The 55,432-nt window shown below is 71.8% G+C and carries 53 protein-coding genes (2 of these 53 only partly in view); 21 read left to right on the top strand and 32 right to left on the bottom strand.

The window, feature by feature from the left end; genetic code table 11:
- Positions 1-925: the 3' portion of an acyl-CoA dehydrogenase family protein gene (locus AB0P17_RS12320; protein WP_365810095.1), read on the top strand. The gene continues 293 nt to the left of window position 1, outside the view; the window shows 925 of its 1,218 coding nt (coding positions 294-1,218); its start codon lies off the left edge, out of view; the stop codon is at positions 923-925.
- 32 nt (positions 926-957) lie between these two features.
- The gene (locus AB0P17_RS12315; RefSeq protein WP_365810093.1) at positions 958-2,589 is read left to right on the top strand and encodes a 4-coumarate--CoA ligase family protein; all 1,632 of its coding nucleotides are present in this window, start codon (positions 958-960) and stop codon (positions 2,587-2,589) included.
- Positions 2,590-2,672: 83 nt separating this feature from the next.
- Here AB0P17_RS12315 and AB0P17_RS12310 read toward each other — a convergent pair whose 3' ends face one another.
- Entirely contained in the window at positions 2,673-3,791 is a 1,119-nt protein-coding gene (locus AB0P17_RS12310; RefSeq protein WP_365810091.1) for a citrate synthase 2, read from the bottom strand.
- 456 nt (positions 3,792-4,247) lie between these two features.
- On the opposite strand from AB0P17_RS12310, the gene pdxH reads away from it, so the two are divergent.
- Positions 4,248-4,886 carry a pyridoxamine 5'-phosphate oxidase gene (pdxH, locus tag AB0P17_RS12305; RefSeq protein ID WP_365810089.1) on the top strand — a complete coding sequence of 213 codons (639 nt, stop codon included), beginning with the start codon at positions 4,248-4,250 and terminating at the stop codon, positions 4,884-4,886.
- Positions 4,887-5,344: 458 nt separating this feature from the next.
- Entirely contained in the window at positions 5,345-6,940 is a 1,596-nt protein-coding gene (locus AB0P17_RS12300) for a PAS domain-containing protein (RefSeq protein ID WP_365810086.1), read from the top strand.
- Positions 6,941-7,058: 118 nt separating this feature from the next.
- Here AB0P17_RS12300 and AB0P17_RS12295 read toward each other — a convergent pair whose 3' ends face one another.
- From AB0P17_RS12295 to AB0P17_RS12285, 3 genes are all read right to left on the bottom strand, one after another.
- On the bottom strand, positions 7,059-8,609 hold the full coding sequence (locus AB0P17_RS12295; protein WP_365810084.1) for a SulP family inorganic anion transporter: 1,551 nt from the start codon (positions 8,607-8,609) through the stop codon (positions 7,059-7,061).
- Positions 8,610-8,715: 106 nt separating this feature from the next.
- Positions 8,716-9,300, bottom strand: coding sequence for a carbonic anhydrase (locus AB0P17_RS12290; RefSeq protein ID WP_365810081.1), 585 nt, complete (start codon positions 9,298-9,300; stop codon positions 8,716-8,718).
- A 534-nt stretch (positions 9,301-9,834) separates the two neighbouring features.
- A complete protein-coding gene (locus tag AB0P17_RS12285; protein WP_365810079.1) occupies positions 9,835-10,590 on the bottom strand; it encodes an SIS domain-containing protein in 756 nt (251 codons plus the stop codon).
- Between the two features lie 252 nt (positions 10,591-10,842).
- On the opposite strand from AB0P17_RS12285, the gene AB0P17_RS12280 reads away from it, so the two are divergent.
- Both AB0P17_RS12280 and AB0P17_RS12275 read left to right on the top strand, forming a co-directional pair.
- Positions 10,843-11,535 (top strand): metal-dependent transcriptional regulator, encoded by a 693-nt coding sequence (locus AB0P17_RS12280; RefSeq protein WP_365810077.1) that lies wholly within the window; start codon positions 10,843-10,845, stop codon positions 11,533-11,535.
- 705 nt (positions 11,536-12,240) lie between these two features.
- Positions 12,241-13,113, top strand: coding sequence for an alpha/beta hydrolase (locus AB0P17_RS12275; protein WP_365810201.1), 873 nt, complete (start codon positions 12,241-12,243; stop codon positions 13,111-13,113).
- A gap of 588 nt (positions 13,114-13,701) precedes the next feature.
- On the opposite strand, the gene AB0P17_RS12270 is transcribed toward AB0P17_RS12275, so the two are convergent.
- Positions 13,702-13,962: a hypothetical protein gene (locus AB0P17_RS12270; protein WP_365810075.1), complete on the bottom strand. Its 261-nt coding sequence runs from the start codon at positions 13,960-13,962 to the stop codon at positions 13,702-13,704.
- On the bottom strand, positions 13,959-14,222 hold the full coding sequence (locus tag AB0P17_RS12265) for a hypothetical protein (protein WP_365810074.1): 264 nt from the start codon (positions 14,220-14,222) through the stop codon (positions 13,959-13,961). Before AB0P17_RS12265 ends, AB0P17_RS12270 begins: the two co-directional genes overlap by 4 nt.
- A gap of 103 nt (positions 14,223-14,325) precedes the next feature.
- On the opposite strand from AB0P17_RS12265, the gene AB0P17_RS12260 reads away from it, so the two are divergent.
- From AB0P17_RS12260 to AB0P17_RS12250, 3 genes are read left to right on the top strand one after another with little or no spacing between them, the layout of a single operon-like run.
- Positions 14,326-15,165, top strand: a complete 840-nt coding sequence (locus AB0P17_RS12260; RefSeq protein ID WP_365810073.1) for a helix-turn-helix transcriptional regulator — start codon at positions 14,326-14,328, stop codon at positions 15,163-15,165.
- Complete coding sequence (locus AB0P17_RS12255; RefSeq protein WP_365810071.1) at positions 15,162-15,377, top strand: DUF397 domain-containing protein; 216 nt, start codon at positions 15,162-15,164, stop codon at positions 15,375-15,377. The genes AB0P17_RS12260 and AB0P17_RS12255 overlap by 4 nt, the downstream gene beginning before the upstream one ends.
- Positions 15,378-15,404: 27 nt before the next feature.
- Positions 15,405-15,620, top strand: a complete 216-nt coding sequence (locus AB0P17_RS12250; protein WP_365810069.1) for a DUF397 domain-containing protein — start codon at positions 15,405-15,407, stop codon at positions 15,618-15,620.
- Between the two features lie 57 nt (positions 15,621-15,677).
- On the opposite strand, the gene AB0P17_RS12245 is transcribed toward AB0P17_RS12250, so the two are convergent.
- The 3 genes from AB0P17_RS12245 to AB0P17_RS12235 form a co-directional block, all read right to left on the bottom strand.
- Positions 15,678-17,306 carry a transporter gene (locus AB0P17_RS12245; protein WP_365810199.1) on the bottom strand — a complete coding sequence of 543 codons (1,629 nt, stop codon included), beginning with the start codon at positions 17,304-17,306 and terminating at the stop codon, positions 15,678-15,680.
- Between the two features lie 44 nt (positions 17,307-17,350).
- Positions 17,351-18,223 (bottom strand): ABC transporter ATP-binding protein, encoded by an 873-nt coding sequence (locus tag AB0P17_RS12240; RefSeq protein WP_365810068.1) that lies wholly within the window; start codon positions 18,221-18,223, stop codon positions 17,351-17,353.
- Between the two features lie 156 nt (positions 18,224-18,379).
- The gene (locus AB0P17_RS12235) at positions 18,380-19,069 is read right to left on the bottom strand and encodes a bifunctional DNA primase/polymerase (RefSeq protein WP_365810196.1); all 690 of its coding nucleotides are present in this window, start codon (positions 19,067-19,069) and stop codon (positions 18,380-18,382) included.
- Positions 19,070-19,377: 308 nt separating this feature from the next.
- Between AB0P17_RS12235 and AB0P17_RS12230 the strand changes: the two genes are divergently transcribed.
- Both AB0P17_RS12230 and AB0P17_RS12225 read left to right on the top strand, forming a co-directional pair.
- A complete protein-coding gene (locus AB0P17_RS12230; RefSeq protein ID WP_365810066.1) occupies positions 19,378-20,760 on the top strand; it encodes a transcriptional regulator in 1,383 nt (460 codons plus the stop codon).
- A 286-nt stretch (positions 20,761-21,046) separates the two neighbouring features.
- Positions 21,047-22,966: a hypothetical protein gene (locus AB0P17_RS12225; RefSeq protein WP_365810064.1), complete on the top strand. Its 1,920-nt coding sequence runs from the start codon at positions 21,047-21,049 to the stop codon at positions 22,964-22,966.
- Positions 22,967-23,095: 129 nt separating this feature from the next.
- On the opposite strand, the gene AB0P17_RS12220 is transcribed toward AB0P17_RS12225, so the two are convergent.
- Positions 23,096-24,319 (bottom strand): ABC transporter substrate-binding protein, encoded by a 1,224-nt coding sequence (locus AB0P17_RS12220; RefSeq protein WP_365810062.1) that lies wholly within the window; start codon positions 24,317-24,319, stop codon positions 23,096-23,098.
- A gap of 317 nt (positions 24,320-24,636) precedes the next feature.
- Here AB0P17_RS12220 and AB0P17_RS12215 point away from each other — a divergent pair, with 317 nt between their 5' ends.
- Both AB0P17_RS12215 and purU read left to right on the top strand, forming a co-directional pair.
- Positions 24,637-25,083, top strand: coding sequence for a hypothetical protein (locus tag AB0P17_RS12215; protein ID WP_365810195.1), 447 nt, complete (start codon positions 24,637-24,639; stop codon positions 25,081-25,083).
- Positions 25,084-25,115: 32 nt separating this feature from the next.
- Positions 25,116-26,030, top strand: coding sequence for a formyltetrahydrofolate deformylase (gene purU, locus AB0P17_RS12210; protein WP_365810060.1), 915 nt, complete (start codon positions 25,116-25,118; stop codon positions 26,028-26,030).
- Between the two features lie 63 nt (positions 26,031-26,093).
- On the opposite strand, the gene AB0P17_RS12205 is transcribed toward purU, so the two are convergent.
- On the bottom strand, positions 26,094-27,419 hold the full coding sequence (locus AB0P17_RS12205) for a maleylpyruvate isomerase N-terminal domain-containing protein (protein WP_365810059.1): 1,326 nt from the start codon (positions 27,417-27,419) through the stop codon (positions 26,094-26,096).
- Entirely contained in the window at positions 27,416-27,997 is a 582-nt protein-coding gene (locus AB0P17_RS12200) for a sigma-70 family RNA polymerase sigma factor (protein WP_365810057.1), read from the bottom strand. Before AB0P17_RS12200 ends, AB0P17_RS12205 begins: the two co-directional genes overlap by 4 nt.
- Positions 27,998-28,288: 291 nt before the next feature.
- Between AB0P17_RS12200 and AB0P17_RS12195 the strand changes: the two genes are divergently transcribed.
- The 3 genes from AB0P17_RS12195 (at position 28,289) to AB0P17_RS12185 (ending at position 30,355) form a co-directional block, all read left to right on the top strand.
- Positions 28,289-28,663, top strand: a complete 375-nt coding sequence (locus AB0P17_RS12195; protein ID WP_365810056.1) for an STAS domain-containing protein — start codon at positions 28,289-28,291, stop codon at positions 28,661-28,663.
- A gap of 122 nt (positions 28,664-28,785) precedes the next feature.
- On the top strand, positions 28,786-29,316 hold the full coding sequence (locus tag AB0P17_RS12190) for an EF-hand domain-containing protein (protein WP_365810054.1): 531 nt from the start codon (positions 28,786-28,788) through the stop codon (positions 29,314-29,316).
- A gap of 475 nt (positions 29,317-29,791) precedes the next feature.
- Positions 29,792-30,355, top strand: a complete 564-nt coding sequence (locus tag AB0P17_RS12185; RefSeq protein ID WP_365810052.1) for an ATP-binding protein — start codon at positions 29,792-29,794, stop codon at positions 30,353-30,355.
- Between the two features lie 18 nt (positions 30,356-30,373).
- Here the strand turns inward: AB0P17_RS12185 and AB0P17_RS12180 are convergent, their stop codons facing one another.
- The gene (locus AB0P17_RS12180) at positions 30,374-31,435 is read right to left on the bottom strand and encodes a helix-turn-helix domain-containing protein (RefSeq protein ID WP_365810050.1); all 1,062 of its coding nucleotides are present in this window, start codon (positions 31,433-31,435) and stop codon (positions 30,374-30,376) included.
- Between the two features lie 59 nt (positions 31,436-31,494).
- Here AB0P17_RS12180 and AB0P17_RS12175 point away from each other — a divergent pair, with 59 nt between their 5' ends.
- Entirely contained in the window at positions 31,495-32,886 is a 1,392-nt protein-coding gene (locus AB0P17_RS12175; RefSeq protein WP_365810048.1) for an MFS transporter, read from the top strand.
- A 145-nt stretch (positions 32,887-33,031) separates the two neighbouring features.
- Here AB0P17_RS12175 and AB0P17_RS12170 read toward each other — a convergent pair whose 3' ends face one another.
- From AB0P17_RS12170 to AB0P17_RS12105, 14 genes are all read right to left on the bottom strand, one after another.
- Positions 33,032-34,009, bottom strand: coding sequence for an NADP-dependent oxidoreductase (locus AB0P17_RS12170; RefSeq protein ID WP_365810046.1), 978 nt, complete (start codon positions 34,007-34,009; stop codon positions 33,032-33,034).
- A 139-nt stretch (positions 34,010-34,148) separates the two neighbouring features.
- Positions 34,149-34,889, bottom strand: coding sequence for an HAD-IB family hydrolase (locus AB0P17_RS12165; protein ID WP_365810045.1), 741 nt, complete (start codon positions 34,887-34,889; stop codon positions 34,149-34,151).
- Positions 34,882-35,154 (bottom strand): acyl carrier protein, encoded by a 273-nt coding sequence (locus AB0P17_RS12160; protein WP_365810043.1) that lies wholly within the window; start codon positions 35,152-35,154, stop codon positions 34,882-34,884. Before AB0P17_RS12160 ends, AB0P17_RS12165 begins: the two co-directional genes overlap by 8 nt.
- A 79-nt stretch (positions 35,155-35,233) precedes the next feature.
- Positions 35,234-36,247, bottom strand: a complete 1,014-nt coding sequence (locus AB0P17_RS12155) for a beta-ketoacyl-ACP synthase III (protein WP_365810041.1) — start codon at positions 36,245-36,247, stop codon at positions 35,234-35,236.
- Between the two features lie 105 nt (positions 36,248-36,352).
- A complete protein-coding gene (locus tag AB0P17_RS12150; RefSeq protein ID WP_365810039.1) occupies positions 36,353-37,294 on the bottom strand; it encodes an AvrD family protein in 942 nt (313 codons plus the stop codon).
- 181 nt (positions 37,295-37,475) lie between these two features.
- Positions 37,476-38,948 (bottom strand): MFS transporter, encoded by a 1,473-nt coding sequence (locus AB0P17_RS12145; protein WP_365810037.1) that lies wholly within the window; start codon positions 38,946-38,948, stop codon positions 37,476-37,478.
- A gap of 47 nt (positions 38,949-38,995) precedes the next feature.
- Positions 38,996-39,793, bottom strand: a complete 798-nt coding sequence (locus AB0P17_RS12140; protein ID WP_365810036.1) for an ATP-binding protein — start codon at positions 39,791-39,793, stop codon at positions 38,996-38,998.
- A gap of 36 nt (positions 39,794-39,829) precedes the next feature.
- Positions 39,830-40,507, bottom strand: a complete 678-nt coding sequence (locus tag AB0P17_RS12135; RefSeq protein WP_365810034.1) for an AAA family ATPase — start codon at positions 40,505-40,507, stop codon at positions 39,830-39,832.
- Positions 40,508-40,786: 279 nt separating this feature from the next.
- A complete protein-coding gene (locus AB0P17_RS12130; RefSeq protein WP_365810032.1) occupies positions 40,787-41,935 on the bottom strand; it encodes an LLM class flavin-dependent oxidoreductase in 1,149 nt (382 codons plus the stop codon).
- Between the two features lie 206 nt (positions 41,936-42,141).
- Entirely contained in the window at positions 42,142-43,245 is a 1,104-nt protein-coding gene (locus AB0P17_RS12125; RefSeq protein WP_365810030.1) for a Gfo/Idh/MocA family oxidoreductase, read from the bottom strand.
- Positions 43,246-43,282: 37 nt separating this feature from the next.
- A complete protein-coding gene (locus AB0P17_RS12120; protein WP_365810028.1) occupies positions 43,283-43,804 on the bottom strand; it encodes a flavin reductase family protein in 522 nt (173 codons plus the stop codon).
- Positions 43,805-43,915: 111 nt separating this feature from the next.
- Positions 43,916-44,770: an MBL fold metallo-hydrolase gene (locus AB0P17_RS12115; RefSeq protein WP_365810026.1), complete on the bottom strand. Its 855-nt coding sequence runs from the start codon at positions 44,768-44,770 to the stop codon at positions 43,916-43,918.
- A 20-nt stretch (positions 44,771-44,790) separates the two neighbouring features.
- Positions 44,791-45,699: a helix-turn-helix transcriptional regulator gene (locus AB0P17_RS12110; RefSeq protein ID WP_365810024.1), complete on the bottom strand. Its 909-nt coding sequence runs from the start codon at positions 45,697-45,699 to the stop codon at positions 44,791-44,793.
- Between the two features lie 394 nt (positions 45,700-46,093).
- The gene (locus AB0P17_RS12105) at positions 46,094-47,284 is read right to left on the bottom strand and encodes an NAD(P)/FAD-dependent oxidoreductase (RefSeq protein ID WP_365810022.1); all 1,191 of its coding nucleotides are present in this window, start codon (positions 47,282-47,284) and stop codon (positions 46,094-46,096) included.
- Positions 47,285-47,403: 119 nt separating this feature from the next.
- Here AB0P17_RS12105 and AB0P17_RS12100 point away from each other — a divergent pair, with 119 nt between their 5' ends.
- Positions 47,404-48,024, top strand: a complete 621-nt coding sequence (locus AB0P17_RS12100; RefSeq protein WP_365810021.1) for a GNAT family N-acetyltransferase — start codon at positions 47,404-47,406, stop codon at positions 48,022-48,024.
- Between the two features lie 25 nt (positions 48,025-48,049).
- Here AB0P17_RS12100 and AB0P17_RS12095 read toward each other — a convergent pair whose 3' ends face one another.
- Positions 48,050-48,760 (bottom strand): pyridoxal 5'-phosphate synthase, encoded by a 711-nt coding sequence (locus AB0P17_RS12095; RefSeq protein ID WP_365810019.1) that lies wholly within the window; start codon positions 48,758-48,760, stop codon positions 48,050-48,052.
- A 29-nt stretch (positions 48,761-48,789) separates the two neighbouring features.
- The gene (locus AB0P17_RS12090; protein ID WP_365810017.1) at positions 48,790-49,437 is read right to left on the bottom strand and encodes a TetR family transcriptional regulator; all 648 of its coding nucleotides are present in this window, start codon (positions 49,435-49,437) and stop codon (positions 48,790-48,792) included.
- A gap of 322 nt (positions 49,438-49,759) precedes the next feature.
- Between AB0P17_RS12090 and AB0P17_RS12085 the strand changes: the two genes are divergently transcribed.
- Together AB0P17_RS12085 and AB0P17_RS12080 are read left to right on the top strand one after the other, a co-directional pair.
- Complete coding sequence (locus AB0P17_RS12085) at positions 49,760-50,701, top strand: VOC family protein (RefSeq protein WP_365810016.1); 942 nt, start codon at positions 49,760-49,762, stop codon at positions 50,699-50,701.
- A 223-nt stretch (positions 50,702-50,924) separates the two neighbouring features.
- Entirely contained in the window at positions 50,925-53,408 is a 2,484-nt protein-coding gene (locus AB0P17_RS12080; protein WP_365810014.1) for a PQQ-binding-like beta-propeller repeat protein, read from the top strand.
- 64 nt (positions 53,409-53,472) lie between these two features.
- Here the strand turns inward: AB0P17_RS12080 and AB0P17_RS12075 are convergent, their stop codons facing one another.
- On the bottom strand, positions 53,473-54,213 hold the full coding sequence (locus tag AB0P17_RS12075; protein WP_365810013.1) for a hypothetical protein: 741 nt from the start codon (positions 54,211-54,213) through the stop codon (positions 53,473-53,475).
- 220 nt (positions 54,214-54,433) lie between these two features.
- Between AB0P17_RS12075 and AB0P17_RS12070 the strand changes: the two genes are divergently transcribed.
- The gene (locus AB0P17_RS12070) at positions 54,434-55,006 is read left to right on the top strand and encodes a hypothetical protein (protein WP_365810011.1); all 573 of its coding nucleotides are present in this window, start codon (positions 54,434-54,436) and stop codon (positions 55,004-55,006) included.
- Between the two features lie 102 nt (positions 55,007-55,108).
- Here the strand turns inward: AB0P17_RS12070 and AB0P17_RS12065 are convergent, their stop codons facing one another.
- Both AB0P17_RS12065 and AB0P17_RS12060 read right to left on the bottom strand, forming a co-directional pair.
- Positions 55,109-55,276, bottom strand: coding sequence for a hypothetical protein (locus AB0P17_RS12065; protein WP_365810009.1), 168 nt, complete (start codon positions 55,274-55,276; stop codon positions 55,109-55,111).
- A gap of 146 nt (positions 55,277-55,422) precedes the next feature.
- A protein-coding gene (locus AB0P17_RS12060) for a hypothetical protein (RefSeq protein WP_365810007.1) crosses the window boundary here: on the bottom strand, positions 55,423-55,432 show its end. Its footprint extends 146 nt past the window's final position; the window shows 10 of its 156 coding nt (coding positions 147-156); its start codon lies beyond the right edge, outside the window; the stop codon is at positions 55,423-55,425.

The raw sequence follows: 55,432 nt of genomic DNA, 5'->3' as shown, positions 1-55,432 counted from the left end.
CGTGTCGCCCGCCATCTGCGGCACGGTGATCGCCCGCTTCGGTACGGACGACCAGAAGCGGCAGTGGCTGCCCGGCCTCGCCGACGGCTCCCGCACCATGGCCTTCGGCATCACCGAGCCCGACGCCGGTTCCAACTCCCACCGGATCACGACCACGGCACGCCGGGACCCGGACGGCGACGGCTGGATCCTGACCGGCCGCAAGGTCTTCGTCTCCGGTGTCGACATCGCGGACGCCACGCTCATCGTCGGACGGACGGGGAAGGCCGGACCTGGCGGTGCGGGCGGGGCCGGCGGCGGGCTCAAGCCCTGCCTCTTCATCGTCCCGCGCGACGCCGAAGGCTTCGGCCGTACCCCCATCGACATGGAACTCCACGCCGCCGAGAAGCAGTTCGAGCTGGTGCTCGACGACGTACGGCTCCCGGCCGACGCGCTCGTCGGCGACGAGGACGCCGGGCTGCGCCAGCTCTTCGCCGGGCTCAACCCCGAGCGCGTGATGACCGCCGCGTACGCGCTCGGCATCGGGCGGTACGCGCTCGGCCGGGCCGTCGAGTACGCGAAGACCCGGCAGGTCTGGAAGGCGCCCATCGGCGCGCACCAGGCCATCGCACACCCCCTCGCGCAGGCCCATATAGAGATCGAGCTCGCCGAACTGATGCTGCGCAAGGCGGCGTTCCTCTACGACGCGGGCGACGACACCGGCGCGGGTGAGGCCGCCAACATGGCCAAGTACGCCGCCGGGGAAGCCTGTGTGCGCGCCGTGGACCAGGCCGTGCACACCCTCGGCGGCAACGGCCTCACCCGTGAGTACGGCCTCGCCTCACTCGTCACCGCCGCCCGCGTGGCCCGGATCGCGCCCGTCAGCCGCGAGATGATTCTGAATTACGTGTCCCACCAGTCCCTGGGTCTCCCCAAGTCGTACTGAGACGGAGCGAGTCGTAGCGGAAGGGGATCGCCATGGAGTTCGACAGTTCGGACGGGTCCGGCGGGGGCCGGGTGTTCCGCAGTGAGTACGCGGAGGTCCCGGCCGTGGAGCTGCCCATCCACGAGGCCGTGCTCGGCCGTGCCGCCGCGTACGGCGACACCGTCGCCCTCGTCGACGGGACGAACGGCGCGACCACCACGTACGCCCAACTCGACCAGGCGCACCGGCGGATCGCCGCCGCGTTCGCCGACGCCGGGGTGTGCAAGGGCGATGTCCTCGCCCTGCACAGCCCCAACACCGTCGCGTACCCGGCGGTGTTCCACGCGGCGACCCGCGCCGGGGCGTCCGTCACCACCGTCCACCCGCTCGCCACCCCCGAAGAACTCGCCGCGCAACTGCGCGACGCCGCGGCCCGGTGGGTCGTCACCGTCTCGACGCTGCTCGAAGTGGCCCGGAGGGCGGCCGAGTTGGTCGGCGGGATCGAGGAGATCTTCGTCTGCGACCGGGCGCAGGGACACCGCTCGGTCCTCGATCTGGCCCGGTCGGCCGCGCCGGTGCCCGAGGTCGCCATCGATCCCGGCGAGGACATCGCGGCGCTCCCGTACTCCTCGGGCACCACCGGTGTCCCGAAGGGCGTCATGCTCACGCACCGCTCGATGGCGACCAACCTGGCGCAGCTCGAACCCGTCATGGAGATGAAGCCCGGCGACCGGATTCTTGCGGTTCTGCCCTTTTTCCACATCTACGGGCTCACCGCGCTGATGAACGCCCCGCTGCGGCACGGCGCGACCGTCGTCGTCCTGCCCCGCTTCGACCTCGGCCAGTTCCTCGCGGCCATCGAGAAGCACCGCATCACCGGGCTGTACGTGGCGCCGCCCATCGTGCTCGCCCTGGCCAAGCACCCGGCCGTCGCGCGGTACGACCTCTCCTCGCTCGACTACGTCCTGAGCGCCGCCGCGCCGCTGGACGCACGGCTCGCCGCCGCCTGTTCCGAGCGGCTCGGCCTGTCGTGCGTACGGCAGGCGTACGGCCTGACGGAGCTGTCGCCCGGCACCCATGTCGTCCCGCTCACCGCCGAGCACCCGCCGCCCGGCGCGGTCGGCAAGCTGCTGCCCGGCACCGAGATGCGCGTGGTCGCCCTGGACGGCCCGGAGCGCGACGCCGCCCCCGGTGCCGAGGGCGAGATCCTGCTGCGTGGTCCGCAGGTGATGAAGGGCTACCTGGGCCGCCCCGATGCCACGGCCGGGATGATCGATCCGGCGGGCTGGGTGCACACCGGCGATGTCGGGCGGGTGGACGGGGAGGGCTGGCTCTTCGTGGTCGACCGGGTGAAGGAGCTGATCAAGTACAAGGGTTTCCAGGTCGCCCCGGCGGAGCTGGAGGCCCTGCTGCTCACCCACGACGCCATCGCGGACGCGGCGGTGATCGGGGTGTACGAGGACGACGGCAACGAGGTGCCGAAGGCGTTCGTCGTGCGCCGGCCGGGCGCGGAGGAGCTGACCGGGGCCGAGGTGATGACGTTCGTCGCCGAGCGCGTCGCCCCGTACAAGAAGGTCCGCCGGGTCGAGTTCGTCGGCGGCGTGCCCCGTGCCGCCTCCGGCAAGATCCTCCGGCGGGAGCTGCGGGACCGGGAGGCGCGGGACCGGGCGAGGGAGAACACCTGACGCCCCGCCCCGCCCCGTCCGGCCCCGCCCCGTCCGGCCCCGCCCGCGCCGCGCCGCCCGCCCGGCCGCTCCCGCCGGGCGGGTCAGGCGATCCGCTCGATGTCGCCGAACCCCTCGATCTCCCGGGGGCTCCGGGTGCCCGGCCCCACGTACCGCGCCGACGGGCGGACCAGCCGCCCCGTCCGCTTCTGCTCCAGGATGTGCGCGGACCAGCCCGCGGTCCTGGCGCAGGTGAACATCGACGTGAACATGTGCGCGGGGACCTCCGCGAAGTCCAGCACGATCGCCGCCCAGAACTCGACGTTCGTCGCCAGCACCCGGTCGGGCCGGCGCGCGTGCAGCTCCTCCAGCGCCGCCTTCTCCAGCGCCTCCGCCACCTCGAACCGCGGCGCCGCCAGCTCCCGCGCCGTACGCCGCAGCACGCGGGCCCGCGGGTCCTCGGCCCGGTAGACCCGGTGGCCGAAGCCCATCAGCCGCTCGCCCTGGTCGAGGGTCCGCTTGACGTACGCCGTCGCGTCGCCCGTGCGCTCGATCTCCTCGATCATGCCGAGGACGCGCGAGGGCGCGCCCCCGTGCAGCGGCCCGGACATCGCACCGACGGCGCCCGAGAGCGCGGCGGCGACATCGGCGCCGGTGGAGGCGATGACGCGGGCGGTGAAGGTGGAGGCGTTCATGCCGTGCTCGGCGGCCGACGTCCAGTACGCGTCGACGGCCTTGACGTGCCGGGGGTCCGGCTCGCCGCGCCAGCGGATCATGAAGCGCTCGACGACCGAGTTCGCCTTGTCGATCTCGCGCTGCGGGACCATCGGACGCCCCTGGCCGCGCGCCGACTGGGCCACGTACGAGAGCGCCATCACGGCGGCGCGCGCCAGATTGTCGCGGGCCGTGGGCTCGTCGATGTCGAGGAGCGGCTTCAGGCCCCAGACGGGCGCGAGCATCGCCAGCGCGGACTGGACGTCGACGCGGATGTCACCCGAGTGGACCGGGATCGGGAAGGGCTCGGCGGGCGGCAGGCCGGGGTTGAACGCCCCGTCGACCAGCAGCCCCCAGACGTTCCCGAAGGAGACCTGCCCGACGAGATCCTCGATGTCGACGCCCCGGTAGCGCAGGGAGCCGCCTTCCTTGTCCGGTTCGGCGATCTCCGTCTCGAACGCGACGACGCCTTCGAGTCCGGGGACGAAGGAAGTGTCGAAGTCGGACATCGGGCGGCTCCTCGCGTTGTGTGCGGCGTCTGTGCGGTGTCTGTGCCGTGCCTGTACGTGTGACGGGTCGTGCCGGGTCGTGACGTGGTGCGTGCGGCTGTGCACGGCTGTACGCGGCGTTGTCCCCGCGGCGTACGGTCCCGGTGCGCGATGTTACGCACCGTGACGTGTGTGGCGTGATGTGTGAGAAGACCACAGTGGCGTGGCCGACCTGTCCCCAGATTTTGGCGGGTTTCGACGGTACGGAAAGACGCGGCGGTGCGTGATAACCGGCACACTGCCAGTTTTTGTCCCCCGAGGATTGGCGGTCCTCCGTGCGGGGCAAACTCGGCCCTGCGGCAGGATGATCCCGTGCCTCACGAGACCCCGGAACCCTCCGCCGCTCCTGCGGATTCGACGCCTCCCGCAGATCCCACCGCTCCCGCGGATTCCGTTGCCCCCGCGGACCCCGCCGCGATGCGCGAGCACTACCGCGGCACCCCGCTGCTGGACACGGACCTCGCCGCCACGCCCATGGACCAGTTCGCCCGCTGGTTCGAGGAGGCCGCGTCCTGCGCCTTCCACGAGCCGAACGCGATGGTGGTCTCCACCGCCACCCCCGAGGGCCGCCCGTCCTCGCGGATGGTGCTGCTGAAGGCGTACGACGACCGCGGCTTCGTCTTCTTCACGAACTACACCTCGCGCAAGGGCCAGGAGATCGCGGCCAACCGCCAGGTCTCGCTGCTCTTCCCCTGGCATCCGCTGGCCCGCCAGATCATCGTCACCGGTACGGCGGCCCGCACCGGCCGCGACGAGACGGCCGCGTACTTCCGCACCCGTCCGCACGGCTCCCAGCTCGGTGCCTGGGCCAGCGACCAGTCCACCCCGATCGGCTCCCGCGCGGACCTGCTCCAGCGGTACGAGGAGCTGGCGGCCCGCTACCCGGAGGGCGAGCAGGTTCCGGTGCCGCCGCACTGGGGCGGGTTCCGGGTCACGCCGGAGACGGTCGAGTTCTGGCAGGGCCACGAGAACCGGCTCCACGACCGGCTGCGTTACGTCCGCGGCGAGGGCCCGGACGGCCGGCCCGGCTGGCGGGTCGAGCGGCTCTGCCCGTAGCGGCGCGGGCCTCCTGGCGGCGCGGGCCCGTAGCGCCGTAAACCCGGTGCTACGGCCTTGCGCGGGGGAAGCCGCGGGAACAGCAGAACCCCGCAGGCTCGGGTTCCTCCGAGGAGGAGCCGGCCGGACGTACCGGCGAGCCTGCGGGGCGGTGACTGCTGTGGATTGGGCCGGCGCTTCACCGGCTCCGCACTGAGTGCGACGTCGGGCTGTCAGCCCGCAGCCACCTCACGAGTCCGGAAAGAAATCACTTCCGAATCACCTCCTTTCAGTGTGTTCCACACTCTAGGAAGGGGGCCGTCCCGGCTCAACCCATTTAACGGATCACTTTCGCGGCCGGTCGCGGGCGGCGATTTCGGGGAACGATGTGTGAGGTGGGCCACTTTCGAGTTGAATGATCGTAGGTGCGGCAGCAGAGTCAGCAGCACAGGCGGAGATGTCCCGCAGGGGGTACCAGCGTGAGTGCTTCTCGGAGTGAGACCACCAATCCTGCCGGGCCGGACGAGCCGGAGTCCGATGCAGGGTCGGACACCGGCCCGGGCCCCGGGGCGGAGGTGCCCGGCCGCGACGGGCCGGGATCCGATCTGCTCGCGGCGCTCCTCGACGGGATGGACGCCGCGCTCTGCGCGTTCGACGCGGGCGGCGTGATCACGCACTGGAACCGCGAGGCCGAGCGGATACTCGGCTGGTCCGCCGAGGAGGCCGTCGGACGCCGCGGCTTCGCCGGGTGGGCCGTGCGGACCGCCGACGCGGACGAGGTCCAGGCGCGGCTGATGGCCGTGATGGACGGCCCGGACCGGCAGGTGGACGAGTTCGCGCTGCTGCGCAAGGACGGCGGCCGGGTCCTGATCCGTACGCAGTCGTCCGCGGTGCGCGGCGCGGACGGTAAGCCCGCCGGGGTGTACAGCGCCTTCAGCGAGGTCCATGACCAGGTCGATTTCGAACGCTCCGTCGCGCTCAGTGAGGCGCTCTTCGAGGACGCGTCCTGGGGTGTCGTCCTCGTCGACGTCGATCTGCGGCCGACGGTCGTCAACCTCCAGGCGGCGCGGCTGCTCGGTACCGGACGCACCTCCGTACTGGGACGGCCGCTGGGCGAGCTGATCACCCAGGGCGTCGAGGAGCTGGAGTCCGCGCTCCACCACGTGCTGTCGGAGGGCGCGCCGTCCGCCGTCGCCGAGTTGTGGATGACGGTCCGGGCACCGGACGGCGAGCGGCGGCGCTGCTGGCGGTGCGGCTTCCTGCGACTGGCGTCACCGCTGGCTGAAGAACCGGTTCCGCTGGGTGTGGGCTGGATGTTCCAGGACGTGACCGACATGAAACTGGCCGTGCAGGAGGCGGACCGGCTGCGGTTCCGCGGCAGCCAGCTGCACCGCGCGGGCCGGGCGGCGGCCGAGTGCGAGGACCCGATGGAGGCGGCGACGGTCTATCTGGACTTCGCGCTGGCGGGCTTCGCCGACCACGCCCTGATCGATCTGGTGGCGGAAGGTCGCGCCTCCAGAGGGTACGTTTCCGGAGGGCTCGCTTCCGGCACGCCGGGACCCGTACGCCTGGTCCGTACGGTCGCGACGCCCGCCGGGGGTGCCTCGGGGCCGAGCACGCAGACCGGGTCCGGCTTCATACCGGTGCGGTACGCGGCCGGGCATCCGGCGCTCCAGGCGATGGACCGGACCGGCTCGGTCCGGGCGAGCGCCCCGACGGGCACGGGCGGGACCGCGGGCGGGACCGCCGGCGGGAACAGGGGCGGGACCGCGGGCGGGAACAGGGGCGGGACCGCGGGCGGGAACAGGGGCGGGAACGGCGGCGCGGGCGACGCGGCGCGGCAGCCGGTGCCCGCGCCCGCGTGGGCGTCGTCCCGGCAGTGGCCGGAGGACTCCGTCCACGCCCTGTGCACGGTGCTGCGCAGCCGGGGCAGGTCGCTGGGGGTGGTGACCTTCCTCAGGGGAGCGAGCCGCGCCGCCTTCGAACGCCCCGACGCGGTCTTCGCGGAGGACGTGACCGTACGGATAGCCGCCTGCCTGGACCTCTCGGCCCTGCTGCCGGACGCGGACGACTGAGAGCCTGTCGGGTGACCTCTGAGCGGACGCGCCGCGCCTGAGCGGACACGCGTACGGCCCGGACGCGTGCGGCGCCGGCCGGGGTTCACCCCGGTCGGCGCCGCACATCGGGCACCTGTCACCCGGCGGTGGGTCCGCGCCCCGAGCCGTTCTCCCCGGCGACCGAGGCCGCAGTTGTCGGTGCCGTTGCCGTTGCCGGTGCCGTCGGGGGCAGCATCCTGACCGGTTCGGTCTCCGCGTCGTTGTGCCGCAGCGCCCAGTTCTCCAGGGCGATACGGCACGCGTGGTCGACATGGCGCAGATCCGAGAGGTCCAGCTCGATCGGCCGGTCCTTCGGCAGGGCTTCGAGCTGCTCCATGATCCGGGGCAGCCGCAGGAACGTCGCGTTCCCCGTGACCGACACCACCAGCCGGCCGCCGGTGAGTTCCCGCACGTCCACATGGAGGTGCGAGATCTCCCACGCGGTCTTGACCACGGCGAGCAGCAGCCCCAGCACCACACCCTCGAAGAGGTTGGTGACCAGGACCGCGATCGCCGTGATGGCCAGGATCACGGCCTCGCCGCGGTGTTCCCGCCACAGCGGGGCCAGCTCCCGTACGGGCACGAGCTTGCACCCCGCGTGGACCAGGACGCCCGCGAGCGCGGCCAGCGGGATCACACCGATCGCCGCGGGCAGCAGCGCCGCGAAGAGCAGCAGCCACACGCCGTGCAGGACCCGGGAGAGCGACGTGCGCGCCCCCGCCTGGACATTGGCGGCGCTGCGCACGATGACGGCGGTCATGGGCAGCGCGCCGAGCGCTCCGCAGACCGTGTTGCCGACGCCCTGGGCCATCAGCTCCTTGTTGTAGTCGGTGCGCGGCCCGTCGTGCATACGGTCGATGGCGGCGGCGCTGAAGAGGCTTTCCGCCGAGGCGATGAGGGTGAAGGCGAGGACGGTGCCGAGCGCGGCGACCCCCGCGAGCTGCCCGAAGTCGTCGAGCCCGGGCGGGCTGACGGACTCCAGCAGGCCCTGCACCTCGACCTTCGCGATCGGCAGGTCGAACAGCAGGGTCACGCCGGTGGCGAGCGCCACGGCGGCCAGCGGTCCTGGCACCACGCGGACCTTCGCGGGGAGCCGGGGCCACAGGACGAGGACGGCGACCGTACCGGCCCCGACGAGGAACGCGGTCAGCGCCGTACCGTTCGAGAAGATCTCACCGGCCAGCCCGGGGAGGCCGGTGAGCTTGGGGATGCCGCCGGACGGCTGGGCGGTGTCGGCCATCGCGTACACCTGGCCCAGGACCAGCACCAGGCCGATGCCGGCCAGCATGCCCTGGACGACGGCGACCGAGATCGCCCGGAACCAGCGGCCGAGGCCGAAGGCCCCGAGCGCGAGCTGGAGCAGCCCGGAGACGAGGACGATGGCGCCGAGCACGCCGAGGCCGAACTCCTTGACGGCCTCGTAGACGAGAACGGTGAGCCCGGCGGCGGGACCGCTCACCTGGAGCGAGCTGCCGGGCAGGACGCCCACGACGATGCCGCCGACGATGCCGGTGACCAGGCCGAGTTCGGCGGGCACCCCGGAGGCGACGGCGACGCCGACGCACAGAGGCAGGGCGACGAGGAAGACGACGAGTGACGCGAGGATGTCGCGCCTGAGGACCTCACGGTCCTTCAAGAGGCTGAACATGAGGGATGTCCTAGCTGTGAGACGGGGCGGGCTACGCGGTGCGGCCCGGGAACGACGGCTCAGCCACGGCCGGTCGCCGTGGCTGAGGTCGCGCCCTGGGCCGTGCTCACAGCGGTCTGAACGCCCCGTCCAGCTCCGGCCGGTGGCTGCTCACCGCGCCGGTGTCCACCTCGTAGTACCAGGCGTGCAGCGAGAGTTGCCCGTCGGCGAGCCGCTCGCGGACGGCGGGGTAGCCGCGCAGGGTGTCGAGCTGCGCCGCGGCGTGGTGCTGCACGCAGTGGGCGAGGCCCTGCGCGGACGGCAGCTCGCCCCCGCCGAGGTCCAGCCAGCCGCGCACGGCGGGGACGGCGGACAGGTCGTCGCCGCGCACCAGGGCGCCGACCGCGCCGCAGTGCGAGTGCCCGCAGACGACGATGTCGCGGACGCCGAGCACGCGCAGCGCGTACTCGATGGTCGCGGCCTCGCCGCTGGGCCGCGCTTCGTCGTACCGGGGGACGATGTTGCCCGCCGTACGCAGTTCGAACAGCTCACCCGGGCGGGCACCGGTGATGAGGGACGGGATGACTCGGGAATCCGAGCAGGTGATGAAGAGTGCTTCGGGCGACTGCCCCGCGGCGAGTTCACGGAACTCGTCGGGGCGTTCCGCCACCCGCACGGAAAATGAACGAGCGTGATCGATGAGTGACTTCATGATGGCCTGCCTCCTGCACCCCCGGTCTTCTCTTGCCGGGGCGCGGTGTGGTCGGGTCAGTGGGGGGTGGAGCGAGATGAAGAGCCGCCGGGTCAGGCGGCGTGGATTCCGCGTCTGAGGGCGCACACGTGGTTCGGTCGGAATCTCACTGCTCGCCCTCTCCTTTGGTGGGTACGCGGAACACGTTGCTACGCGGCAACGCGGTGGCGGTTCCCATGATGACGCATGGCAACCCCCACTACTTTGCCTGAACATTACCTCCAGGTGAAAGATCAAAATTCCGCCAAGTGTGCCTTTCGTGACGCAAAGTGGCGGTTCTGGATCAAGTGTGCGAGCAACGTCACTCGGTGTGATTCCCGCAGGCCCCGGCATTCACAGGAGGCTCTGCGGTTATTCGATCGCATGGGCGAAGAGGCATTGCATTGGTGACGCGGAGCCACCCGGGCGCGTCGCGGCGATAGTTTCGGGAATGTGTCGCGCGTCCGCGAGGGCGGTCGGCGGCGGTCGGTGGCCGTCGGAGGCGGTCGGTGGCGGTCAGTGGCGGTAGAAGATCCGGTCCCGGTTCTCGGTCATCACCCGGCCGTTCCACTCGGTGCCGCCGTCGACGTTGCCCGACCGCAGCAGCGGCGGCTCGACGCCGCGCCCGACGAGCTCCGTGGCGGCCGTCGCCATCATCGCCTGCATCAGGGCGCTGGTGACGACCGTGGAGGCGGGTGCGAACGGCGCCTCGATGCCGGGGGCCGTCAACTCCGCGTCGCCGACCGCGATCCCGCTGTCGAGGACGATGTCGCAGTGGTCCTTGAGGAACGTCCCGGAGCGGTGCCGGGAGCGGGTCTCCGTCGCGTACGCCACGGACGTCACGCCGATCACCGTCAGCCCCAGGGACCGCGCGTTCAGGGCCATCTCGACGGGCAGCGCGTTCCGCCCCGAGAGGGAGATGATGACCAGCAGGTCCCCGGCGGTGGCGGGACTGGAGTCGAGCACGGCGCCCGCGAGGCCCTCGACCCGCTCCAGCGCCGAGCCGAGGGGGGCGGGCATCACGTCGACGCCGACGACGCCGGGCACGGTGAGCAGGTTCATGGTGGCGAACCCGCCGGCCCGGTAGACGACGTCCTGCGCGGCGAGCGAGGAGTGCCCGGCGCCGAACGCGAAGAGCCGGCCCCCGGCGGCGACGGTGTCGGCGACCGCCGCGCCCGCGGCGGCGACCGTGGCGGACTGTTTCTCCCGTACCCGCCGGAGCAGGCCGATCGCCGCGTCGAAGAACTGATCGGCAGGCGTGCTCTCGCTCATCGGGTGACCTTCCGGGAGTGGCCCAGGGGGCGGGGAATGTCTGTGCCGCCGATCACGTTGAGGTCTGGACCATTGCTCTGTCAATACTGCTGCCGGCCGCCGCGAAGGGCCCGGCGGAGCCCGGTCCGCGTCCGGTGCGGGCAAGCGTGTCCCCTTCCCGGTAAGGGTGGTGCTCTCCGGCGAGGCACGCTTGTCGGTGGTATGCGTCAGAATTGGGTCAGGGCCAGCGCACGATTTATTCGAGGGGCACGAATGTCCGGACTGATCGACACGACGGAGATGTATCTCCGCACCATCCTTGAACTTGAAGAGGAAGGCGTGGTCCCGATGCGCGCCCGGATCGCGGAGCGGCTCGATCAGAGCGGCCCGACGGTCAGCCAGACCGTGGCGCGCATGGAGCGCGACGGCCTGGTGCAGGTCGCGGGCGACCGGCATCTGGAGCTCACGGAGGAAGGGCGCAGGCTGGCGACACGGGTCATGCGCAAGCACCGGCTCGCGGAATGCCTCCTGGTCGATGTGATCGGCCTGGAGTGGGAGCAGGTGCACGCGGAGGCGTGCCGCTGGGAGCACGTGATGAGCGAGGCGGTGGAGCGGCGGGTGCTGGAGCTGCTGCGCCACCCGACGGAGTCGCCGTACGGGAACCCGATCCCCGGCCTGGAGGAGCTGGGCGAGAAGGCCGAGGCCGACCCCTTCCTCGACGCGGGGATGGTGAGCCTGGCGGAGCTGGACCCGGGCACCGAGGGCAAGACGGTCGTCGTACGGCGGATCGGGGAGCCGATCCAGACGGACGCCCAGCTCATGTACACGCTGCGGCGCGCGGGTGTGCAGCCCGGCTCCGTGGTGAGTGTGACGGAGTCGGCGGGTGGGGTACTGGTAGGGAGCAGTGGCGAGGCGGCGGAGCTGGAGTCCGGGGTGGCGTCGCACGTCTTCGTCGCCAAGCGCTGAGAGCGGGCGCATCGGTCAGGGCAGGCCGTAGGTAGGTACGTCACTGGGTGGGGCCGGCGAGACCAGCGCCATCGGGTCTGACGGGCAGGACGAGCGTGACGGGCGGGGCCGGGCTGTGTCCGGTACGGCCCGGACGGTCGGTGGTGCGGGTGCCTGCGGTGCCCGGGGTACCTGCGGTGCCCGGGGGGTGAGCCGCGGTGGGCGTGGGGACGTCCGCGGCGGCAGGGAGGGAGCGGCTGATGCGTGGCGTGATCTGTGCGTGCGGCGGTGGGGGCCGATGGCGTCCCGCCGCGCCCGGCGCCGTCCGGGCGCCTGTCCCCGGTGCCGTGCGCGAACTGTGCTCCGGCGCCGTACGCGAGCCGGGCCCCGGCGCCTTGCGGCACCGGAGCCCGGTCGCCCCCACGCCGACCCGGAGCCCCGAGCTCCCAGGGTCGTCCCCTTCGGACCGTCATCCCCGAGCGGCCCGCCTCCCGGAGAAGATCTCCCCTGAGGGCCGCCCGGCAATCCTGGACCGTGGTCACTCGAACGAGCGGTGTTGGGCGCGAAAACCGCGCGTTCGAATATAGGTTCGATAGCCTGGTGTGGCTGGTGCGGTGAGAGTCCGGGACGTGGCACGGGCCCGGTCCCCGCACCCGCGAGCAGGACCGTGCAGGACTCCGCAGGACCGTGAGCGAAACCGTGAGACCGAAGGGGGTGCCGGGACGCATGGTGCGGCGCATCGATGTGACCGGAGCGGACGGCGTACGCCTCGCTGCCTGGGAGTTCGCCGATCCGCCCGAGGCCGGACCGGAGGCGCGTGGACCGGGCGACGGCTCGGCGGTCCTGCTGCTGCACGGCCTGATGGGCCGCGCCTCGCACTGGGACGCCACGGCGCGCTGGCTCGCCGCCCGGCACCGGGCGGTAGCGTTCGACCAGCGGGGCCACGGCCAGAGCGAGAAGCCGCCGGAGGGGCCGTTCACGCGCGAGGCGTACGTCGCGGACGCGGAGGCCGTGATCGAGCAGCTGGAGCTCGCCCCCGTCACGCTCATAGGCCACTCGATGGGCGCGCTCACGGCCTGGCAGCTCGCCGCCGCGCGCCCCGATCTCGTCCGCGCCCTGGTCATCTGCGACATGCGGGCCTCGGCGCTGGGCGCCGCGTCGCAGCGGGAGTGGGGCGACTGGTTCCGCGCCTGGCCGGTGCCGTTCGCGTCGCTCGCGGACGTACGGAAGTGGTTCGGCGAGGAAGACCCCTGGGCCGAGCGCCCCACGCCGGCCCGGGGCGAGTTCTTCGCGGAGGTCATGGCCGAGCGCCCGGACGGCTGGCGCCCGGTCTTCTCACGCCGCCAGATGATGACGTCCCGCGAGACCTGGGTCCATGACGCGCACTGGGAGGAGCTGGCCCAGGTCCAGTGCCCCACGCTGGTGGTCCGGGGACTCGACGGCGAACTGGGCAGGGCGGAGGCCCACGAAATGGTCCGGGTGCTCCCGAGGGGCGAGTACGCGGAGGTGCTCGACGCGGGCCACTTCGTCCACTATGACCAGCCCGAAGCCTGGCGAGCGGCGATCGAGCCGTTCCTGGAGGGCGTACTGACGGGTTGACCGGGAGGGGGCGGGCCCGGCGCACCATCCACCACCGGAACACCCTGAGCGCGGCCCACGGTGAGCAACGCCGCCACCGGGTCACCACCTCCGGGAAGCGCTGTACGGCGCAGCGAAACGGGGCCGGTATCCGGGCGGCCGGTCGCCGGAACCGGTCGAACCACCTGGGCTTCCGGTGCCGTCGGCGACGGGCGCGGGCAACCGCCGGGGACGGTGCATGCGAAGGAACGTGCACAGGTAACACCTTGAGGGTGTAGCGCCCGCTGTGGTCCATGGCGCCGAAGGTGAACTCGGCGCCCGCGATGAGCTGGTTACGTGCCGCTTCTTGCGCCTCGAAGTCGTCGCACCAGGCGCGGAGTTCGGCGGGCGCGTCATACACGGCGGTTTCCTGGCGAGCGAGTGCGCCCGGAGCGGCCCACACGGAATGCGGGTCGGGGTCGAGGCCGTCGGCGATGCGCCGGGCCTGACAGCGCAGGATCGAGAGGGCGCGGTCCGGCGATCCGGTCCGGCGTGCGGCGAGGAGGACGCGTACCCAGGTGCCGGGGATCGGCCCCTCGCCGGTCACGGTCACGTGGTAGAGGCGCGTCGTCATGTCTGCTGTCCCGCAGGCCTCTGCTGCTTCCGGTGCAGCGTGGCCAGGGCGCGCAGTTGGACCCGTTCCCGCTGGGTCGCCGGACGGAGCGAGATCCGCGCCGCCTGCCAGGTGTGGCCTGCGGGGCGGATCAGCCGGACCGTCGGTCCGGCGAAGGACCGGATGACACCCGGCATATCCGCGCGGGGATCGAACACGGCCATGCCGACGCGTAGTTCGGGCGTTCTAGGGGACGGGTGGTCGGGCGGGGAGGTCACAGCACCTCCCCCCTGCTTCGCGCGTTCGCGCGGGCGGTCTTGGCCCGCAGGCGCTCTTCGGCGCTGGCCGGCCGGGCGTCCTCGGGAGCAACGGTCCACTCCGTTCCGCCGGTTACAGGGCGCAGGGACCAGAGCCCGCACCACTCACCGCGAAACTCGCCGACCCGCTCCTGTGCGTCGACCATCAGCGCCCCGAGGGCCGGGACGTACGGGGGTTCCTGTGTCTTGGCCCCCTTGGCGGGAACGTTCTCACCGGTCATGGTCGCTCCTCTCCGTAGTGAATGCACTACCCAGGGCGATCACCGTCGCGTATGGTCGAGATCTCTTCAAGCGGCCATAAGAGAAGGAAGGGATGGGTGTTCGATGGTTAACCGCAAGGAGTTGGACCCTGGGAACAGCCCGCGAGCGGCTTATGGGGCCCGGGTGCGCAGGTTGCGGGAGCAACGTGGCTGGAGCCAGGAAGAGCTGGCCGGGTATACGGAGTATTCCAGCCAGCATATTTCCGCTGTGGAAACTGCCCGCAAACCGCCGACCCTCCGGTTCTCACGTAAGGCTGACCGTGCCTTTGGGATTGCCGACGTCGCCGACTCGTTGGAACGTGAGTGGCGGGATGTGCAGCACGGCAGCCTGCTGGAGGGCTTCCCGGAGTACGTCAGCCATGAGGGGCGGGCTGTGGAGATCCGGTTGTACGAGGTCGGCATCATTCCCGGGCTGCTGCAGACACCGGAGTACGCCCGGGTTCTGGCGGACAGCGCCGTACGGCGTGGGGTGATCACGGCCGACCAAGCAGCCGAGCGGGTGTCGTTCCTGGCGGAGCGGCAGACCGCGCTGGCACGGCCCCAACCACCCACGATGCTGGTGGTGATGGACGAGAGCTGTATCCGCAGGCGCGTCGGCGAACCCGCCGTCATGGACGCCCAGTTGGCGCGTCTGGCGGAGTTCGCCGAGCTGCCGAACACCGTGCTCCAGGTCGCCCCGTTCGGCATCGGGGAGCGTCGCACGTTCAACTTGCCGGTGAACCTGCTGACGCTGCCGGACCTGTCCGTGATCGCGTACGCGGAATCCCAGATCCGGGGACACCTGGAACGCGAGACGACAGCGGTACTTCCCCTTTTGACGGCCTACCATCAACTACAGGCCGAAGCGCTGTCGCAAGCGGCATCGGTGGTCCTGATCAACGAGGCACGAAAGGGCACCCCGTGACGACCACGACCGAGTCCCCCCGCTGGCTCACGTCCTCCTACAGCGACAACGGCGGCAACTGCGTGGAGGTTGCCGCGCATCTCGTCGCGTCGCGCGGCATGGTTCCCGTCCGTGACTCGAAGGATCCGAGTGGTCCGGTTCTGGGCTTTCCCGCCGGGGTGTTCTCGTCCTTCGTCGCGGGCGTCAAGGCCGGGCAGTTCGGCACCGTCTGAGATCAGCCAGTTGCGAAAGGGCGCCCCGTGACGACCACGACCGAGTTCCCCCGCTGGTTCACGTCCTCCTACAGCAACAACGGCGGCAACTGCGTGGAGGTTGCCGCGAATCTCGTCGCGTCGCGCGGCATAGTTCCCGTCCGTGACTCGAAGGATCCGGGCGGTCCGGTTCTGGGCTTCCCCGCCGATGCGTTCGCCTCCTTCGTGACGGGCGTCAAGGCCGGGCAGTTCGGCACCGCCTGACCGTCCGGTGACGGGCCGGGCCGGGGTGGTCACGGGATGTCCCGCCCTGCCTGCCCCTCACCCCTTGCTGACCGCCGTCAGGATCTCCGGCAGGCGCCTTGCCGTCTGCGGGGCCGCCAGGCGGAGTCCGCCGAGGGCGATGAGGGCTCCGTACGCCGTGCCTACGGGCAGCAGGAGCCATGAGCGGTCGGCCAGGTCCGAGATGTGGAGCCAGATCGTCAGCGCCAGGACCGGGGCACAGAGCAGGGCCGCGCCCAGCATGCCGCCGAAGATGGAGATCCAGGCGAGCCCCGCCTGGCCCGGGGCGACGTTCTTGTAGCCGCTGTCCTGCGGGATCGAGTACGGGAAGCGTGCCGACGCCACCGCGCCCGTCGCCAGCATCGCGCCGAGCAGCGCGAAGGAGAGGCCGAGCGCTTCCGGCAGCGCGTGCCAGTTGCCCAGCACGGCCGCCGTGGCGACGGTGACCAGCGCCGAGTACGGCAGTGTGACCACCAGCAGGGCCAGTGCCCGCGCCCGCAGCTCCAGATAGGCGTCGCGCGTCGAGGAGATCGTCAGCGCGACCATCCAGAACGCCGAGGTGTCCTGGCCGAACTGGTTGTACATCTGGATGCCGAGCATGCCGGCCGCGAAGCACGCGAAGTAGATCGTGCCCCTGCCCTGGAGCGCGTTGAACAGCGGCACGATCAGGCCGATCGCCAGCGAGGTCGCCCACGCCGCCTTCGTCTTCGGGTCGCGCCACACGTACCGCAGGCTGCGCTTCATCACCGTGGCCGTACGCCCCTCCGGGAACACCCCGGCCAGTGCCCGCCCCGGGCCCCGGGCCGCCGCCGTCGCCTCCCTGCGGCCCGGCTGCCCGGCGCCCAGCGTCGAGCCGTCCGGGGCCGTCATCAGCTTCGTCAGCGACCGCTGCCACGCGTACAGCAGCGCCGCGAGCGCGCCCGCCGACAGCAGCAGTTGCGCGGCGGCCCGTCCGTACGCGCCCTCGCTCACCGAGCCGACCGCGCCGAGCGCCGACGCGGGAGGCAGCCACCGGACGGCGCCCGCCACCGGGTCGAGCGCCCCGAGGCCGCCCGCGTCGCCCAGCCGCTGCGCGGCGAAGTTGACGAACTGGACGCCGACGGCGATCACCAGACCGCTGAGCACCGCCAGGTCACGCCCCTTGCGCGAGGTCAGCAGCCGGATGTTGGCCGCCGCGACGGCGCGCGCGAGCGCGACGCACACCAGCAGCGCCAGCGGTACGGCGAGGACCGAGACGGCCACCGCGCCCGCGCCGTGCGCCGTCGCGATCGCCGAGCCGGTGAGCAGGCAGAGCGTGAACAGCGGCCCGATCCCCACCAGGGACGCCACCAGCAGCGCCCGCACCAGGGGGCTCGGCCGCAACGGCAGCATCACCAGCCGCGTCGGGTCCAGGGTCTCGTCACCGCTCGGGAAGAACAGCGGCATCACCGCCCAGCCCAGGGCGAGTACGGCGGTCAGCAGCACCACCACCGTGTCCGCGTGGGCGGTGTCGCGCAGCAGGACCAGGCCGAGGAACTGCGCCGCCGCGAGCAGCAGCACCACGACCACGGAGGCGATGTACGCGGCGGTCCTGCCGGACGACTGGCGCAGCCCGTTGCGCAGCAGGGCGAGCTTGAGCCGTACGAACAGGGGCGTGAGCGGGGGAGCCGATGGCACGGCGCCCGCCATTCCGCCCGCCGGGGCTCCCGCCGTGGCTCCGGCCGGGGTGCCGCTCATCGCGTACCGCCCAGCCAGTCGAGGTGGTCCCCGCCGCCGTCGTGCCCCCGCGCGCCGACGAGTTCGAGGAAGGCGCTCTGGAGGGACGGCGCGTCGCCCCGTACCTCCGCGAGGGTGCCGTGTGCGCGGATGCGGCCCGCCGCCATCACCGCGACCCAGTCGCAGAGCGACTCGACCAGCTCCATGACATGGCTGGAGAAGACGACGGTGGCGCCCGAGGCGGTGTAGCGCTCCAGGACGCCCCGGATCGTCTGCGCGGAGACCGGGTCGACGCCCTCGAACGGCTCGTCCAGGAAGAGGACTTGGGGGTTGTGGAGCAGTGCCGCCGCCAGCCCGATCTTCTTGCGCATGCCGGTGGAGTAGTCGACGACGAGCTTGTGCTGCGCGCCCGCGAGGTCGAGCACGTCGAGGAGCTGGGTGGCCCGCTTGTCGACCTCGGGTCCGGGCAGTCCGCGCAAGCGGCCGTTGTAACCGAGGAGTTCGCGTCCGGAGAGCCGTTCGAAGAGCCGCAGCCCCTCCGGCAGTACGCCGATCCGGGCCTTGACCTCGGCCGGGTCCCGCCAGACGTCGTGTCCGGCGACCACGACCCGGCCCTGGTCCGGGCGGAGCAGGCCGGTGATCATGGAGAGGGTGGTGGTCTTGCCCGCGCCGTTCGGCCCGACCAGTCCGATGAACTGGCCTGCGGGCAGCTCCAGATCGATGCCCGCGACGGCGATCTGTTCGCCGAAGCGCTTCCACAGCCCCTCGACCCGCACGGCCGCCCCCGAGACGGTCTCCGTCGGCGCCCCGACGACCGCTCCGGCCGCTGCCGCCGCTTCGGTCCGGGGCCCTGTGATCGCCTCCGCTTCTCCTGGTGCTCGGTCCGGCATGACGCACGACCCTTCCGTGTCCCGTTGATCCCCGATGCCCCCGATATCCCGATCAGGGGTACGGGGACCACCCTACGTAAGCCGCCCACATCTACCCAGGCTGCGCACGCCCACCCCTTACCGGGCCCTTTGCCCGGACCCTCCTGCCCGGACCCCCTACCCGGGCCGCCGCGCCCGTACCGCCGCCGCGTCCTGGCCGCACGCGTACGCCAGCGGGCTGATCAGCTCCGCGACATCCGGCAGCCAGCGGTTCGCCTGCGTCGGTCTGCGGGCCCACTGCACCGCGCCCCTGCCGCCCACCCGGGTCGGCGGCGCCGCCACGTACTGACCCTCGCCGCGCACGACCAGGTCCACCGACTCCGGGTCCCACCCCAGCTTCCGTACGAGGGTGTCCGCCTTCGCCGCCGCTCCCGTCAGCACGAAGAAGACCATCCGCCGGTCCGGGGTGCAGGTCACCGGCCCCAGCGCCAGCGACATCCGCTCCATCCGGGCCAGCGCCAGGAACCCCGCCGACTCCGACACCTCCAGCGCGTCGAAGGCGCGCCCCGTCGGCAGCAGCACCGACGCCCCCGGCTGCCGCGACCACAGCCTGCGCACCGCCGCCGGGCTGCCCGTCGCCAGCCCCGCCCAGCCGGGGCCCGTCGCGTGCGCCCCCGGCGTGGCGCACCCCGCCTGCTCGCAGGAGCACCGTTCACCGCCGGGCACCGGCACCAGCCGGGTGCCGGGGAACACGTCCCAGTGCCGCTCTTCCGCGTACCTCACCGCGCTGTCGAGCAGCAGGTCGCCCCGCTGCCCGGGGACCCGGGCGCCGCCCGTCACTCCAATGGTCTCTTCCACGCAGAGCACAACTCCCGCCATCAGCACGGGTTACGGGCGCGGGACGGCGCGCCGCACCCCCCGATCCCGCACATGGGGCGCATGGATGCAAGTACGGGGGCGCGCGGGAAGGGGTGGAGCGGTACGCGGGTAACCACCCCCGGGGGTCGGACACCATAGAGGCTGCGGGGGGCCGCACACGACTGTTGGCCGGTCGTGGTCACGGGGGTTTCCGGAAAGACCTAGATTATTTGCGTTATTGCCGAACATGCGCATTCTCCGCATATTTGCCGGGCAGTGTTCACAGAGTTGATCACTGCGGCCACAGGGGGTATCCATTGGCAGCCAGGCCACTCGTCGCGCGTCAGCCGAACGAACGGCTCCAGGCGCTCATCCAGGAAGCCGGGTGCTCCAACGCCGGGCTCGCGCGGCGCGTCAACATGGTGGGAGCGGAGCGCGGGCTCGACCTGCGCTACGACAAGACGTCGGTGGCCCGGTGGCTGCGCGGCCAGCAGCCGCGCGGCCGGGCGCCGGGCATCATCGCCGAGGCGCTGGGCCGCAAGCTGGGCCGTACGGTCACGATCGACGAGATCGGTATGGCCAACGGGAAGAACCTCGCCTCGGGGGTCGGCCTCCAGTTCTCGCCGACCGTCATGGGGGCGATCGAGCAGGTCTGTGAGCTGTGGCGCAGCGACGTCGGGCGCCGCGACTTCCTCTCCGGCTCGGCCGTCGCCTCCTCGGCGCTCGTCGAGCCCAGCAGAGACTGGCTGATCACCGGCGCGGACTCCACGGTCGCGCGCAACACCGGTGCCCGGGTGGGTGATTCGGACGTCGAGGCGGTACGGGCGATGACCCGCGCGCTCATCGAGCTGGACCACCGCTTCGGCAGCGGCCATGTCCGTCCCGTGGTCGTCCACTACCTGAACAGCGTGGTGGCCGGGCTGCTCGCCGGCTCGTACCGGGAGACGGTCGGCCGCCGGCTCTTCGCCGCTGTGTCCCGGCTCACCGAACTGGCCGGGTACATGGCGGTCGACACCGGCCAGCCGGGGCTCGCCCAGCGCTACTACATCCAGGCGCTGCGCCTCGCCCAGGCCGCGGGGGACCGGGGGTACGGGGGGTACGTCCTGGCCGCGTCGATGAGCCATCTCGCCGCCCAGCTCGGAAACCCGCGTGAGATCGCCCAGTTGGCGCGGGCGGCGCAGGAAGGGACGCGCGGTCAGGTGTCACCGCGCGCCCAGGCGATGTTCCACGCGGCCGAGGCGCGCGGCCACGCGCTGATGGGGGACAGCCGTACCTGCGAGACCGCGGCGGGCCGGGCGATCACGGCGCTGGAGCACACGGACGACGGCCCGGGGGAGGACCCGGAGTGGATCGAGCACTTCGACCACGCCTATCTCTCCGACGAACTGGCGCACTGCTACCGGGATCTGGGCCGCCCCGACGCGGCGGCCCGGCACGCGGAAGCGGCGCTGGAGGGCCATCCGGAGTCCCGCGCGCGGCGCCGGGCGATCGGCCTCGTCCTGCTGGCGACGGCGCAGGTCCAGCAGCGTGAGGTGGAGCAGGCCTGCCAGACCGGCACGCGCGCGGTGGAGTTGCTCGGGACGCTGCGCTCCAGCCGGGGGGCGGAGTATCTGGACGACCTCCAGCAGCGGCTGGAGCCGTACGGGGACGAGCCCGCGGTGCGGGAGTTCGGGGCGCGGCTGGAGATCCAGGCGGCCTGAGCCGGTCGGGGCCGGTCGGGGCTGGCTGAGGGGTGACTGTCCCGGGCTGTCCGGTGGGGGACCGGGCAGCGGGTTCGTGGGGATGTCGTGAGGGCGCGGTGTGGACACCGTGCCCTCGGTCAATTGAGGCGGGGTGTCCGCGACTTCACGCCTTCTACCAGCGTCTTCGCAGGCCGGGGTGTTACCTGCCCGACACCGGCCCGACGCGCGTGTTCGAAGGTGCGATTCACCCGGTAGCGTGAACCGATGATTCGGTAGGCCAGACGTTCCACATGTAGGAGTCCCGGTGACGCACAGCGGACAGAGGGATGAGCCGCAGTATCCCGCCGCTCGGACCGCGCACGAAGGCGTCGTGCTGCCCAGTGACGGCAGCGCGCCCCTGATCCCCGGCTCGGTCGACCGGACGCCGCCCGGCCTGCAGCCGCCGGCGCACCAGCAGCCGGGGCACCAGCCGCCGGGCGCTCAGGAGTGGGGCCTGCCGCAGCAGCCGCAGCAGGCGTACGGGCAGGATCCGGGCGCCCCGCATGCGCCCTACGGAGCGCAGAGCACCCCGCAGGGCCCGGCGCAGGGGTACGGGGCGCCCGCGGGAGCGGCGCCGTACGACCAGCCCTATCCGCCGGCGTATCCGCAGGCCGGCCCCCAGGGCGGCCAGGGAGCCTACGGGGCGTACGGCGGGCCGGAACCCACGCCGTCGTACGGGGCACAGGGGGGCGCTCCGTACGGCGCGCCGCAGCCCCCGCCGCAGCCGTACGGGCAGCCCGTACCGCAGTCCCAGGGGCAGCCGCTGCCCCAGCCGCACGGCGAGCCGCAGCCGTACGGGAATCCCCAGCAGCCCCAGCAGCCGCACCTTCAGCAGCCCCCGTCGTCCCCGTCGTCCCCGCAGTACGGCGAGCCGCTGCCTCCGGCGCAGCCGCAACCGCAGCCGCAGCCGCACTCCGGGACGCAGGGCGGCTACGGGCAGCCGATGCCGCTGCCCGCCGAGACACCGGCGCCCGCGCCCGGCAGCGCGGACGCCACGCAGTTCCTGCCGCCCGTCTCCGGCGCCCCCGGCGGGCCCGCGGGGGGCATGGGGGATTCCGACGCCACGCAGTTCATCCCGCCCATTCCTCCCGTCCCGTCGGCCTCGCCCGCCTCGCCCGCCGCGCAGGGGCCCGGGGTGCTGCCGCCCGAGGCGCGGGACAACGCGGCCGACGCGACCCAGTTCCTGCCGCCCGTCGCGGCGGCGCCGGGTTCGGACTCGGAGGCGACGCAGTTCATCGCCCCCGTCCCCGCGGCGCCTCCGGCCGCCTCCCCGGCCCCCTCTCCTTACGGTGTACGGCCCGGCGCCCCCGGTGACCGCCCGCCGCCCGCGGAGTTCGACAACCTCTTCCGCGCGGACGGTCAGGGTGCCCCCGAGTCCACCCAGAAGATGCCCCGGATCGAGACCCAGGCGCCGCCCGTCGGCGGGCGCCGGGCCGCCCGGGGCGGCGGGCCCGGCAACCAGCCGCAGCCGCAACCCCAGGCCCAGGCCGGGCCCCAGGCCCCGTTCCCGTCGCCGTCGCGCGCGGACCACGGCGGCGGTGGCCGCCGTAAGTCCTCGCGGGCCCCGCTGATCGCCGCCGTCACCGCCGGCATCGTCGTGCTCGGGCTGGGCGCGGGCGCGCTGATGAGCGGCGGGGGCGACGACACGTCCAAGGACGAGAGCAAGACGGTGGCGGCGACGACCTCGCCCGAGGCCACCGGGTCGGCGGAGGCCCCGGCACCCCCGGACCCGGTGAAGACCCAGGCGGAGGAGCTCGACAAGCTGCTCGCGGACAGCAGCAGCAGCCGTCAGACGGTGATCAACGCCGTCAACTCCATCAGGTCCTGCGACAACCTCGACCAGGCCGCCACCGATCTGCACGGTGCCGCCGAGCAGCGCCGGGGCCTGGTGACCCGGCTGGACGGGCTGACGGTGGACAAGCTGCCGCGCCACGGCGAACTGACGTCCTCCCTCACCGACGCGTGGGAGGCGTCCGCCTCCGCCGACGACCACTACGCGGAGTGGGCCAAGCAGGTGGGGAAGAAGAAGGGGTGCAAGGACGGCCAGGCGCGGGTGACCTCCGAGCGTTCCAAGGGCGACCGCGCGAGCGGCGAGGCCACGGCCGCGAAGCAGAAGGCGTCGGGCCTGTGGAACAGCATCGCGACGGAGTACGACCTGACGAAGCGTGCCCCGACGCAGCTCTGACGACGGGCGCGGCGGGGGCGGGGGACCGTCCCCGGGCTGGGGACCGTCCCCGGGCTGGGGAGTGACGCCCCCGCCCGGCCGTCGTCCCCGCGACCGCCCGTACGGTTACCGGTGCACGTACCCGTACGGCTACCGGTGCGATTCCCCCAGCAGCGTCTCGCCCACGCTGACGAATCCCTTGCGCTGGCTCACCAGACGTCCCTGCCGCACCACCTGGAACGTCACGTCCCCGTTGATGATCCGGGGGAAGTTCGGCGTCCCGAGCATGTCCTCGTACCGCCAGCGCAGAGTCGGTGTGAGGCCGCCGGTGTTCACCTCCAGGCCCCGGTCCAGGGTGTCCGTGATCCGGCCGGTGGTGATCTCGTCCGCGCCGATCGACTCGACGACCTTCTTCAGCACGGTGTACGCGATCCACGTGGTCTGCGCCCCCGGGTCCGCCGGGTCGATGTCGTTGTCGCCGAAGGCGTACTTGTCGATCACGCCCCGCATCTCCGCCCACGCCGGGTCGCTCGCCACCGGGTACCAGCCGGTGAAGTACGCGTTCTCGAAGATCCCGTCCTTGCCGCCCGTACGGTCGACGAGCGACTGGTCGACACTGCCCAGCACCGAGGAGACCCGGATGTTCCGGCCGTCGTCGGGGAGCCTGCGGTAGGAGTCGAAGAAGGTCTCCGTGCGGTCGCCGAGCACCGCCGTGACACAGCCGCCGTCCCCCGCGCGCTCGCGCGCCGTCCTGGCCTGCCGGGTGTAGTCGGTGGCATCCTCCGCCGCGCGGACATCGGAGACGGACCCGCGACCGCCCTCGGCGAGCCCGGCGTCCATCAGCTCGGCCAGGTCGTCGCCGGCGATCGTGTCGGGCCGTACCAGCGCGGTCCGGTCGCAGTTGCGCGCGACCTGCCGGCCGCTGCCCGCGAGGAGCGTGGCCACCCCGCCGTTGACGGGGTAGGAGAGGAAGCTCGTGAACTCCTCCTCGCTGATGCCGTATCCGCCGATGTACGGGATGCCCGCGGCCTCCAGCGGCGCCATGAACTCGCGGCCGAACTGGCTGTACGAGCCGACGACGGCGACCGCCTTCTCCTTCACGGCCCGGCGGGCGCACTCGGCCGCGCCGGCCGAGTCGTTGCGCTCGTTGCAGGTCAGGACGCGCAGCTCATGGCCGTCGATGCCGCCGGAGGCGTTGACCCAGCCCGCGTACGCCCGCGCCATGGCCGGCATACCGGGCAGGTTGGTGGCGTTGCTGCCGATCGGCGCCCAGGTCATGACGGTGACCGCTGCCCGGGAGCCGCCGGCGTCCCCGGGCAGCACACCGCAGCCGGAGAGGAGGGTGGCGAGGGCGAGCAGCGCACCGCTCCTCATGCCGCGGGTGCCTCGCGTACTTCCCGTACTTCCCGTACTACCCGTGCCCCCCGCACTTCTCGTGTTTCTCGCGCTTTTCGAGCAGAGGTGTCGCGCGCTGGACTGGAAGGGGCGGAGGGAGGAGAAACGTCGCCGACCGGTCATAGCCATGCACACTTCCGCGCCACGGGTAACTGCGGAGTGAGCACGGGTCAACGGTGGGTGACGTAGAGGTGAATAGCGGGGGCCCTGGGTGACATCGCCCGGCGGACCGTAAAGTCGGTGTTGTGCAGCAAGGTTCCGAGAACTCTTCCCGTCGTGCCCGTCGCTCCCCCACCATGGGCGGCATGCCGCTCAACGACATGCCGTGGTGGCGCTGGCGCAGCAATGTGCGCTCGGCGCTGCACATGCTTTCCGATCCCGTCTTCCACCAGGAGTACTGGCTGGCCGGCCGCGAGGGGTACGGGGACGTCACCGACGCCGTGTACCGGCTGGTCGAGGACACCTGGCTCGACAACTGGTCCGCCGAGAAGTACGTCGGAACGATATTCCGCGACTCCGGCGAGGCCGCGCTGGTCGACGTCGCCGTGCTGCGGGTGCTGCGCATTATGCACCAGGTCGGTGCCGACGCGCCGGTCTCCGCCTATCTGGACCACCACGGCTGGCCCGAGGCGGTCCGCGCGGCCCGCGAGGCGCACATACGGCTGGCGGCGGGCGACGGGGACGACCCGGACGCCCTGCCGCAGACCCTGGACGTGCTGCGCATCATGACGCGCTCCGGCTGAGCGGGTACGGCGATGTGGGATCCTTTGTGGTCATGAGCACCGCCGCGCAGCCACCCGCCCCGCCTGCCCCGTCCGGCCGCACCGACCGCCGGGACGGCGCCGATCAGTACGTGCTGACGCTGTCCTGCCCGGACAAGCAGGGCATCGTGCACGCCGTGTCGAGCTACCTCTTCATGACCGGCTGCAACATCGAGGACAGCCAGCAGTTCGGGGACCACGACACCGGGCTCTTCTTCATGCGGGTGCACTTCTCGGCGGAGGCGCCGGTGACCGTGGAGAAGCTGCGGGCGAGCTTCGCCGCGATCGGGGACTCCTTCCGGATGGAGTGGGCGATCCACCGTCCCGAGGAGAAGATGCGGATCCTGCTCATGGTCAGCAGGTTCGGCCACTGTCTGAACGACCTGCTCTTCCGGGCGTCCACCGGCGCGCTCCCGGTGGAGATCGCGGCCGTCGTCTCGAACCACACCGACTTCGCCGAGCTGGCCGCCTCGTACGACATCCCGTTCCACCACATCCCGGTGACGAGGGACACGAAGGCGGCGGCGGAGGCGGAGCTGCTGGAGCTGGTCCGGGCCGAGGAGGTGGAGCTGGTGGTCCTCGCCCGCTACATGCAGGTCATCTCCGACGACCTGTGCAAGCAGCTCAACGGCCGGATCATCAACATCCACCACTCCTTCCTGCCGAGCTTCAAGGGCGCGAAGCCGTACCACCAGGCGCACGCGCGGGGTGTGAAGCTGATCGGCGCGACGGCGCACTACGTGACCGCCGACCTCGACGAGGGCCCGATCATCGAGCAGGAGGTCGAGCGCGTCGGCCACCAGGTCACACCGGAGCAGCTCGTGGCGATCGGCCGGGACGTGGAGTGCCAGGCGCTGGCCCGCGCGGTGAAGTGGCACGCGGAGCACCGCATCCTGCTGAACGGCCACCGCACGGTCGTCTTCGCCTGAGTCCCGGTGCCGGGCGGCGGCGGTGGCCGTGCTCGGACGCCGGGCGGCGGCGGCGGACCGTGCTCAGAGGCGGCTCATCGCCGCCGCCGCGAACAGCACGTCCCTGATCGCCTCGCGGTCGCCGTCCTGCCCCGCCGCCGCGTCCTCCGGCGAGACGCGCCCGGCCACCACCTGGCAGAACTCGACGGCGTCGAGCGCGACCTGGCCCACGGACAGCTCCCGGCAGCCGACCGCCGCCGGGGAGTCCAGCGGGATGTACCAGTCCCCGCCGCCCGCGCCCTCGACCAGCAGATGCAGCGACCGGCCGGGCGAGCCCGCCGCCACGAGCTGCCGCGCCGGGCCGGCCAGCCCCGCCCGGCGGCGCAGCGCGAGGGCGCCCGGGAGCAGCCGCGCGCCGAGATCGATCATCGAGTGGAGATGGGGCCCGCTCGGCGGCCGGTACGGGTAGGCCACCGCCTCCGCGATGTCCGTGCCGTGGATCCAGCACTCGAAGGCGCGCTCCAGCAGCGCGTCGCGCAGCGGGAGGGCGAATTCCCCGTACGTCACGGAGAGTTCGGCCACGCCCCGGCCGGCGAAGGAGACCGTACGGATCAGGGCGTGGCTCTGCTCGCGCCAGGGCTCGTGGAGCGCGCGGGTGGGCGGTGGCGCGGCGGAGCGCCAGAAGGTCTCCGTACGGTCGGTCGGGTCGACGGGCGCGCCCTGGCCGACCGGGTCTTCGAGGCCGAGGGCGGCCGCGACCACGCCGTCCACGGTCATGAGGTGGCCCATGACCCCGGCGACCGTCGTCTTGCGGAAGGTGGTCCGGTCGTCCGCGAACCACTGGAGGCGTACGGGCGCGTGCCAGTCCTGGGAGCCGATGTCGCGCAGCAGCGCGTCGAGCCGGGCGGTCTCGGCGTCGTACGGGGCGGCCCAGCCGGGCACCGGGACACGGGCGGGGCGGCGGCCGAGGCACTCCTCCAGCACGCGGGAGCGCAGCCGCGGGTCGAGGTCCAGGTTCCCCTCGGCGTGCAGCAGCCCGACGGCGTCGCGCAGCCGCAGCGCCTCACCGGCGCAGGGCGCGCACTCGGTGAGGTGGTCCTCGACGAGCCCGGTCTCGGCGGTCGAGCAGGCGGAGAGCGCCCAGGCGCCGAGGAGCGACTTCAGCACCTTGTGGCTGAGCAGGGGCGGTTCGGGCGCGGGTTCCGTTGCCTGGTCCGGCATCCGGTCCGGCATCTGACCGGGCATCTGACCCGGCATCTGGTCCCGTTCCGGTTCTGGCTCCGGTTCCGGCTCGGGCTCCGGCGGGTCCAGGTCGTCGCCCGCCGTCCTCGGGCCGGGTATCCGGAGGAAGAGCGGCGGTTCGTCCGGTTCGCGGCCGTCGTGGGAGCCGCCGTCCAGCGGGCCGGTCACAGCGAGCGTCCGTTTCCCGGCGGCGGGAGGCCGTCCCCGGCCCGGCTGTTGGCCGTGGAGAGCAGTTGCAGCCCCAGCCGCAGCCGGCGCCGCGCCTCGTCCTCCGTGACGCCCAGGTCCTCCGCTGTCTGGCGGCAGTCCCGGCGCTGGAAGTACGCCAGCTGCAACGCGCTGAGCAGCGGCTTCGGCATCGACCTGACGATGTAGTCCGCCCGGGCCGCCGCCGAGGCCCGGCGGATCTTCTGCTCCAGCTCTTCCGGGGAGCCCTCGCCGCTCGCCTCGAACGCCTCGCGCTCGGTCTCGCGGAGCTGCCGTACGGCGAGTTCCTGTGTGACGTTCGCCACCCAGGAGCGCAGGGAGCCCTGCCGGGGATCATAAGTGTCCGGGTTCTCCCAGACATGACCGAATACGTCGCGGGTGACGCGGTCCGCCGCCTTGTCGTCGTCCAGCACGCGGTGGGCGAGGCTGTGCACGAGGGACGCGTACCGGTCGTAGAGCTCACCGAGCGCCGCCGCCTCACCCCGCGCGAGCCGCTGCTGCATCCTGCGGTCCCAGCGGGGCGGTGTGTTCTTCGCCATCCGACCCCCAGCCCTGTTCCTCTGGCTCTCGTGGTTCCCCGTGCCTGTCCGCTCTGCCTCTTTGTCCGTCCCCGCCACCGGCTTCCGCCACCATGATGCCGAAGTCCGGGCCGCGAGGGGCTCGACCGTCCCATCGAATGTAGTGGGCACCACGGGCAGCGCACGCCCCTTTGAGGTAAGTGCGCCCTTACCGCGCCCTGCGACGTTTCGGCTCGTGGTGAAGGGGCAGGCGCGGTCGGGAAGCAATACTTCCGGATCGTCCCATCCGTCGAGGAGAAGGGCATCAGACGCGTGGCGCTCAAGGTGAACGAGTCCGACCAGGGTGCGTGGACCGTGCTGCACATCACCGGCGAGCTGGACATCGTGACCTCGCCCGAGGTCCGTCAGCGGGTCCATGACGCGGTGGCCGAGGGGCAGCACGCACTGGTGCTCGATCTCTCGCAGGTGTTCTTCTGCGACTCCAGTGGTGTCGGTGTCCTGATCGCCTCCCGCAGGCTGCTCCACTCCTGCCGGGGCAGCCTCCGTCTCATCCTGCCCGCGCGGGGTTCGGAGGAGGGCTCGCACGTCAACCGCGTCCTCGCGGCGCTGGGCGTGCGCCGGCTCTTCGAGGTCTTTCCCGATGTGCCGAGCGCCGTCGACGTCGACGCGCAGCCGCTGTCGGCGTAGTGGCGCCGGTGTTTCTCGGCGTGGCCTCCGTACCCCTCGGCGCCCGCGTCAACTGCGCTTTCTCCGTACGGCTTCCGGGCAAGCGGGCACACGGCGCCCCTCGGTCGTCGTACGCTCCGGGCATGGACAGCGCAGAATACGAGGGCAAGATCGCCTCCAGGTTCGCGGCATTCGACCAGGACGGCAGCGGTTACATCGACCGGGAGGACTTCAGCGGGGCCGCGGCGGCGCTGCTCGCCGAGTTCGGCACGACCGCCCGCTCCGACAAGGGGCAGGCGCTCTACAGCGGGGCCGAGGCGTTCTGGCAGGGGATGGCCGGGATCGCGGACGTGGACGGTGATCAGCGGGTCAGCCGCCAGGAGTTCGTCACCGGCGCGGTGAAGCGGCTGCGGGACAATCCGGAGCGGTTCGCGGAGATCGCCCGGCCGTTCCTGAGCGCGGCGATCGCGGTCGCGGGCGGGGCCGGCGCGGCATCCGGCGACGGCCGCACCGTGACCCCGGCGGCGGCCGAGCGGGCGCTGCGGGTGCTGGGCGTCGAGCCCGAGGCGGCGGCGCGGGTCGCCCGTGAGCTGGACGCGGACGGCGACGGGCGGATCGGCGAGGCGGAGGTCCTGAAGGGGTTCGCCGCGTACTACGTGACGCCGGAGCCCTGATCGGGCCGGGGCGGATCGCGCCCGGTTCCGATCGTACGGAAAGCGTTGGCCTCAGCCCTCTGATGCGTCACCGTGCGTGGTGGGAGGGCGGCCGGTGCGGTCGATACCGGGTTGTGTCCTTACGGTTCGCCGTCACGCGCCGGAGTCGTGACCCGGCTCCGGTACGCTCCCTCGGGTGCGAGAGGTAGTGAGGCGCGAAGCGCGCGGTGGTGCCGTTACGGCGGCGCCCGCGTCGGGCGTGTGCGCCGCTCGGGCGCTGCGAATGCGCCGTGCGCGCCGGTGTTCGACTCCCCTCAGCGTGCGTCGCACAGTATGCACCACGCCTACTCCTTCGCGCTGGAATATGCCCGAAGCGCTTGTTGTGGTGACTGTACGTCAACCATGCTGTCTCGCAAGGGAATCACGTTCGGTGATCTCGTCGAGAACCCTGTCGAGGCGCGAGGCGATGTGTCCGCCGGTTCGGATGGTGTGAGCGGTGCAGGTGCTTCAGGTTCAGTTGGAGATCGGGCCCGACCCCGCGGAGGTGGGGCGGGCCCGCAGATGGGCCAGATCCAGGCTCGTCGGTTCGGGCATGGGGGATGACGAGCCGGTCGCGGAGACGCTGATCCTGCTCATCTCCGAGCTGGTCACGAACGCCGTGGTGCACACCGGCTGCCCTGCCGTGCTGCGGATGCTCTTCGGCTCGGGCGCGGCGGAGGCGGGCACCGTCCGGGTGGAGGTCGCCGACATCAGCGCCTGCCCGCCGCGCCCCCGCCACGCGGCCGGTGAGGACACCAACGGCCGTGGCCTGGAGCTGGTCGACGGCCTCGCCGACCGGTGGGGGTGGCAGCCGGAGGGCGCGGGCAAGCGGATCTGGTGCGAGGTGGACCGGGGCGCGCCGGACGCCGCCGCGGAGGACTCCCCGGGCAGGTCGCAGGCGTCGGGCGCACCAAGCGCCCACGGCACGGTCCCGGGCTCCGGCACCGGTGGTTACGGCACCGCGACGGGGTACGGCCCGGCGCCGTACCAGCCGTCGTACGGCATCCCGCGCCCGGCGTAACCCGACGCCCGGCGTGGGCTACCGCCGGTCGCCGGCCATGGCGCCGGAGCCGGTGGTGGCGCGCGCCCGGAACGTACGCCGGTACACCGTCGGCGGGACGCCCAGCGCCACCTGGAGATGCTGCCGCATCGACTGCGCCGTACCGAACCCGGAGTCCCGCGCCACCTGATCGACCGACAGGTCCGTCGACTCCAGCAGATGACGGGCCCGTTCGATCCGCTGCCGCACCAGCCACTGCCCGGGGCTGATGCCCGCCTCCTCGCGGAACCGGCGGGTGAATGTCCGTACGGACATGGACTCCCGCTCGGCCATGTCCCGTAGCTGGATGGGCTCGTGGAGGCGGGTGAGCGCCCAGGCGCGCGCCGCGGTGGTGGTCGCCGCCCGCGGTTCGGGGACGGGCCGCCGGATGTACTGCGCCTGGCCGCCGTCCCGGTGCGGCGGGACGACCGTCCGGCGCGCGACCTCGCCCGCGACCGCCGTGCCGTGGTCGCGGCGCACGATGTGCAGACAGAGGTCGATCCCGGCGGCGACCCCGGCGGAGGTGAGGATGTCGCCGTCGTCGATGAACAGCACGTCTGGGGCGACCGCGACGCGCGGGAACAGCCGCTGGAAGTGGGCGGCGGACGCCCAGTGGGTGGTGGCGGGCCGTCCGTCGAGAAGCCCGGCGGCGGCCAGGACGTAACCGCCGGTGCAGATCGAGACCATGCGGGTGCCCGGCCGGACATGGGCGAGGGCGGCGGCGAGCTCCTCGGTGAGGACACCGTCCGTGTGGACGGGACCGAGCTCGTGCGACGCCGGTACGACGACGGTGTCGGCGGTGGCGAGCGCCTCGGGCCCGTGCTCGACGAGGATCGAGAAGTCGGCGTCGGTGGATACGGGGCCCGGCGCCCCGGCGGTGCAGGTCACGACCTCGTACAGCGGCTCCTTCGCGGCACTGCGGGCGCGGCCGAAGATCCGCTGCGGGATGCCCAGCTCGAAGGGGATCACACCGGGGAGGGCGAGCACGGCGACGCGGTGCGCCGGGTCAGCCGGGTGCGCCGGGTCCCCGTGGTGCGGGCGGTGCGACGGTCGGTGAGGCATGGCCCGATCCTAGCGAAGGGTGTCCATCCGGCCACTCGTACGACCGGATCCCGCATCGGATGCTGTCCGACGTGACACAGTCGACGGACCTCACCCCGGACGGCGCGAAGGGCACCCCCGTACCCGTCCCCGCCCCCACCCTCACCCCTGCCCCTGCCCCTGCTCCGCGCGCGCCGGGGCGGATCCACCGGGCGTGGTTCGTCGCCGCCGTCACCTTCGTGACGATCATCGGCGCCGCCGCCTTCGCCTCGCTCCCCGGTCTGCTGATCGAACCGCTGCACACGGAGTTCGACTGGTCACGCGGCACGATCGGCTTCGCGGTCTCCGTCAACCTGGCGCTGTACGGGCTGACCGCGCCGTTCGCCGCGGCCCTGATGGACCGCTTCGGGATACGGAAGGTCGTCGCCGTCGCACTGACCATGATCTCGGCGGGCGCGGTACTGACGGTCTGGATGACCGCCACCTGGCAACTGGTGATGTACTGGGGCGTTCTGGTCGGCCTGGGCAGCGGTTCGATGGCGCTCGCCTTCGCGGCGACGGTGACCAACCGCTGGTTCGTGGCCCGGCGCGGTCTGGTCACCGGCATCCTGACGGCCGCGGGCGCCTCCGGGCAGCTGGTCTTCCTGCCGCTGCTGTCCTGGCTGGTCGAGGCGCACGGCTGGCGCCCGGCCGCCGTCACCGTCTCGCTGACCGCGCTCGCCGTGGTCCCGTTCGTCTGGCTGCTGCTGCGCGACCACCCGGCGGACGTGGGCCTGTCCGCCTACGGAGCACCGGAGTTCGTCCCGAAGCCCGCACCGGTGCGGGGCGCCGCGCGGCGGGCGCTGTCGGTGCTGGCGTCGGCGGCGCGCACGGGGCCGTTCTGGCTGCTCGCCGGTACGTTCGCGATCTGCGGCGCCTCGACCAACGGCCTGGTCAAGACCCATTTCGTACCGGCCGCGCACGACCACGGCATGCCGATCACGGCCGCCGCGTCGCTGCTCGCGGTGATCGGTGTCTTCGACGTCGTCGGCACGATCGCCTCGGGCTGGTTCACCGACCGCTACGAGGCGCGCCGCCTGCTCGCGGTCTACTACGCGCTGCGCGGCGTCTCGCTGCTCTTCCTGCCGATGCTGCTGGGGCCGGCCGTTCACCCTCCGATGCTGTTCTTCATCGTGTTCTACGGCCTGGACTGGGTCGCCACGGTCCCGCCGACGATCGCCCTGTGCCGGGAGCACTACGGCGAGGACAGCGCGATCGTCTTCGGGTGGGTCCTCGCCTCGCACCAGGTCGGGGCGGCGGTCGTCGCCTTCGCGGGCGGTGTGACGCGGGACGTGTTCGGCTCGTACGACGTGATCTGGTACGCCTCGGGCGCGCTGTGCGCGGTGGCGGCGCTGATGGCGCTGGTGATCAGGCGTGGCGTCGGAAGGTCTCCGTCCTGGTCTCGACCGCGCCTGGATCCGGGCAGTCCGTAGATGGCCACCGGCGTTCGCCAGCGGCTCCGGCCTGTCATCCGTAGGTCGTCGGTTCGAATCCGACAGGGGGCTCTTTCAGGACCGGGTCGGACGCTGTCCGACCCGGCCGCCGGCCGGGGTGGCCAAGGAGCGGATCTCCATGGCCTCACTGGGCTCTGAAAGCGCTGAACGCGATGAGCTGGCGCCCGCGTACCCCGCCCGCGGCGAGCCGCCGATGGGCCTCGCCGGCCTGGGACGGGCTGAGTACGGAGGCGGTGCGGACGGTGAGCGCGCCCTCGCAGGCCAGCGCGGCCAGTTCGGTGAGCACGGCGTTCTTGCCGGGGTACGCCTGGACATCGACCTCGTGGCGTACGATTCCACGCTCCAGGGCGAGTTCGCCGGGGCGGCAGGTGACGATCTGTCCCTGGTCGCGGACCATGCCGAGGACGGCCGCGCCCAGCTCGGCCGCGTCCACCACCGCGTCCACGCCTTCCGGGACGGCCCGGAGATAGCGGTCGGCGAGGCCCGCGGCCTTCGGATCCCCCGGCTGTGCTTCGCGGGGAACGACGATCTCCGCACCGAGTTGCCTGAGCAGTTGTTCATCCTGCGGTGCCGCCTCCGCGACGACGCGCAGGCCGCGGTGCACGGCCAGCTGGATCACAAAGCCGCCGAGCGCGCCGACGCCACCGGTGACGGCGAGCGTGGACCGGGCGGGCAGCCGCAGCAGGGCGAGTGCCTGGTGTGCGGTGAGGGAGTTCGTCGGCAGCCCGGCGGCGTCGATCGGGTCGAGTCCCCGCGGCACGAGCACGGTGTCCTCGGCCGAGACGACCACGTACTCGGCTTGGGCCCCGCCCCGTGTCCGGAACGGATTCACGAAGGCGATGACCCGATCGCCGAGCGAGAACAAGGTGTCGGCGCCCGCCGCGTCGACGGTCCCGGACACATCCATGCCGGGAACGTACGGGGGTTCGAACTGGGCTACGTACGGTGCGAGTTCGCCGGACCGCAGCATCAGGTCGGTCGGGTTGACGGCGGCGGCGGTCACGCGGATGCGCAGCTCGCCGGGGCCGGGGTCGGGAATACCGCGGTCGAAGACTTCCAGCACGTCCGGTTCGCCGAACTTCATGATTCCGACTGCGCGCATGGCGGGGGCTCCCTTTTCGGTGCGGGTGACATAACAGGAGGTCGACGGGGAGGTGTGGTGGCGGGATGGACACGTACGGGAACGTCCCCGGGTGCCTGACCGGTGCACCGGCCGGGCACTCGGGGACGTTCGGCGGCGCTTACGGGCCGGGCAGCGAACCGGGCGCGGACACCGGGGCGGGGAGCCGCAGCGGGGGCGCGGGCGGCGGGGGCGGCAGCTGCCGCCAGCCCATCCGCCGCGCCCGGTGCCGCAGTTCAGGCTCACCGCCGACGACAACGCCGCGCCCGGTCAGCTCCAGTAGCGGCAGGTCCGAGCAGTGGTCTCCGTACGCGGTGGACGCGGCCAGGTCGATGCCGTGCGCGTGCGCCCAGGCACGGGCCGCTGCCGCCTTGGCGGGGCCGATCATGGGCGTGTGCGCGCGGCCGGTGTACCGGCCGAAGAGGATCTCCGGCTCCGTGGCCAGCACCGCGTCCACATCGAGCAGCCGGGCGAGCGGCGCGAGCAGGGCCGGGAAGGAACCGGATACCAGCACCACAGGCTCCCCCGCCGCCTGGTGCTCGTACAACGCGGCTACAGCCGTCCCGTACAGGAACCCGCCGTGCGCCAGCTCTCCCTGGAACCACTCGGCGGACAGGTGCGCCACGTAGGACTCACTCAGCCGCGCGTAACTGGCGAAATAGGCGCGGTTGGTCTCTGTGCGCGGGACGCCCGCCACGGTCATCGCGCGCAGCCGCTGGCGTTCGTGGCGGTAGACGTGCGCGGGACGGGCCTCGGCGGCGAACCGGTACTCCAGGAACCGGAAGAGCGTGGTACCCGTGGTCAGCGTCCCGTCCACGTCGAAGAACGCGGCACCGCGTGACGTCGAGGCCGGCTCAGTCACGGGAACGCGCGCCCTTTCCGGCGAGCAGCCTGGCCGTCTCGGTGATGTCGGAGGCGTTCAGGATCTCGTCATCGGTGATCTCCACCCCGTACTCCTTCGACAGGTGCACCGCAAGCTCCAGCAGGACGAGAGAGTCGAACTCCATTTCTTCGTAAGGGGTTTCGGCGGTCGTGCCCTCGGGGGCCTCGAACTTGACGCGGACGGTGGTCAGTACGGCCTCGGTCAGCTGACGGGCAGCGGCGTCGTCTGCGGTCTGCGAGCTCATGGGTGTCCTTACCTGGGTGCCGGAATGGCGTCGGGTGGGTAATGGAACGGGCAGTGCGGAGGCGGAGTTCAGGTGGGTTTCAGGCGGCGACGATGTCCGGCCAGGTCAGCGCCGCGGAGCCCCAGGTCAGTCCGCCGCCGAAGGCGGTCAGCAGCACCCGTTCGCCCACGGCGAGGGTGCCGCGGGCAGCGGCGTCGGACAGGGCCAGCGGGATCGAGGCGGCGGAAGTGTTGCCCACCTGGTCGAGGTTGACCACCGCGCGTTCGGCCGGGATGCCCAGCTGTTCCGCGACCGCCCGAAGGATGCGGATGTTGGCCTGGTGGGCGACCAGGTGGCCGATACTGTCGGTGGGCCAGCCGATCCGGCCCAGCAGTGCCTGGGAGGACTCGCTCATGCGCTGGACGGCGGACAGGAACACCTTGCGGCCCTGCATGGTGAAGAACTCGTCGCCCGGCGCGGGCCGCGCACCGTCGGCGCGCTGGCGGGACCCTCCGGCGGGAATGTAGATCACGTCCTTCTGGGTGCCGTCGGAGCCGAGGTCGAAGCCCTGGAGCGCGCCGGGCTCCCCGTCCTCCCCGGCCGACACCACAACCCCGCCCGCTCCGTCTCCGAAGATCACCGACGTCGTGCGGTCCTCCGGGTTGAGGATGGTCGAGTACGTCTCGGCGCCGATGACGAGCGCGGTCCCGGCGCGCCCCGCCAGGACCGCGTTGGCGGCGGTCTCCAGTGCGTAGACGAATCCGGAGCACACCGCGCTGATGTCGAAGGCGGCGGCGCCGCCGAGGCCGAGCCGGGCCGCGACGTTCGGTGCTGTGGCCGGGCAGAGGTGGTCAGGGGTGGTCGTCGCCACGACGACCAGGTCGACGGCGCCGGGTTCCGGGGTGAGCCCGGCGGACTTCAGCGCGCGGTGACCCGCCTCCACAGCCAGGTCACCGGTGGATATTCCGGGGTCCGCCCAGCGTCGGGTGCGTATGCCGGTTCTGGCGGTGATCCATTCGTCAGTGGTGTCAAAACGGTCCGCGAGTTCTTCGTTGGTGACGCGTCGTGGCGGAAGGTAGGCACCGAGTCCGGTGAGTACGGCGGTCTGAGGCATGACGGTTCTCCCCCGAGAAGGTCCTGAAGGTCTGTGAAGATCCGCATGGAGCGGGAAAGGGCCGAACGGCTGAAAGCCGAGGAAGGGCCGATGACTGTCGTGGTGTCATGCCGGGAGCTGATGGGCGACGGAGCAGGTGAGCCTCTGTCCCGCGTACGTGGTGACCACGTCCGCGCTGCGCCAGGAGCCCTGCGCGCCGTTCAGCAGCCGTGGTTCGCTCAGGGCCACCTGGAACCGGCCGTAGCCGTTCCCTGACGGTTGTGTGCCGTCCGCGGGTCCGATGGCGGTACGCCGCATCCACAGCGTGTTGCTGTCGGACCGTGCCACGCCGTCCAGCGAGTAGAGCAGGACCTGGCCCAGTTGGAGCGCGGAGACGAACAGATCGACCATGGACGGCTCGCCGTCCGGGGCGAGGCCGAGGTCGGCTCGTGCCACCGAGGCGTCCGCGGTGATGTCGACCGACGTCAGGAACTGGCTGCGGTCACGGTGCGGTACGCCGAACGGCGCGTTGTTCCACACACCGGGAAGTTCGGCGGCGGTCGCGTAGCGCGCCTCCTCACCGGCGGGGTCCCGCGGCGGCCTGCCGGTCCCGGCGGCCGCCTCGACACGTACCGTCAGGAGTCCGATCCGGCATTCCAGGGTGATGGCGCCGTCGTCCGCCATGCCCAGCAGCCGCCCGGAGGCCTCGAAGGTGTCGAGATCGTCCTCCTGCGGCTTGCGTCCCGCCTTTATGGTGAGCGAACGGACGGTGAACGGCGCGTCCGGGCCGAGCCGGCCGGTGTGCGCGGCGTACAGGCCGGTCAGCTGCGCGCCGAACAGCATCACGTCAAGGGTGGACAGGTGCGGGCGCTGGTTGGTCTCGCCCTTGCGGGACCAGGACCCGGGGATCTTCAGGCCGGCCGCGGCGCTGATCGTGCCGTCGCCGATGGTGATGTCGGTCAGCGAGTGGTGCACCCGCTTGAAGCCCTCACCGAAGAAGCGCCCTTCCCGCGCTCCGAGGAAATCGTCAACGGAGTCCAGGGTGACGAGAGGTAATGCGGTTGTCATAGAGTTTCCTTCGTAGGCAGCGGCTCCCCTCGGGGCGCCGGCTGTTGAACGGCGACGGCGATGCCCGGGATCCTCCGCGACAGTGGACCGGGTATCGTCGACGTCCAGCAGGTGTGCTTTTCGGCTTCGCGACGTCGTGAACCCTGCCGGGTTCCTGACCTCCGGTTGCCGGGGAGCGGGATCAGGTGTTACGCGTGACCTGGACCGGTTCCGTGGCTCCGGCAACCGGCTCGGCCTCGGCCGGAGCGGTCAGGTCGGTGCCCGACGCCGGCTTGTTCAGGTTCAGCACCACCAGGAACGTCAGCGCGATTCCGACGGCGATCGCCCACGTGGCGGTGACGATTCCGTCTGTCAGCTGGACCAGGTCCTTCGAATCGCCTCCGTTCACCGAGTTGGTGATGGCGATCAGCACGGCGAGCCCCACCGCGCCGCCGATCTGCTGGCCGGTCGTGGCGATACCGGAGCCAATGCCCTGGTCCTCGGCCGGCACACCTGTGGTCGCGGCAGCGAACATGGTGGTGAAGACGATGCCCTGGCCGAGCGAGAGCACGAACAACGACGGGGCGAGAAGCCCGTACGACGCGTCCTGCGTCAGCGTCAGCGCGAGCACGACCGTGCCGACGACGCCCATGGCCAGACCGATGAACAGGGCATTGCGGACACCGAACTTGGTGGCCCACTTGCCGCCGACGATCGTGCCGATCAGGACACTGCCGGACGGCACGACGAAGGCGAAGCCGGTGGCCCAGGCGCTGTGACCCTGCACGACCTGCCAGAACTGGGTGAGGAAGTAGGCCAGCGCGCCGAAGGTGGCCATGAACAGGAAGGTGATGCCTGCCCCCGTCGACAGGTTGCGGTTGTGGAACAGCCGCAGCGGGACCATCGGGGCCCTGGACCTGCTCTCGATGAACAGGAACAGCAGCAGGGTCACGACAGCGACGGCGAGCGTGATCAGCACCAGGCCCGAGCTCCAGCCCGCCTCCGGCCCCTGGACCAGGGCGAAGACGAACAGCGTGGAGGCGATGGTGCCGGTCAGAGCCCCCGGCAGGTCGAACGAGCCGGAGTTCTCGCCACGGTCGCCCGGCAGCAGCGACGCCGCTACGAACATCGCGGCGCCCGCCAGGATGACATTGACGTAGAAGACCGAGGGCCAGCCGAACGCGTCGGTCAGCAGACCACCGAGGATCGAGCCGAGGACCATGCCGGAGCCGCCCGCGCCACCCCACACGGACAGGGCGCGGTTACGCTCGGCTCCCTCCGCGAAGAGCGTGGTCACCAGAGAGAGCGTGGCGGGGGCGAGGAACGCGCCGCCCAGGCCCTGCACCGCGCGGGCCGCGATCAGCAGCCACGGCTCCTGGGCGAGACCGCCGGCCAGCGAGGAGGCCGCGTAGAGAAACAGGCCGAGGATGAACATCCGCTTGCGGCCGAACAGATCGGTGGCCCGGCCGCCCAGCAGCAGGAAGCCCCCGAAGGCGACCGCATAGGCGGAGACCACCCACTGGAGGTTCTGCGTGCTGAACCCGAGGTTCTCGCCGATCTCCGGCAGAGAGACGAAGACGATGTTGTAGTCGATCGCGATGATCATCTGGGCGAACGCGAGCAGAGCGAGCACCGCTCCCAGACGACGCGGCTGTGTCGGGATACTGCTGGACACGCCGGATTCCTTTCGTAGTGGACGGAAAAGGGGGGAAAGGGCGGGGGTCAGTAGCGCATGGCGTACGCGATGCGGCGGGGCAGCGACTTGTCGCGCTGCGCCTCGTGAAAGCGGGCGTCGGCCTTCAGGTCCTCGATGTCGGCCTTGACCCGGCGCTGCGCCTCCTCGATGGCCTCCTCGATCGGGACGATCACCGGCAGGTCGAAGGTCTTCACGATCTTTTCGATGCGGTCCGGGATCGGGCCGCCGACAACGCGGTACGGGATGTCCATCCGGTCCAGCGCCTCGATCAGCAGGTCGTCGGAGAGGCGGCGGAACTTCTCGGAGACGGGGCGGTGGCCGTCGGGCTCCATGTCGAACTCCACCGGCAGATGGACGTAGGCGTCGTAGACGCGCTTGGCGCGGGCGCGGGTGATCTCGCCCAGGGTGTCGGTGTAGCGCTGGTAGAAGTGCTTCACCGGAAGCCCCACGACCTTCTTGATGCCCTTGAACCACCAGTCGGCGCCCGGGTTGATACCGACGCGCATACGGGCCTCGAAATAGACCCACTCGTGGAAGACACCGCCGTCCGAGATGAACGCGTTCCCGCTGGACTCGTTGTGCACCCGCTCTTCGAAACGGCGCAGGCCGAGCTTCACCAACTCCATTGCGTTGAGCTCCATCACGGTCTTCCCGGGTACGAGATCGACCAGGAGCTCGCGGGAGGTCTTGGCGTGGGTACGCGGTATTCCGGTGGCGATGGAAAGGGCCTCGGTGGTGGTCGACTTTCCGGTCGAATAGGTTCCGGATATGGCGATCTTGAGCTTGGGGTTTTCCTTGAAACTGGGAACTTCGAGTGCGGTCACGGGAGTTTCCACCTTCACAGACAATGCCGGGTAGGCCTAATGGGATGGACGGTTGCTCGGGGGCGGGGCGGTGGTGAGTCGGACCGCCTCTTCGGTGGTCACGACCGTCGCGTCGCCGAGCCCCAGGTGCTCGGTGATCTGTTCCAGCCGGTCCGCGAGGTCTCCGCGGGCGGTGTACACCGGGACACCCGTCGCCTCCAGCGCCGGCAGCAGCAGATCGTCGGAGAGGCGGCGGAAGTTCTCGTTGACGGGCCGGTTGTCCGGGGCGAGTTCGAATTCGATGGGGACGTGCACGAACGCTTCGTAGTTGTTGCGCGCGTGGTACTTCATCAGCAGCCCGATGTCATCGACCGCCCCCTCCAGCGCGGCTGTCCCGGTGCTGCGATGCCGGTTCTTCAGGGGGGCGTCAGTGCCTGGAAAGGAGCCGGCGACCAGCCGCAGCTTCGCGTACACCCATTCGTGCACCGTGGAGCCGTCGGAGATGAACCCCCGCGGGCAGCCGGCCTCGCCGAGCAGCCGCTCGGCGTACCGGTTGACGGTCAGCTGCAGCAGCTGGCTGTCGGTCCAGTTGTGGACGCTGCGGCCTTCGCCGCCGATCGGCTCCTTCATCGGAGATCCGTGGGTGCGCGGCAGGCCGGTCAGATGGGCGAGTGCCGTGGAGAGAGTCGTCTTTCCCGATCCGTAGGCGCCGACTACGGCGATTCGCTTGTTCACGGTCCGAGTATCACAGTGGACTTTGGTCCGTACCAGTGGGTATTAATGGTATTGCCAGGACCAATAGGCAAGGTGGTCGGATGCTGTGATCGGGTGGCGTGCGGGTAGTGAAAAGCCTGCGGGAAACGCCCGTCCGGGATTTTCCGCAGGCTTCCAAAACGTTTCCGGATGCTTCTGTGTTTCCTGTGGGTTTCCGGGTGGGATTGCCCGTTGTTTTGGAATTAAGAATTCCGTAACGTTACGTGGTGGGGGCCGTTCCGGTTCGGGCTGCGGGCGTCTTCAGCTCGCGGCGTCGCCGAGGCGCTTGCGCAGCGCTTCGGTGTGCGGGAAAACGGCTCGGTTCTCCACGCTCCAGCGAATGGAGTCGAGGCCACGCTCGGCCGATCCTGAGAAACGCGGGGCCACTTCGCTCGCCAGCAGTTCGAAGCTGCGCCTGACCTTGTCGAACGAGGCCCAGTTGACGACGTAGGTGAGGAACGTGCCGAACCCGCCGGTGGTCTCCTGGAGCTGTTGGATCGCCTCGACGGCATCATCGACCGAGCCCACGATCGCGCGGCCCTGCTCGACGGTCGCCTCCAGCTCCCGCGACTGAGGCACACCTTCCAGACCCGCGGCGACATCGGCGCCGACGGACTCGCCCCAGTAGCCGTGCAACCACTTGCCGAATCCGGCCCGGGAGTCGCGGAACGCCTCCTCGCGGGTCTCCGCGATGTGCAGTGGCACAGCGATACGCCAGTCGCGCCGGTCCACGGTTCGGTTGTGCTCCTCGGCCGACTCCTCCGCGTACCGCCACTGCTGGGCGAGGTCCACGGCCGGCCACCCGGGCGGCGGCGCGCCGAAGGAGAGCAGGCTGAGCCCGTACTTGCCCGCGAGCTGGGGGCTGTTGGGCGTACCGACACTGGAGATCGCCATTTCGATGCCGGGCTTGCTGTAGCGCGGCAGCTGCATCTTGGCGTCCTGGAGTGTGTACCAGTCCGTCTTCTCGGAGATCCGCTCGTTGCCGTTGACCAGCTGCATGATGGTCGGCACGGCCTCGCGCGCCATGCGCTTCAGCTCGCCCGGGTCGAGGCCCAGCATGTGCGCGTCGTTGGGCGTGGCACCGGGGCCGACGCCCAGGATGTACCGGCCGCGGGTGAGGTGGTCCAGCAGGATCGCCCTGGTGGCGACGTGGAACGGGTGGTGGAAGGGCAGCGTCACCACGCCGTTGGCGAGCTTGATCTGCCGGGTCCGCTGGGCCGCGGCGGCGATCAGGGTCTCCGGGGCGCCTACGGTCGGCCAGGACAGTGAGTGGTGTTCGCCGAACCAGCACTCGTCGAAGTTGAGTTCGTCAAGGTGGTCCACGAGCTGGAGGTCGCGACGGATGGTCAGATGCGGGTCCTGGCCTGGTGCGTGCAGGGGGGAGAGAAAGGCCCCGAAGCCAGTGTGCATGGTGTTTCTCCTGAGATCGTAGGGATGCTGGGGACGTGAGCGGGCGTTGTCGCGCGGGCGTCGGCGGCAGGTGGCCGATCCGGTGATGCGCAGGGGTGTCTCATGGGCGGAGACGTTTGATCGCCGCGACACCGCGGGATGCCCGGAAGGCCGGGTATGGGCGAGGGGTGCTGGACAGGCGAGGGCGCCCCCTCGGCAGGGTCCGCCTACTGGCGGGTACCGGTCTCGGCGGCCCGGGTGATGCGGTCCAGCAGGCGGTGGTGTGCGACGGCGTGCGCGAAGTCCGGTACGTGGTGCGTGCCTTCGGCAAGGTCTGCGCGCAGCTGGGCGTAGGCGTTGGCGACAATCCCGGCGGGCCCTTCGAGGCCGGGCGCCAACTGGTAGCTCTCCGGTACGGCGAGCGGTCGCAGCGCCTCCTCGTCACCGCGTGAGCCGCGCAACTCCACCTGACCGAACTGGAGATGACCCGTCCCGCCGGTCACCACGAGGTCGCCCTCGGTACCGTTGATCTCCCACAGCAGGTTGGTGCCGCGCGACGAACCGCCCCGGTAGTGCAGGGAGGCCACCGCACCGCTCGCCAGCCGTCCCGTCACCGCGATCTGGTCCTCGGCGGTCATGGCCAGCGGCGCCCCGGTCTCGGCGATCCGTACCTCGGGGCGGCGGGTCGCTGTCGTCGCGGTCAGAGAGTCGAAGCCGGACAGCACCATGGTCAGCGCGTCCAGAGTGTGCCCGAACGGCACGGTGAGCAAAGTGGCGCCGTTGGCCCGGTCGGCCACGTAGGCGGTCCGTTCCGGCACTGCCCGGCCCCAGCCGCCGCCCGAGCCGACCAGGGTGGTCGACAGTACCTCGCCGACGTAGCCGTCGGCGATCAGGTCGCGCAGATAGCGGACCACAGGCGCGGAGCGGGCCTGCAGACCGACCGCGGTCCGTACCCCGGCCCCGGCGGCGAGCGAAGCGAGTTCCTCGGCCTGAGCGAGACCGTTGCCGAGCGGCCACTCGCTCAGCACTGTCTTGCCCGCTTGCAGGACCGGGAGGATCAGCTCCCGGTGCCGGGGCACCCGCACGGTGACCACCACGATGTCGACGTCATCGCGCGCGGCGAGTTCACCGGCGTCCGTTCCGGCCGCGGATTCGGGCAGCCCGAACGCGGAGGAGGCCTTGCGCGCCGACTCGGGCGTGGACGCGGTCAACGCGCGCAGTTCGTATCCGGCGACGGCCGCGAGCGCGGGCAGATGCCCCCGCGCCCCCCAGCCGCCGTCCGCGCTGAGTCCGACGATCCCCACTCCGAGCGGGGCTGCGTTGAGTGCCACGGAGACTCTTCCTTCTGCATGAGAGGTCGTTGTTCGTTCACAGCTGCGTGTAACGCCCATATAGCCCACGGAAGAAGAGCAGCGGAGAGTCTTCGTGATGGGCGCCCAGGTGATGCACCCGGGCGATGACCACGTCGTGGTCCCCGGCCGCGATCTCCTCCTCGACGGAACACTCGATCCAGCCGATGGAGCCGTTGAGGACGGGGGCGCCGCTCGGCGACGGGGTCCAGACCGCGCCGCCGAACTTGTCCGCGCCGCTGGTCGCGAAGCGGGCGCTGAGCTCGCGCTGACTCTCGCCGAGTATGTTGACGCAGAAGCGTTCCGTGGACAGTACGTCGGGCCAGCTGGTGCTGGTCCTGGCCACGCAGAACAGCACGAGCGGTGGCTCCAGGGACACCGACGCGAATGAGTTCACCGCGAGCCCCACCGGAGCGGCGTCACCTTCGCGCAACGCGGTTACGGCCACCACCCCGGTGGTGAACCGCCCGGCGATGGACCGGAACCGGTGGGGGTCGACCGGCGAGGCTGCGCATGTCGGGGTTGTGGCCGTCGTGGTCATGCCCCAAGCGTCCGCGCGGTCGGCATCCCTTGCCAGTGCGTAATCAACATATTGGCCGTGGCAACAGACGGCCGGCGCGCAGGGTCCCCGGAGCGACGGGAACAGCGCGGATCAGAGGAGAGGGGCCAGCCCGTCCCGGACAGTGAGCGGTTCCCAGCGGGTCCGCCGTCCTGCCGGCGGCGCGACACCTTCGGACGTCGTGGCGGAACCGGACAGCCGGCCGAAGACCGCGCCCGCGAAGTGGCCCGCGAACCCGATGGTCCCCGGGCGGGAGAGTTCGGCGACGGTCCGCTCACGGCTGCGCACCGCCTGCGCGGGGTCGATGTCGGATGCCGCCCGCCAGGAGAGATCGGTGAGTTGGAGGGGAGAGTGGAGTACGTCGCCGACCACGACGGCACGGACGGCGTCCGGTCCCCCGTCGATGACATACGAGAGATGGCCGGGCGTGTGACCAGGCGTGGCCAATGCCGTGACGCCCGGGAAGACCTCTTCGCCCTCCCGTACCGCGACCGCGTGTCCGGCCGGTACGCGGTGCGCACCGCGCCACTCGGCGGCCGAGGCGGCGAACCGCGCCCCCTTGAGCCGAGGTTCGACCGCCCATCCGACGTGGTCGTCATGGAGATGGGTGAACGCCACGGTGTCCACCGACTCGAAGTCACGGCCCGCGGCGGCCAGACTGGCAGGGAGGGCGCCGCCCTCGATCCGGCCAAGGGGCGGGATGGTGTGCTCGGCGGATATGCGCGCCGGGCCGAATCCTGTGTCGATGAGCATCGCCCGGTCCGCGTACTCCACCAGCAACGCGCCCACCGATCCGGTGAGGTAGCCCTCGTCGTCGAGGTGGTCCCCCTTGTCCGCCCAGAACGAGGCGGGGGACTCGGGATACCACGCGCGGGGGTCCAACTGCACGTACCCGTCGGGCAGATAGGTCAGCCGGTGCGCACCGACCACGACACCGACCGGCTCCATGAATGACGTTCCCGTTCTGTTCATCGCGACTCACAGGCCGGGACCAGGGAGTTCATCCGCCGTGACAGCGTCACATGGGACAGCTTCGACAGCGCTGCCTCCGTGCCCGTGCCGGGCGTGGGCAGGAAGACGGTCATCCGCATGGCGATCCGGCGGGTGAAGTCCAGCGTGGCCCGGGTGAAGTGGAGATCGCCGACCTCGCGGTGGCGGAAGAATTCGGGACCGCAGGAGTCCTCCAACACCTCGTGCCGCTCCCACAGTTCGGCGAAATACCGGCTGGTCGAGCTGAGTTCACGCACCAGGTCCGGGATCGCCGGCCCGTCGATGTGCTGCGCCGCCTGACTGCGGAAGCGGGCCACCACGGTCGGCGCGACCTGCTTCCAGCGCGGGTAGGCCTCGCGTACGTGCTCGCTGGTGAAGAACTCCCTCAGCACGTTGTACGGGCGGCCGCAGCCGTCCCGCTGGTCGTCCTCCATGGCCAGCAGCGCCTCGGCCGCCGGGTTGGCGACGACGACGTTCCAGGCGTGATCGGCGATATAGGCCGGACTCGGCCACCAGTTCTCCACGAACGGCCTCATCGAGTCGGCCTGGGGAGAGCTCACCGGTAACGGTGGGACGGCCTGGACACCGGCCAGCTGGCGCAGATACAGCCGCTGGTTCTCGTCGAGCTGGAGTACGTTGGCGATGGAGTCCAGTACCTCCCCCGAGACATTCTCGGCACGGCCCTGTTCGATCCACGTGTACCAGGAGACGCCCACTCCGGCGAGCAGCGCGACTTCCTCTCTGCGCAGCCCGGGAGTGCGTCGCTTGCCCGCATCGGGCAGCCCGACGCGGGCTGGAGGAACCTCGGCACGCCGGGCCATCAGAAATCGGCCGAGTTCGACGAGTCGCGGTGAGACGGCGCGTCTGGTCGGATAAGGGTTCCCCATCAGTTCCAGTCCCTTCTGTTCGTGACGGAGCAGAGGGATGCGCCCAGGTCTTGTGCGGCTCCCCCCGGGCCGCCCTACGCTTCCAACAAACCTACTCGCCTGTTTATTGCAGGGGGTCCACACTTTTGTGAACAGGACGCTGTCTCGACGTGGGACGGCGACTTCGCGGCCGCCGGGAGCCCGCGGCGAGGTGCTGACCGCTGCGACCGGGGCTGCGTCGGCGGTCGGAGCATCGCCGCGGTGAACGGGAATCCGTGGTTGACGCTCGTTGTCGGCCTCCTGACGGCCGTGCCGGCGGTGTTCGTATACGGATGGAGGCCGACGGCCTGGCACCGCCGACGGGCGCGGAGCCCTGGCACCGCCGACGGGCGCGGCGCCCTGGGCGGACGCCCTTCTAGCCCCGGCTACGGTTCTTCACGGCCCGGCTCCGGCGGGCGATCGCCTTGCCGATCCGGTGCGCGTCGAGGGCCATCTCGCGGAGGTTGCCGCTGATGGGGTTGGTGAAGCCGGTGAAGTACAGGCCGGGCGCCTGCTTCGGGGTCCGGCGGCCGCGTGTCACCGGGCGGCCCCGGGCGTCCAGCACGCCCAGATGGCCCACCAGGCCTTCCAGCGCGCGGTGGTAGCCGGTCGCGGCGATGACGGCCTCGGGGGTGATCCGCGAGCCGTCCGCCAGGACGATTCCGTTCCCCTCGAAGGACTCCACCGCCGCCACCGGCTCGACTCTCCCTTTCCGTACGGCCTTGATCAGGCCCACGTCCTGCACCGGGATCGCGCCCTCGCGCGCCCGTGAGTAGAGCCCCGTGTCCGGGCGCGGCAGCCCCTGCGCGGCCAGGTCGGGGAGGGCGACCCGGGCCAGGACGGCGGCCGCCGCGTCGACCAGCCGGGTCGGCAGCCGGCGCACCAGGATCCCGGTCAGCTGCGCGGGCCAGCCCAGCGTGGAGCGGCGCAGGATGTGCGGAACGGTCCTGATGGCGAGGCGCACGCGGGCCGCGCCGCCCTCGGCGAGGTCGACGGCTATCTCCGCGCCCGTGTTGCCGACGCCGACGACCAGGACGTCCTTCCCGGCGTACGGCGCGGCGTTGCGGTACGCGGCGGCGTGCAGCAGGGCCCCGCCGGCCTCCTCGTACGCCTCGCGGCCCGGCCAGGAGGGCACGCGGGGCGTGTGGTTGAACCCGGTGGCCACGACGACCGCGCGCCCGGTCAGCTCCCGCCCGCCCGTGGCGCGCAGCAGCCAGTCGGCGCCGTCGGGGGAGCGGTCGATCCGGGTGACCTCCACGCCGGTGACGATCTCCAGCTTGTGGTGGGCCGCGTACACGTCCAGGTACCGCACCACATCGGCGCGCGCCACCCAACGCCCGAAGGAGCGCGGCATCTTGAGCCCCGGCAGCCCGGACCGGGCCCGCGTGGTGTGCAGCCGCAGCCGGTCGTAGTGGCCGCGCCAGGAGGCCCCGACGGCCCCCGACTTCTCCAGGACGACCGCCCGTACGCCCTGTTGACGCAGGACGGCGGCGACGGCGAGCCCGCCCGGGCCGCCTCCGACGATGTACACAGGTCGTTCATCGGCGAGGTCGAAATCTGCACACATGAAACCTGAGCGTAATTGCCTGCCCACTTGTTGGGTGCCGGTCAAGAAGGAAACCGATTGCGAATAGATCACGCCCCGCCCGCGTGGGGCGGTGTGGGCGTACGCGGTTGAATGTCCCGGTGAGTGAAGACCCGGCCGTCGGCCACCCCGAGTCAGGACACCTCCCGCCCAGGACCGAACTGCGCGGCCACGGACTGCGGCTGCGCGCCTGGCGGACGGGCGACGAGGCCACCCTGGTCCGCGGCCTCACCGACCCCGAATTCCTGCGCTGGAACAGCCCGCTCGTCCATGTCACGACCGAGGCCGAGGCGAGTCGGCTGATCCAGCGGCGGGAGGACGGCTGGGCGCGGGGCACCATGGCGAACTTCTGTGTGACGGAGGACGCGGGGGAAGACGCGGACGGGCGCGACGGCGTGATACTCGGCCATGTCGGCCTCGGTGTGCTCGATCTGCGGCTGCGCGTGGGCCGCGTCGGCTACTGGGTGCTGCCGGAGGCGCGCGGCCGGGGCGTCGCCGGCCGCGCGCTGGACCTCTGCGGGCGCTGGGCCTTCGAACAGGCCGGGGTGCACCGGATCGAGTTGGGCCACGCCGTGGGCCACGCCGCCTCCTGCCGGATCGCCGAGCGTGGCGGCTACCGCGGCGAGGGCATCCTGCGGGACGCGACGCTCCAGCCGGGAGGTACCTTCCGGGACGTCCATCTCCACGCCCGGCTCGCCACCGACCCGGCGCCGCTCCGCTGACCGGGGGGAAGGGGCGCGCGCGGGCTCACGGCCACAGCAACTCCCGTACCCACGGGCCCGTCGGGGGCTCCTCGGCGGGGCGGCGGTAGCGGAGGCGTACGTGGCGGCGGTGCTCCTCGCCCTGGAAGAACTCCACCTCGTCCGGGACGAGGGTGTACGCCGTCCAGGTGGGGGCCTCGGTGGACGGGGCGCGGCGGGCCTGGTCCCAGGCCGTTCGGCTCGCTTCCGCCAGTTCCTCCGGCGAGGCGAGTACGTCGCTCTGGCGGCCCACCAGGGCGGCGGCGAGCGCGCCCGTCGAGCGGGCGTGGAGGTCGGCGCTGCTCGCCCGCGGGGTCGCGGTCCGCACCGGGCCTCTCAGGCGTACGGCCCTGGCCTGCGCGGGCCAGTAGAAGCCGAGGGCGGCCTCGGGGCGGGTGGCGAGGTGGCGGCCCTTGCGGCTGGTGGCGTGGGAGGCGAAGTGCCAGCCGTGGTCGTCGGCGTCGTGCAGCATCAGTGTCCGTACGTCGGGACGGCCCTGCTCGTCGACGGTCGCGAGCGTCATCGTGTGCGGCTCGGGCTGGTGCGCGGCCACCGCCTGCGTGAACCACCGGTGGAAGAGCGTCAGCGGGTCGTCGGGTGCCGTGGCCGGGTCGAAGGCGGGCAGTGGGGCGCCGCCCGTGTCCCAGACGCGCTGGGCGTGCAGGAGGGCGCGGAAGGATTCCTGGGGGCGGTCGTGGCCGGTGTCGGTGCCGTCCATGGGGCGGTTTGCCGGATCGTTTCGGCGCGCTACTTCGTGGGCTTCTTGCCGGTCATGCCGAGGTGGACCAACAGGGCGAGATTGGGCTTCAGTTCGGCCTGCTTCACGCCCCAGCTCTGGAAGCCCTTCTGGTGCGAGGCGACCGAGGCGAGCATGACGACCAGCGAGCCGGCCACCGCCGCCGGGCTGACGTCCTTGTCGACGCGGCCCTTGGACTGGAGCTCGGACACCGACTCCGTCAGGGAGTTGGTCACCGAGTTGAGGATCTTCAGGCGGATCTTGTTGAACCGCTTGTCGCCCTCCGCCGCGCCCAGATCCACCACTCGGAGGATCGCGTCGTGTTTGCGCCAGAAATCGAGGAACCCCTCGACAAGCTCCTCGGACGTCTGCCACCCGGCCTTGCCGATCCAGGAGCGGCCGGAGACCAGCCCGGTCAACCCGGTGCCCTCCTTGGCCATTTCCTCGGCGATTTCGAGGACCGCGCCCTCGACGTCCGGGAAGTACTGGTAGAACGTCGCGGGTGAAGTGCCCGCCCTGCGGGCGACGTCGATGACTTTCACGTCCCGGTACGGCGAGGAGCTGAGCATCTCGCCGAGACAGTCGAGCAGCTTCTGCCGCGTCGCCTGTCCGCGTCGACCAGCCACGCGGCCGTCGACGGTGCGCACTTGTCCTGTCATGCCGTCAGCTTACCGAGGGGTGATCGGAGCGCGATTCGGCCGAGTGCAAATGGGGAACCGGCCATCTCCCGCACGGGACCGCGAGGGGCCGGTCCCCAGGTTGTGCACAGGAATAGTGTTATCAACAGCCTGTGGACAACTTCGGTGGATAACTCGGGGTGGCGACGGCTTCACCCTGGGATAATGAACCAATTGTTCGATTTTATCCGCTGCATTTCCGGCCAACCCGCATTAGCTTTGCTGTGACGGGCGCCACACGCCGCAGCCGTACGTCCGTACGTCCCGTACGTCCGTACGGCCGTGCACAGGGAAGGACCGGTCCATGGCCGCATTCGCGGAGGGCACGCCGTGCTGGGTGGATGTGTCGCTCCCTGATCTGGAGGCGGGCAAGCGCTTCTACGGGGAGCTGTTCGGCTGGACCTTCGGCCGGGCCGCCGGGGCGGAGCGCGGGCACTACACGGAGGCGTACAGCGACGGGAAGCGGGTCGCGGGGCTGGTCGCCAAGCGGGACGGCAGGATGCCCACGGTCTGGGGCGTCTACTTCGCCACCGACGACGCGGTCTCCCTCAGCCGGCGGATCAGGGAGGCGGGCGGTCAGCTCGTCCGGGAGCCCGTGGCGGTGGGGCGGTCCGGTGTCATGGCCCAGGCGGCGGATCCGGCCGGCGCGGTCTTCGGGCTCTGGCAGGCGGGCGAGGAGACGGGGTTCGAGAAGAAGGGCCTGCCGGGGTCCTTCTGCTGGACGGAGGTCTACACGAGGGACAAGGCGCGGGTGGACCCCTTCTACGAGAGCGTCTTCGGCTTCCGCGCCGAGGACGTCCCCGGGGGCGGGGGCCCCGGAGGCGGGGACTCCGGTGTCGATTTCCGCAGGTGGTACCCGGCGGACGCGGCACCGGGCGAGGCGGGCGCCGTGGGCGGGCGCAGCGTGATCACGGACGCCTTCCCCGCGGAGCTGCCCGGCCACTTCCTGAGCTATTTCTCCGTCGCCGACTGCGACAGGACCTCGGGTACGGCGGTCCGGCTCGGCGGCCGGATCACCGCGCCGCCCTTCGACATCGCGTCCGGGCGGATGGCGGTCCTGGTGGACAACCAGGGCGCGTCCTTCGCCGTATTGGAGGAGCGCCCGGCGGAAAAGGAAGCGCCGGATGCGCCAAAAGCGCCGGAGGCGCCCCTGACGGAATCCGCTCCGGAATCCGTATCAGAGCCCGAGTCCGGATCGGAGCCCGAGTCCGGCAGAAAACGGCGGCTGGGCTGGAAACGGACTTAGGGTGTGTCCGTCGCGGGGCCTGGGCCGTGAGGGGACTGCGACCGGCGATGCGGGGGACAATCCCCGATAGGCGGGCGTCGCGGCGGTGGAGATGTGGGTGGTTGTCCGGAACGGGACGAGACACCCCGATCCGCCCCCGGGTTCGCAACCGCCGCCTCCGGCAGGAAGAATCAGGGCGCACGGGGGCCGTACCTAGTGGCCCGTACGGGGAGGTGGCAGGCAAGTGGAGCAGCTGACGCAGCACGACCCGAGGCGTATCGGCCCTTTCGAGGTGCTGGGGCGGCTCGGGGCCGGCGGCATGGGGCTGGTCTATCTCGCTCGATCGGCGTCCGGTCGCCGCGTGGCGATCAAGACCGTTCGTACCGAACTCGCCGAGGACCAGCTCTTCCGGGTCCGCTTCACGCGCGAGGTGGAGGCGGCCCGCGCCGTCAGTGGCTTCTACACGGCCGCCGTGGTGGACGCCGATCCACGGGCCGCCGTGCCCTGGCTGGCCACGGCGTACGTGCCCGCGCCCTCGCTCGAGGAAATAGTGAATGAGTGCGGTCCGATGCCGGCCCAGGCGGTGCGCTGGCTGGCCGCCGGGATCGCGGAGGCCCTCCAGTCGATCCACGGTGCCAGTCTCGTCCACCGCGACCTGAAGCCGTCGAACGTGCTGGTGGTCGAGGACGGTCCCCGGGTCATCGACTTCGGGATCGCCTCCGGTGTCTCCAACACCCGGCTGACCATGACGAACGTGGCGGTCGGCACGCCCGCGTACATGTCGCCCGAGCAGGCCAGGGACTCCCGCAGCGTGACCGGCGCCAGCGACATCTTCTCGCTCGGGTCCACCCTCGTCTTCGCCGCCACCGGACACGCCCCCTTCCACGGGGCGAACCCGGTCGAGACGGTCTTCATGCTGCTGCGCGAGGGCCCGGACCTGGAGGGGCTGCCGGAGGAGCTGAGGCCGCTCATCGAGTCCTGTATGCAGATGGACGCCGGGCTGCGGCCCACGCCCGCCGACCTCCAGGCGCAGCTCGCCCCGCATCTCTTCGCCTCGGGCAGTGACGACAGCGGTACGGCCTCGGCCTGGCTGCCGGATTCCGCCACCGCGATGATCGAGCGCCGCCGCAACGGCGGCCGGGTCGCCGCGGTCGCGCGCCCCGCGGCCCCTCCCGTACCGCCGCAGCCCCAGCACCGGCCGCCGCGGCCCGCGCAGGCGCCCGACTGGGATGCCGCGTGGCGCCCGGACGGCGCCGGCCGGGCGAGCCAGGGCGGCGGACCCGGCGGTGGCCACGCCGCCGCCCACGCCGCCGTGCCCGGCGGGCAGCACGCGGCGCGGCCCGTGGGGGCGGGCGCCGCCCTGCCCGCCGCCGCGCCGTCCGCCAGCCCGGTCCGGCTGCCGGGCGCGCCGGTCCCGATCGGCCCCGGGCCGCGCGTCGCGGACGCGCACGCCGTGGCGGACGCGGGCCCCGCCACCGGCTGGATCCGCCCGCCCGCCGGGCTGACCGGCGCGGAGCCGCCGGGCGCCGCGCCGCACCCGGGCGCCCCGCCGCTGCCCGTGCCCACCCAGCCGCCCGACATGCCCGGGGAGGCCCAGCGCTGGCGGCCCTGGCGGTTCCGGATGTCCAACGACGTCTGGGGGACCCCGGTCGTCGACGGGGAGCTGCTCTACGTCACGTCCTTCGAGGTCCACGCCCTGGACGTGGCCAGCGGGCGCCGCCAGTTCAAGACCCGGGACGTGGCCTGGGCGATGGCGGTGGCCGGCGGCCGGATCCACGCCTCGGACGGCCCGACGCTCTACGCGCTCGACGGCACCAGCGGCACGGAGCACTGGCGCCTGCAGACCACCTCCTGGGTGTACTCCCTCAAGGTCGACCGCGGCACGGTCGTCACCGGCACCCGCGGCGGCGGCGTCCAGGCGTGGGAGGCGTCCAGCGGCGAGCGGCTGTGGGAGATCGCGGGCGCCCAGACGGACTTCGAGACCCCGGAGTCGGGCCCCACCATCGTCGACGGCACGGTCTTCGTCTGGAAGGACGCGCGGCTCCAGGCGCTGGACGCGCGCTCGGGCACGGAGCTGTGGTCGTACCCGATCGGTGACGCGGCCTCCTGCGGCGGCGTACCCGTACGGGTGAGCTCCGGCTCCGACGGTCACCTCTACGTCGCGGCGGGCACCCGGGTGCTCCGCATCGACCTCGCCACCGGCCATGTCCGCTGGCACTTCGAGGCGCCCGCCGTCTTCCTCTCCCCGCCCGCCTTCGCGCCGGGCCCGGCCGTCACGGGCGGCGGCGTCTACCTCGCCGACTACCTGGGCACGGTGTACGCGCTCGACGCGACCACCGGCAAGGACCGCTGGCGCATCGCGACCGAGTCCCGGCAGTCGATCGAACCGGTCCTGGTCGCCGACGGCAACGTCCATGTCGGCAGCGGCAGCGCGCTGTACACCCTGGACGCGGTGACGGGCACGCCCAAGTGGCGCTTCGCGGCGGGCGGCGAGGTGATCGGCGCCCCGGTCGTCGCCGATGGGCGGCTGCACTTCGGCTCGGCCGACCACGTGCTGTACACGCTGGACGCGAGCGGCGGCCAGCTCCGCTGGAAGCTGGCGACGGGCGGCGAGATCACGGGGTCGCCGGTGGCGCGGCGGGGCGTGGTGTACGCGTGCAGCAAGGACCGGTGCGTGTACGCGCTGGACGCGGTCAAGGGGACGGCGACGGGACGCGGTTCGCGGTAGCCCGCGCCGCGCCGGCGTCGGGAGCCCCGGTCCCGCGGCCGGCCCCGGTCCCGCGCCGCCGGGGTCAGTGGCCCCGGCGGGAATTCCGGGGCCGGTTGCCGCCGCGCGGGTCGTTGCCGGGCTCTTCGTACCACTGGCCGGTGACGGGCAGGGACTGCGTGTCGCCGTCCTGTGGCTGGGGCTCGGGCCAGGGGTCGGGCTCGGGGCCCTGCTGCCCGTACTCCTGCTGCCCGTACCCTTGTCGGCCGTATCCCTGTTGCCCGTATCCCTGTTGCCCCTGCTGCCCGTAGTCCCGCGGGTCGTACGGCTGGGGTTCGTAGGGCCCTGGCTCGTACTGCTGGGGCTCGTACTGCTGCGGTGCGGGCGTCCGCTCCCAGTCGTCGCGCCCGGCGCGCCGGCGGCCGGACATCAGGAGCGCGGCCAGCAGCAGCGCCGCCCCGCCGCCCGCGGTGTACGCGACCCCGATGCCCAGACCGGAACCGTTCCCGCTGATGGTGAGGGAGCCGGCCGCCTGTCCCTGACGCACCATCCACAGCACGGTGAAGCCGAGGACGATCAGCCCGGCCAGCGCCACCAGCAGACGGGAGCGCGCCACCACCCCGACCAGGGTGACCAGGGCGGCGAAGGCGAAGGGCAGCAGGAGCGAGGTGACGAGTCCGGCCCCGTTCGCGGTGACACCGTCGAAGAGATCGGCGACGCGGTAATCGCGTCCGGCACGCCCGTCGTACCAGGCGCGGAACGGCCCGAAGACGGCGGCCGCGGCCCCCGCCAGAGCGAGGATCGAACCGAAGATGTTGCGGACCATCGCCCGGCCTCCTTGGCTGTGCGGAATCCTGCTCCAGGTGCCGACGCTACGCCGGGTGCCTGGTGTGCGCCATGTGGCGCCTGCGGCTGTCCGTACACGCTGCTACTCTGTCGCGCGCACTTGGCAGGTTCATGCGAGCCCCACTCCATGGGGCCCGTGGGGGCCGCCGGGCGGTGCTGAGTAGTTGTACGTTTCCAACGGGGGGAGTGACTCGGCCTTGATGCGTCGACGTCTGAAGTTCGCGGCCGTACTGGTCGTGGTGGTACTGGCTCTGACGGGGTTCTCCTCGTCCAAGGCCGGCAAGCGGGGAAGCGGAAGCAAGGGGAAGTCGAGCAGTAGCGGCAGCAGCAGCGGCGGCGGCTGCTCGAACTCGAAGAAGAGCAACGGGTCGTCGGGGTACAACGCGGGCTCGCAGCAGCACGCGTACGACAACGACAACGACGACAACAACGGCTCGTCCGGCGGTACGTACGACGACCCGACGCCGACGCCCGCCGTCACGGGGACCGCGGACGGTGTCGAGGCGCGGATCGTCACCTGCGTCCGTCAGGCGAAGGGCAAGCGCAAGGCGGTCACGTACGCGACCGTACGGGTGGAGACCGCGGTGGGGGCGGCCGACCGCTACGACATCGACGTGACGTTCACGGACGCCACCGGCCGGGTCGTCGACTCCGGCGAGACGGAGGTCGACCTGGAGGGCGGCGGGACGACGACGGTCAGGGTGGCGATGGACAGCCCGCGCCAGGTGTCACGCGTGCGGAAGTGCGCGGTGAGCACGGCCCTCGACACCTGACCGGCCGGCGACGGTGACAGCGAAGAGGGCCGAGCGCGAAGCTCGGCCCTCTTCGCTGGCGCCCCGCCGGCCGGACGGCTGGGCGTCGGGTACGGCGGGGCGTCAGGTGACGTGGACATCCTGGGTTTCGACGCTGACATGCGAGTCCCGGGGGTGATCGGTGACGTGGTTGTCACCGGCGAGAGCCGGCGACGCCGCGGTCGCGCCCGCGGCGACGATCAGGGCGGCGGTGACCAGGATTCTCTTGGCGAGGGTTATCTCAAGTGTCATGTCGAAATTCTTTCCGGTAGGCACTGCCGCAACCGTCGACGGCGCATCGGTAAGTGGTAGAGGCGGTTCCGGCCCCTGACACGCCAGGGCCGCGGCGGCTCCCCCTCCGCGCCGCCGCGGCCGATACCCCCGTCGAAGAGGCTTGATCAGGCAGGC

Origin of the sequence: Streptomyces sp. NPDC088124, assembly GCF_040685895.1 — a bacterium.
Classification (GTDB): Bacteria; Actinomycetota; Actinomycetes; order Streptomycetales; family Streptomycetaceae; genus Streptomyces.
The sequence above is the reverse complement of the archived record's forward strand: the minus strand, read 5'-3'. Positions and strand labels throughout refer to the sequence as shown.

What these genes read in the sequence shown, in the direction of transcription:
- AB0P17_RS12315 (WP_365810093.1), top strand. Translation starts at nt 958, where the DNA reads ATGGAGTTCGACAGTTCGGACGGGTCCGGCGGGGGCCGGGTGTTCCGC.
- AB0P17_RS12310 (WP_365810091.1), bottom strand. Translation starts at nt 3,791, where the DNA reads ATGTCCGACTTCGACACTTCCTTCGTCCCCGGACTCGAAGGCGTCGTC.
- pdxH (WP_365810089.1), top strand. Translation starts at nt 4,248, where the DNA reads ATGCGCGAGCACTACCGCGGCACCCCGCTGCTGGACACGGACCTCGCC.
- AB0P17_RS12295 (WP_365810084.1), bottom strand. Translation starts at nt 8,609, where the DNA reads ATGTTCAGCCTCTTGAAGGACCGTGAGGTCCTCAGGCGCGACATCCTC.
- AB0P17_RS12290 (WP_365810081.1), bottom strand. Translation starts at nt 9,300, where the DNA reads ATGAAGTCACTCATCGATCACGCTCGTTCATTTTCCGTGCGGGTGGCG.
- AB0P17_RS12285 (WP_365810079.1), bottom strand. Translation starts at nt 10,590, where the DNA reads ATGAGCGAGAGCACGCCTGCCGATCAGTTCTTCGACGCGGCGATCGGC.
- AB0P17_RS12280 (WP_365810077.1), top strand. Translation starts at nt 10,843, where the DNA reads ATGTCCGGACTGATCGACACGACGGAGATGTATCTCCGCACCATCCTT.
- AB0P17_RS12275 (WP_365810201.1), top strand. Translation starts at nt 12,241, where the DNA reads ATGGTGCGGCGCATCGATGTGACCGGAGCGGACGGCGTACGCCTCGCT.
- AB0P17_RS12265 (WP_365810074.1), bottom strand. Translation starts at nt 14,222, where the DNA reads ATGACCGGTGAGAACGTTCCCGCCAAGGGGGCCAAGACACAGGAACCC.
- AB0P17_RS12260 (WP_365810073.1), top strand. Translation starts at nt 14,326, where the DNA reads ATGGTTAACCGCAAGGAGTTGGACCCTGGGAACAGCCCGCGAGCGGCT.
- AB0P17_RS12245 (WP_365810199.1), bottom strand. Translation starts at nt 17,306, where the DNA reads ATGGCGGGCGCCGTGCCATCGGCTCCCCCGCTCACGCCCCTGTTCGTA.
- AB0P17_RS12240 (WP_365810068.1), bottom strand. Translation starts at nt 18,223, where the DNA reads ATGCCGGACCGAGCACCAGGAGAAGCGGAGGCGATCACAGGGCCCCGG.
- AB0P17_RS12220 (WP_365810062.1), bottom strand. Translation starts at nt 24,319, where the DNA reads ATGAGGAGCGGTGCGCTGCTCGCCCTCGCCACCCTCCTCTCCGGCTGC.
- AB0P17_RS12215 (WP_365810195.1), top strand. Translation starts at nt 24,637, where the DNA reads ATGGGCGGCATGCCGCTCAACGACATGCCGTGGTGGCGCTGGCGCAGC.
- purU (WP_365810060.1), top strand. Translation starts at nt 25,116, where the DNA reads ATGAGCACCGCCGCGCAGCCACCCGCCCCGCCTGCCCCGTCCGGCCGC.
- AB0P17_RS12200 (WP_365810057.1), bottom strand. Translation starts at nt 27,997, where the DNA reads ATGGCGAAGAACACACCGCCCCGCTGGGACCGCAGGATGCAGCAGCGG.
- AB0P17_RS12190 (WP_365810054.1), top strand. Translation starts at nt 28,786, where the DNA reads ATGGACAGCGCAGAATACGAGGGCAAGATCGCCTCCAGGTTCGCGGCA.
- AB0P17_RS12180 (WP_365810050.1), bottom strand. Translation starts at nt 31,435, where the DNA reads ATGCCTCACCGACCGTCGCACCGCCCGCACCACGGGGACCCGGCGCAC.
- AB0P17_RS12175 (WP_365810048.1), top strand. Translation starts at nt 31,495, where the DNA reads ATGCTGTCCGACGTGACACAGTCGACGGACCTCACCCCGGACGGCGCG.
- AB0P17_RS12170 (WP_365810046.1), bottom strand. Translation starts at nt 34,009, where the DNA reads ATGCGCGCAGTCGGAATCATGAAGTTCGGCGAACCGGACGTGCTGGAA.
- AB0P17_RS12160 (WP_365810043.1), bottom strand. Translation starts at nt 35,154, where the DNA reads ATGAGCTCGCAGACCGCAGACGACGCCGCTGCCCGTCAGCTGACCGAG.
- AB0P17_RS12155 (WP_365810041.1), bottom strand. Translation starts at nt 36,247, where the DNA reads ATGCCTCAGACCGCCGTACTCACCGGACTCGGTGCCTACCTTCCGCCA.
- AB0P17_RS12150 (WP_365810039.1), bottom strand. Translation starts at nt 37,294, where the DNA reads ATGACAACCGCATTACCTCTCGTCACCCTGGACTCCGTTGACGATTTC.
- AB0P17_RS12130 (WP_365810032.1), bottom strand. Translation starts at nt 41,935, where the DNA reads ATGCACACTGGCTTCGGGGCCTTTCTCTCCCCCCTGCACGCACCAGGC.
- AB0P17_RS12120 (WP_365810028.1), bottom strand. Translation starts at nt 43,804, where the DNA reads ATGACCACGACGGCCACAACCCCGACATGCGCAGCCTCGCCGGTCGAC.
- AB0P17_RS12115 (WP_365810026.1), bottom strand. Translation starts at nt 44,770, where the DNA reads ATGGAGCCGGTCGGTGTCGTGGTCGGTGCGCACCGGCTGACCTATCTG.
- AB0P17_RS12110 (WP_365810024.1), bottom strand. Translation starts at nt 45,699, where the DNA reads ATGGGGAACCCTTATCCGACCAGACGCGCCGTCTCACCGCGACTCGTC.
- AB0P17_RS12105 (WP_365810022.1), bottom strand. Translation starts at nt 47,284, where the DNA reads ATGTGTGCAGATTTCGACCTCGCCGATGAACGACCTGTGTACATCGTC.
- AB0P17_RS12095 (WP_365810019.1), bottom strand. Translation starts at nt 48,760, where the DNA reads ATGGACGGCACCGACACCGGCCACGACCGCCCCCAGGAATCCTTCCGC.
- AB0P17_RS12090 (WP_365810017.1), bottom strand. Translation starts at nt 49,437, where the DNA reads ATGACAGGACAAGTGCGCACCGTCGACGGCCGCGTGGCTGGTCGACGC.
- AB0P17_RS12085 (WP_365810016.1), top strand. Translation starts at nt 49,760, where the DNA reads ATGGCCGCATTCGCGGAGGGCACGCCGTGCTGGGTGGATGTGTCGCTC.
- AB0P17_RS12075 (WP_365810013.1), bottom strand. Translation starts at nt 54,213, where the DNA reads ATGGTCCGCAACATCTTCGGTTCGATCCTCGCTCTGGCGGGGGCCGCG.
- AB0P17_RS12070 (WP_365810011.1), top strand. Translation starts at nt 54,434, where the DNA reads ATGCGTCGACGTCTGAAGTTCGCGGCCGTACTGGTCGTGGTGGTACTG.
- AB0P17_RS12065 (WP_365810009.1), bottom strand. Translation starts at nt 55,276, where the DNA reads ATGACACTTGAGATAACCCTCGCCAAGAGAATCCTGGTCACCGCCGCC.